Here is a 56168-nt window from a genome sequence, read left to right as displayed (position 1 = left end):
AGTTGATCAGGCCGTATTCCTCGCGGTTGGTGAACAGCGCGACATAGTCGGTGTCGAACGGCGCCTTGCCCATGACCGCGATGCCCGGATAGTTGCCCGACTTCACATTGGCCTGCGCCACGGTTGATGTCGAAACCGTCCCGTCCAACTGCCCTTGGCTCAGCGCGAGGAACACATCCGCCTGCGTCTGGTAGGGGCGGAACTCGCCCTCGCCCCAGGCCTTGACCTGCTCTTCCAGCGCAATCGCCTCATAGGTGCCCGCAACCGCACCCACGACCTTGCCCTTCATCGTGTCATAAGACGTGATCCCCGACTTGTCGTTCGCGGTCACGGCCATCTCGAAGGCAAAGTAGGGAATGCTGAAACCCACGGTCTTCGCCCGCTCCAGCGTATCCGAGGTCGAAGCCACACCCACATCCACACGGCCCGACATCAGCGCCGGAATCCGCTCGGGGAACGGGGTTTCCACGATCTCGGCGGTCACGCCAAGCGCGGCGGCCAGATCGTTGCAGTAATCGACGTCAAAGCCCTGCGGATTGTTGCTTTCGTCGCGAAAGCCCATGGGCGGAAAGTCCAGCACGACCGCGCAACGCAGCGTGCCCGACGAAATGATATCGTCCAGCTTGTCGGCCTGCGCCGCACCCGCGGATACCAGCAAAACAGCAGCAGTAATCAAGGTTTTCATGGTCGAGTCTCCCTGTTGATTCGGCTTTTTCCTTTCCCATCGTGTCATGCGTTTTGCAGTTTGGCAAAACTTTTTTATTATATGAAAAAAGTCGGCGCTGTAGTGCAAGCAGCCAAGCCCGTCGCTCCGACCAGACCGCAATCCGAACGGCGACCCCACGACACTAACGGCACGCTATTTTTCTTATCTGAAAATTTTTATCGACAAGGCTAAGATTCTGCCTATGGTGGGGCGAACAACCAGATTCGACCCCTAGCACAGGCCCTAGCAAAGGAACGTCCCATGGATTCCAGCATCTTCACCGGCACGATCCCCGCGCTGATGACCCCCTGCAAGGCAGACCGCACCCCCGATTTCGACAAGCTTGTCGAAAAGGCCCGCGAACTCGTCTCCCTCGGCATGTCGGCGGTCGTCTACTGCGGCTCGATGGGCGACTGGCCGCTTCTCACCAACGAATGGCGGATGGAGGGCGTCGAACGCCTTGTGAAAGCTGGCATCAAAGTCATCGTCGGCACAGGTGCGGTCAACACCGCCACCGCTGCCGCCCTTGCCGCCCATGCTGAAAAGGTCGGCGCGCATGGCCTCATGGTCATCCCCCGCCTTTTGTCGCGCGGCACCGTCCCCGCCGCCCAGAAAGCCCATTTCAAGGCGATCCTCGCCGCCGCACCGAACCTGCCCGCCGTCATCTACAACAGCCCATATTACGGCTATTCGACCAAGGCCGATCTTTTCTTCCAGATCCGCGCCGAACACGCCAACCTTGTCGGCTTCAAGGAATTCGGCGGTTTCGCCGACCTCTCCTACGCGGGTGAGGCAATCACCTCGGGCTCCGACGACATCAAGCTGATGATCGGCGTCGATACCGCCGTCTACCACGGCTACATCAATTGCAACGCCGATGGCGCGATCACCGGCATCGGCAACGTGCTGCCACGCGAAGTGCTGCACCTGACAAAACTGTGCAAAGCCGCCGTCGCAGGCGACGCCACCGCCCGCCGCCTTGCCTATGAACTCGACAGCGCCATGCAGATCCTGTCCGAAGTCGATGCCGGCCCCGACCTTGTGTTGTTCTTCAAACACATGCTCGTCGTCCGTGGCGACGCCGCCTACAAACTGCACTTCAACGATACCGATGCGCTCTCGTCCAGCCAGCAGGGCTTCATCGAAAAGCAACTCGCGCTGTTCTCGGCATGGTATGCCGACTGGTCGTCAAAACTGGACGCAAAGCACAGCGCCTGACCATGACAACCGTCGTCGTCATCGGCGCGGGGGTGGTGGGTCTGTCCGCCGCCCTCGCCCTGCAAGCCCGCGGCCTTACCGTCACCGTGATCGACCGCAGCGGCCCCGCCGCGGGCGCATCGGCGGGCAATGCCGGTGCCTTCGCCTTTACCGATATCCTGCCCCTCGCCTCTCCGGGCATCCTTCGCAAGGCCCCGCGCTGGCTGCTCGACCCGCTCGGCCCGCTCAGCGTGCCGCCCGCCTATGCGCTGCAGATCGCGCCGTGGATGTTCCGCTTCTGGCGCGCCTGTTCCCCCCGCGCCGTCGCCGCCTCGACCACCGCGCAAACCGCGCTGATGGACCTGTCGAAAGCCGAACTCGAACCCTTCCTCGCCGCCACCGGCACCGCCCACATGCTCGCCAAACGCGGCAACCTTCAGGTCTACGAAGGCCCCGACGAATTCCGCGCCTCGCTTCCGGGCTGGCAGGCCCGCACCGATCACGGCATCGAATTCCAGCACATGACCCCCGGCGAAATGGCAGATGTGCAGCCCGGCCTCGCGCCCCGCTTCACCCACGGCACCTTCACCCCCGGCTGGTATTCCATCGCCGACCCCAAGCTCTACACCGAAGCCCTCGCCACCCGCTTCCGCGCCAACGGCGGCACCCTTCGTATCGCCGACGCGGCAGCGATCACCCCCACCGACACCGGCGCGACTCTTGCCTTCACCGACGGCACGACCCTCGACGCCTGCCGCATCGTCGTCGCCGCTGGCGCCTTTTCGCACCGCCTCGCCCGCACGCTGGGCGAAAAGATCCCCCTCGAAACCGAACGCGGCTACAACACCACCCTGCCCGCCGACGCTTTCGACATCCGCACGCAAATCACCTTTGGCGGCCACGGCTTCGTCGTCTCGCGCCTGTCCACCGGCATCCGTGTCGGCGGTGCCGTCGAACTCGGCGGCCTGTCGCTCCCGCCCAATTACAAACGCGCCGACTCGATGCTACGGAAAGCCCAAACCTTCCTCCCCGGCCTGAACCCGCAGGGCGGCACGCAATGGATGGGCTTCCGCCCCTCGCTCCCCGACAGCCTGCCCGCCATCGGCCGCGCAAAGGCAACCCCGAACGTCATCTACGCCTTCGGCCACGGCCACCTCGGCCTGACCCAAAGCGCAGGCACCGCCCGCCTCATAGCCGATCTGGTGACAGGGGCCACCCCCGCGCTGGACCTCTCGCCCTTCAGCCCGCAACGCTTCCAAGGTTTCGCATAATGGCCCTCCACACCTTCTCCTGCATCGATGGTCACACCTGCGGCAACCCCGTCCGCCTTGTGTCAGGCGGGGGCCCACGGCTTCAGGGCGCCAATATGCTCGAACGCCGCGCCCATTTTCTGCGTGAATTCGACTGGGTCCGCACCGGCCTCATGTTCGAACCGCGCGGCCATGACATGATGTCAGGCTCGATCCTCTACCCCCGACCCGCCCCGATTGCGATGTCGCCGTCCTTTTCATCGAAACATCGGGCTGCCTGCCGATGTGCGGCCACGGCACCATCGGCACCATCACCATGGGTATCGAAAACGGCCTCATCACCCCGCGCGAACCGGGCAAACTCTCCATCGACGCGCCCGCAGGCAAGGTCGACATCGCCTACCGTCAGGAAGGCCGCTTCGTCGAGGAAGTGCGCCTGACCAACGTGCCCTCCTACCTCCATGCCGAAGGCCTGACGGCCACCATCGAAGGCATGGGCGAAGTGGTGGTCGACGTGGCCTACGGCGGCAACTTCTACGCCATCGTCGAACCGCAAGCCTGCTTTGACGATATGGCCAGCTACACGGCGGGCGAACTCATCGCCCTCAGCCAGAAACTCCGCGCCGCGCTCAACGCCAAATACGACTTCATCCACCCCGAACATGCCGCAATCAACGGCCTCAGCCACATCCAGTGGACGGGCAAGCCCACCGTCGCAGGCGCCCATGCCCGCAACGCGGTGTTCTATGGCGACAAGGCGATCGACCGCAGCCCCTGCGGCACCGGCACCTCGGCCCGCATGGCCCAACTCGCCGCCAAGGGCAAACTGGCCGTGGGCGACGAATTCCACCACGAAAGCATCATCGGCTCGATCTTCAAGGGCCGCGTCGAAGCGGCAGCATCAGTCGCAGACCGCCCCGCCATCATCCCCTCCATCGCCGGATGGGCACGAATGACCGGCTACAACACCATCTTCATCGACGACCGCGACCCCTTCGCCCACGGCTTCGTCGTCCGCTGAACGGCAGGGGCCTAAAGCCCCGCCGCCACCTTCAACCCCTCGAACACCGCCTCCTCGGCGGTGCGCGGGGCCAGACAATCCCCTGCCATCACCACCTCGACCCCCAGCCCGCGCAATTCGGCTTGCAAGCCGTCCACGGGCCGATGCCCCATGCACAGCACCAGCGTATCCACGCCTTCCACCGGCATCGCCGCACCGCTGGCCGAATGCTGCAAATACACCGCCCCGCCATCCACCCCGTAAAGCCGCGCATAGGGCGTGACCGTCACCCCCAGCCTGTGCAATTCCGCCGCGATATTGTCGCGCACGTACAGCGGCAGGCTTTCCCCCACATGTGTCCCCGTCACCGCAAGCGTCACCTGACACCCCTCGCGCACCAGCTGCTCGGCAATCCCCGGCCCGATCCAGTCACCCGCCAATCGGCCACCACCACCCGCGCACCCGGCCGAACCTCACGCCGCAGCACCTGCCACGCGGTCGCCACCTGAACCGACCCGTCATCCGGCATCTCGGGCACAAAGGGCACCGCCCCCGTGGCGATCACCACCGCATCCGGCGCCTCGGCCTCGACCAAGGCACGGTCCACCCGAACCCCCTTGACCACGCGCACCTGCTGCAACTGCATCTCATGCGACAGGTTGGTGATGATCCCGCCAAATTCCGCCCGCCGTGGCAGCAGTTGCGCCAGCCGCGCCTGCCCGCCCAACTGCGCCTCGGCCTCGTATAGCGTCACCACATGCCCCCGCTTGGCCGCCGTGATCGCGGCCTTCATCCCCGCAGGCCCGCCACCCACCACCATCACCCGCTTCTGCCGGTCCGCCCGTCCAATCGACCCGAACCGCAACTCCCGCCCCGTTTCCGGATGCTGGATGCAGGAAATCGGCAACCCCCGATGGAAATGCCCGATGCAAGCCTGATTGCAGGCGATACAGGCGCGGATATCCTCCAACCGCCCCTCCTCGGCCTTCACCGGCATCTCGGGGTCACAGATCAACGCCCGCGTCATCCCGCACATGTCGGCTTGGCCCCGCGCCAATATCGCCTCGGCCTCCTGCGGCTGGTTGATCCGTCCTGCCACAAACACCGGCACCGAAAGCGCCGCCTTGATCCGCCCCGCCTCGCCCGCCAGATACCCATGCGCCACAGCCATAGGTGGCACGATATGCATGGCGCCCCCCAGCGTGGCACTCGTCCCCGCCGTCACGTTCACATAATCCACCAGCGGCTCCAGCGCGGTGCAGGCCCCGATCACCTCGTCCGCCTGCAAGCCTGCCTCTTCCCGCTCGTCCGAACTGATCCGCAGCCCGATGATGAAATCATCCCCCGCCGCAGCCCGCATCGCCTCCAGACAGTCGCGCAGGAACTTCAGCCGCTTCTCGAACGATCCGCCATAGTCATCGTCGCGCCGGTTGACGCGGGGGTTCAGGAACTGCGACGGCAGATAGCCATGGCTCGCCACGAACTCCACACCGTCCAGCCCCGCCGCCTTCATCCGCCGCGCAGCCCCGCCGTATCCTGCCACGATCTCCTCGATCATCGCCACGTCCAAGGCCCGCGGCATTACCCGAAACCGCTCGTTTGGGCTGACACTCGGTGCATAGGCCACCGCCAGCAACCCGTCCCCGCTCTCCATGATCTCGCGCCCCGGATGGAACAACTGGCTCACCACCACCGCCCCCTCGTCATGACAAGCCCGCGCCAGCGCCGCATACCCCGCGATACACCCGTCATCCACCGCCATCAGCATATGCGACGTATAGCGCGCCGTCTCATGCACCCCCGCCACCTGCGTGACGATCAACCCCACCCCGCCCCGCGCCCGCGCGCGGTGATAGGCAACCAACGCCTCGTTCACCGTCCCGTCCACCGGCAGCGTGGTATCATGCCCCGTCGACAAGATGCGATTGCGTATCACCCGCCCGCGCAGGACCAAAGGCTGGAAAAGATGGGTCAAAGTCATGAAATCCCCCTGTCGGAACCCCGACCCTGCCACGCCGCCCCCGCACAGTTAACCCCAAATCCACCGCTGGAAATCACCCCGCCCCCATGCGAAACCAACCGCAGGCAGCAGGGGCACGAAATGAACTGGACGAACCGCCACGACCACCTGACAGCCCCCCTTCCGGCCGGAGGCTTCCGCTTCATCGCACTCGATGTCGAAACCGCCAACAGTGACGCATCAAGCATCTGCCAGATCGGCATCGCCTGCGTCCGGCATGACGGCAGCATCGAAACCTTCGCCACCTACGTGAACCCCCGTTGCCACTTCTCGGGTTTCAACACCCAACTGCACGGCATCGGCCCCCATCACGTCGCCACCGCCCCCGATTTCGCCACCGCCTTCACCCGCCTGTCGCCGCTCCTGTCAACCCATCCCCTCATCCAGCACAGCAGCTTCGACAAACGCGCCATGGAACAGGCCTGCACCGCCGCCACCCTGCCCGCACCGCCGTGGAGTTGGTCCAACTCCGTCACCATCGCCCGCCGCGCATGGCCCGAATTCATCGGCAATGGCGGCCACGGCCTGTCACACCTCAAGCGCCAACTGAACCTGCACTTCGACCACCACGACGCGGGCGAGGATGCCCGCGCCGCAGCCCTCGTCGTCCTTCACGCCGAAGCCCGCTTGGGCCTGCCTTATCCGGCGATCCTTGCGTAGGGTGCGCGTTCATCGCGCACCGCCCGCGCAACCGGCACGTGTTGCAAAGACCCCCGCCCCGCCGTCAACCGCCCCGCCCTGTTCATCCCCCACCCCTGCCCGCCATCCTTTCCATCGCGCGCGCCCAAGCGCCGCGAAAGCCGACGCGCCCGCCCCACATTCCGACCTTGCTTTTTATCCCCCGCTTCGGTCCTTCTGTCGCAAAGCACAGGAACCGCCATGGCCCGCACCGACGAACGCTTCCGCGAGGCGTTCAACTCGCTCCTCGACTTTGCCGCCACCCTGCAAGCGGGCGACAGCCTGCCCTCGGAACTCGCGCTTTCCAGACGCCTCGGCGTCAGCCGCACCGTGATCCGCGCCATCCTCGACCGCCTGCAAAAGGCCGAAATCCTGTCATGGCAAGGCCGCGACAAACGCCTTTTGCGCCTGCCCACCCCCCGCGACCGTCTGGCGATCCAGTCCGACCAGCTCACCGAACAGGAACTCGAACGCCAATTCCTCGACTGGGTGCTCCGCTTCGATGTCCCCCCCGGCACCGCGCTCAACGTGGCCGAACTCGCCCGCCGCTTCCACGTCACCCCCCACATGCTGCAAGCCTTCCTCGCCTCGCTCAGCCGCTTCGGCCTAGTCCGTCGCCGCGACCGTGGCGGATGGGAGCTTCTGGGTTTCACCCGCGATTTCGCCGTCGAGCTTTCCGAATTCCGCCTGATGCTCGAACTCAACGCCGTCTCGCACCTGATAGCCCTGCCGCCCGACCACCCGATCTGGCCCCGCCTCGATGCGCTGGAACAGGCCCACCGCGACCTCGCCGCACAGATCGACGCCCGCTTCCACGACTTTTCACTGCTGGACGAAGACTTCCACGCCACCATCGGCAGCACCGTCAAAAACCGCTTCGCCGCCGAATTCCAGAAGATCATCGCCCTGATCTTCCACTACCACTACCAATGGGACAAAACCGGTGAACGCGACCGCAACTTCGCCGCGATCCACGAACACCTGTCCCTTATCGCGGCACTAAAAGCCCGAAATGAGCCTGCCGCACTAAAGGCCGCAGGCGACCACCTGCGCACGTCAAAGCAAACCCTTCTCTCATCCCTGCGCGACCACGCCGTCCCCTAGCATCGCCGCAGGCAGCGCAACGATCCCCCCCGCAAGCCCCACCACATGCCGCGCCGTCTCATGCCCCCAAGCCAACCGCTCCGCCTCGGGCAAGCCAAGCGCCAAAGCCGCCAGATACCCCCGTTGAAACTGTCGCCCGCCGCCGTGGTATCGACCACCGTTGTCGCAGGCGCGAACCCCTCCGCCTGCACCGATCCATCCATCGCCACAGGCCCCAGCGCCCCGCGCTTCAACGCCCCGATCCGCCCGTCCTTCCGCAACCGCGCCAGAACCGCCGCCTCATCGCCCCCGAACAGCGCGATCTCGTCATCGACCGAGGGCAGCGCCACATCCGCCAAGCCCCAAGCCGCCCCGATCACGGCGCGCGCCACATCCGCACTTTCCCACAGCCGCGGCCGATAGTTGGAATCAAAGGCAAAGATCATCCCCTTGCCTCGCAACTCCGCCACACGCGCCAACAGTTGCCCCCGCGCTTCGGCCGTCAAAATCGCCAAGGTAATCGCCGACAGATAAAGCACGTCACATGTCTCTAACGCCGCATAATCCGCCTCGTCCTGAAACAGCAACCGCGCCGCCGACCGCTCGCGCCAATAGGCGAAACTCCTCTCGCCCGTCGCGTCCGTATCGACTGTATAGACCCCGATGTTGCGCCCCGCGTCCCGTGCCACCGCCTCCACGCCAACCCCCTCGGCCCGCGCCAGCCGCAAGAACCCCTCCGACAACCCCTCGCACCCGACCCGCGTCAGATAGGATACGCGCCCCCGCGCGCCCAATCGCCGCCGCGCATAGACCGCCGTGTTGAACGTGTCCCCCGCAAACCCCACGGCGAACCCGTCCCCCTGCGCGCGAATTTCCGCCATAGCCTCGCCCACGCACAGAATATGCATCCCGGCCTCCCTCTTGACACACGGTCCCTTATCATAAAAAACCAAACACCAGAGGGCCCGATCATGTCAACCAACCCCATCCTGCAATTCGGCACCAGCCGCTTCCTGCAAGCCCATGCCGATCTGTTCCTGTCCGAAGCCATGGCCGCAGGCCAGCCCGCAGGCCCCGTTACCGTCATCCAGTCATCGGGCAACGCCACCCGCAACGCCCGCCTTCACGCCCTGACCCAAGGTTTCCCCGTCCGTATCCAGGGCCTCGAAAACGGCGCGCCCGTCCAACGCGAAACCCGCGTCACCTCGATCACCCGCGCCTACGACACCGCGACCGACTGGCCAGAAATCTGCGCCGCCGCCACCCATGCCAGCATCATCCTGTCGAACACCAGCGAAGCCGGATGGACCCCCCAACCCGCCGACACGCTTGGTCACTTCGACCAATCCATGTCCTACCCCGCCAAACTGACCCACCTCCTCTGGTCGCGCTTCCAGACCACCCGCGCGCCAGTCCAGCTCATGCCGACCGAGCTTGTCCCCCGCAACGGCGACACGCTGCGCGCCCGCACCCTCTCCCTTGCACAAAACCTCTCCCCCGCCTTCCACGACTGGCTGGCGGGCCAAACCTTCGCCAACTCCCTCGTCGACCGCATCGTATCCGAACCGCTCGACCCCGCCGGGGCCATCGCCGAACCCTACGCCCTCTGGGCGATCGAGGATGCCCCCGGCCTCGTCCCCCCTGCACCCACCCCGCCATAGAAATCGTCGCCGACCTCGCCCCGATCGAGCGCCGCAAACTCCACATCCTCAACCTCGGCCACACCTACCTTGTCGCAAACTGGCTCAAAACCGACCGCGCCCCCCCTTTCGTCCGCAGCCTCATGGCAACCCCCGAAATCCGCGCCGACCTTGCATCCCTCTACGAATCCGAAGTCCTGCCCACCTTCGCCGCCGCGGGCGACACATCGGCCCCCGCCTATGTCACAGCCACGCTCGACCGCTTCGCCAACCCCTTCCTAGACCACCGCCTGACCGACATCGCGCAAAACCACGCAACCAAACTTGGCCACCGCATCGGCGCTTTCCTCGACTGGTCCGCCACGCTCGGCCTCGCCGGAACCCAACCCCGCCTCGCCGCCGCCCTCGGGCAAAACCTTCGGTCTTTATGACAATTGCCAATAAAAACAATTGTAAGCCCCGGCGCTTCGGTTCTTAATCCATAAAGTGCTACTCTTGGGAGGGGGGAATCACGATGCCAGCGACAACGCCCGCCACCATGCTTTGCGGAACCTGCGTCACGCCGGGCCGCTTTGAATTGCTGCCCCGTCCCCTGCCCACCACCGCACCCGCAGGCTGGGTGCTGATCGACCTCGCCGCCGCAGGTATCTGCGGCACAGATTATCACATCTTTCAGGGCAACCAGCCCTACCTCGAATACCCCCGCGTCATCGGTCACGAACTTTCCGGCCATGTCGCAGAAACCACGGGCGTTTGGGCGCAGGGCCAGCTTGTGGTCATCAACCCCTACATCGCCTGTGGCACCTGCCACGCCTGCACACGCGGCAAGCCGAACTGCTGCATGGCCATAGGCGTCCTTGGCGTGCATCGCGACGGCGGCATGTGCGCCCGTATCGCGGTTCCCGCCACCAACCTTTATGACGCGACCGGCCTCAGCCCGCAGCACGCGGCGCTTGTCGAATTCCTCGCCATCGGCGCCCACGCGGTCCGCCGTTCCGACATGACCGCGAACGACAGCGTCCTCGTCACCGGCGCAGGCCCCATCGGCCTTGGCGCGGCGCTCTTCGCCCGCCTCACCGGCGCAAGCGTCACCATCCTCGACACCAGCACCGAACGGCTGGCAGCCGCAGCAACCTTCGGCTTCACCTCGCTCAAAACCCCCGCCGATCCCCTCTCCCCCACGGCTACGACGTGGTGATGGACGCGACAGGCAACCCAGCCGCCATGCAGGCCGGTTTCGCCCATGTCGCACACGGCGGCTCTTACGTCCTCGTCTCGGTCGTCAAGGGCGACCTCACCTTCAGCGATCCCGAATTCCATAAACGCGAAATGCGCCTGATCGGCAGCCGAAATGCGCTGGCCCAAGACTTCCAGCACGTCCTGCACGCCCTTCGGACAGGTGCGATAGACGCAAACGCGCTCATCTCCACCGTTATTCCCCTTGCCGACCTGCCCACCCGTCTGCCAGAACTCGCCGCCGACCGCGCCGCGCTGATCAAGGCCATCGTCGCACTTTCGCCAGCAGGGGCCGCACCATGACCGACCTCATCCGCCTCACCGCAATCGACAAACGCTTCCCCGGCGTCCACGCGCTCAAAGCTGTCGGCTTCGACCTGCAACCGGGCGAAGTCCATGCCCTGATGGGCGAAAACGGCGCGGGCAAATCCACCCTGATGAAGGTGCTGTCCGGCGTCTACCAGCCCGACAGCGGCACCATCACCGTGGGCGGCACCGATGTGACGCTGGCCAACCCCCGCGCGGCACAATCGCTCGGCATCGGCATGATCCATCAGGAACTCGCCCTGATGAACGACCTCACCGTGGCGCAAAACATCTTCATCGGCCGCGAACCCCGCCGCAGCTTCGGCCGCCTGGACGAACCCGCCCTGAACCGCGCCGCTGCCGAAATCTTCGCCTCGATGAACATAACCATCGACCCGCGCGCCGAGGTAAGCACCCTCTCGGTCGCACAAAGCCAGATGGTCGAAATCGCCAAAGCCCTGTCGCACCGCTCGCGCATCCTGATCATGGACGAACCCACCGCCGCCCTGAACGACCGCGAGGTGTCGGAGCTTTTCGCCATCATCACCCGCCTGCGCGGCGAAGGCGTGGGCATCGTCTACATCAGCCACAAGATGGATGAAATCAAACGCATCGCCGACCGCGTCACCGTCATGCGCGATGGCGCTTTCGTCGGCACCGTCGATGCAAGCGCAACTCCCATCGCCACCATCATCTCGATGATGGTCGGCCGCGACCTCGACAGCACCCCCGCCGCGATCCCCGACCTGACCGCCGCCCCCGTGGCACTCGAAGTGAAAAACCTCTCCCGCGGTCGCGCCGTCCGCGATGTCAGCTTCAGCCTAAAAGCCGGCGAAATCCTCGGCTTTGCGGGCCTCATGGGCGCGGGCCGCACCGAAGTCGCCCGCCTGATCTTCGGCGCCGACCGCCGCGACGGCGGCGAAATCATCGTGCATGGCAAAACCGCCTCCATCGCCTCGCCGCAAGATGCCGTGGCCGCAGGCATCGGCTACCTGTCCGAAGACCGCAAACACCTGGGCCTCGCGCTCGGCCTCGATGTCCGCGCCAACATCGCGCTGCCGAACCTGCGCCGCTTCAAGAACGGCTTCGGCGTGGTCAACGACACGGCCCTTGGCAAAACCGCCCGCGACTACATCGACCAACTCGCCATCCGCACCCCTTCGGAACGGCAAGAGGTGCGGCTCCTCTCCGGCGGCAACCAGCAAAAGGTCGTGCTGGCCAAATGGCTGCTCCGCGACTGCGACATCCTCATCTTCGACGAACCCACCCGCGGCATCGACATCGGCGCGAAATCCGAAATCTACCGCCTGCTCACCAGCCTCGCCGAACAGGGCAAGGCGATCATCGTCATCTCCTCCGAACTGCCCGAGGTGTTGCGCCTCTCGCACCGCATCGCCGTCATGTCCGAAGGCCGCCTGACCGGCATCCTTCCGGGCGGTACCGCCACCAGTCAGGAAGAGATCATGCACTTGGCGACCCTTCGCCAATCAAAGGAGGACGCGGCATGACCGCTGCCAGCACCACGCCCGCCGCAAAACCCGCCTCGAATTCGTCCGGCATGCAGCAAAAACTGCTCGCCTTCGGCAGCCTTGTCGTCCTTTTGCTGTTCTTCTCGCTGGCGTCCGACAAATTCCTGCAAACCGCCAATGTCATCGGCATCCTGCAAGCCACCTCGGTGAACGGCGTGCTTGCCGTCGCTGCCACCCTCGTCATCATCACCGGCGGCATCGACCTGTCGGTCGGCACGCTGATGACCTTTTGCGCCGTCATCGCGGGTGTGGTGCTCACCTATTGGGGCCTGCCGCTCCCCCTCGGCATCCTCGCCGCCATCGCCATGGGCGCGCTTTGCGGCTGCATCTCGGGCACCCTCATCGCCAAGATGAAGATCCCCCCCTTCATCGCCACGCTGGGCATGATGCTCATCCTCAAGGGCCTGTCGCTCGTCATCTCCGGCACCAAGCCGATCTACTTCAACGACACCCCCGGTTTTTCCGAAATCTCCACCGGCTCGCTGATCGGCGATGTGCTCCCGTTCATGCCCGTCCCCAACGGCGTGCTGATCCTGTTCGTCCTCGCCATCGCCATCGCCTATGTCCTCAACCGCACCGTCCTTGGCCGCTATACCTTCGCCCTCGGCTCGAACGAAGAAGCCGTGCGCCTGTCGGGCGTAAACACCGATTTCTGGAAAATCGCGATCTACAGCCTGTCGGGCGCTATCTGCGGCATTGCCGGCCTTATCATCGCCTCTCGCCTCAACTCGGCGCAACCCGCCCTCGGCCTCGGCTACGAGCTTGACGCCATCGCCGCCGTCGTCATCGGCGGCACGTCCCTTGCGGGCGGGCGCGGCTCGATCCTCGGCACCCTCATCGGCGCACTGATCATGTCGGTGCTGCTGAACGGCCTGCGTATCCTTTCGGTCGCGCAGGAATGGCAAACCATCGTCACCGGCCTCATCATCATCGCGGCAGTCTACGCCGACATGATGCGCCGCCGCCGCGCTGGCTGATACCAAAAGGGCGACGAACGCCCCGCTAAAACAAACTTGGAGGAGGAAACCCCAATGATCAACAGACGCACACTTCTCGGCTCGATGGGCGCAACCGCCGCCCTCATGGGCTCGGTCACCATCAGCTTCGGGCAGGACACCATCTACATCCCGCTCGTGTCCAAAGGCTTCCAGCACCAGTTCTGGCAGGCCGTGAAATCGGGCGCAGACAAGGCCGCCGCCGAACTCGGCGTCGAAGTCACCTTCGAAGGCCCCGACAATGAAACCATGGTCGACAAGCAGATCGACATGCTGTCCGCAGCCCTCGCCAAGCAGCCCAAGGCCATCGGCTTCGCCGCTCTGGACTCTCAGGCCGCAATCCCGCTCCTGAAACAGGCGCAGGAAGCAGGCATCCCCGTCGTCGCCTTCGACTCCGGCGTCGACAGCGACATCCCCGTGACCACCGTCACCACCGACAACCTCGCCGCCGCAGCCCTCGCTGCCGATAAAATGGCCGAACTGATCGGCGGCGCGGGCAAAGTCGCCCTTGTCGTGCACGACCAGACCTCGCGCACCGGCATCGACCGCCGCGACGGCTTCGTGAACCGCATGGCCGAAGCCCACAAGGATATCGAAATCGTCGACATCCAGTACGGCGGCGGCGACCAGCTGCAATCGACCGAGATCACCAAAGCCATCCTCGCCGCCAACCCCGACATCAAGGGCATCTTCGGCGCGAACGAAGGCTCGGCGATCGGTGTCGTCAACGGCATCAAGGAAAGCGGCGCACAGGGCGTGATCGTCATCGGCTACGACTCGGGCGCAGCCCAGAAGCAGGCGATCATGGACGGCGTCATGGCCGGTGCCATCACCCAGAACCCCGTCGGCATGGGCTACGAAACCGTCAAGGCAGCACTCGCCGCGACCAAAGGCGAAGCCCTGCCCAAGATCATCGACTCGGGCTTTGCTTGGTGGGACAAGTCCAACATGGACAGCCCCGAAATCGCAGCCGTGCTCTACGACTGATCCAACGAACGGGGCGCCCATCGGGCGCCCCGTTTCCCTTCAGGCAAAACCCACCGCCTTGCCCAAGGGCAACTCCCTGATCCGCTGCCCCGTCAACGCGAATATCGCATTGGCCAGCGCGGGCGCCGCAGGCGGCAACCCCGGCTCGCCGATCCCCCGTATCCGCTCCAGCCCCTCCAGTACCCGCACCGCAATCGGCGGACACTGCGGCATCCGCAGCGGCTCGAAATCCCAGAACGTCGATTGCTCGGCCATGCCATCCGCAAAGGTGATCTCGCCCCGTATCGCCGCCGACAGCCCGTAAACCATCGCCCCGGAAACCTGCGCCTCGATATTGCCGGGGTCCAGCGCGATCCCCACATCCGCCGCCGCCCATGCCCCCGTCATCCGCAGCCCTGCCGCCGTTTCCTCGACCTCGATCACCTCGGCCACCGGCACGCCAAAGCTCATGCAAAACGCAATCCCCTTGGCCCGTCCCGCCCGACGCGTCCCCCAATCCGACATCTCGGCCACCGCCTCGATCACCTTGCGGCTAGGGCCATGGTCGATCTGCCCCAGCCGGAACGCCACCGGATCGACCCCCGCCAGATGCGCCAATTCATCCACCGCACTCTCGTGGAAAAACGCGTTCTGCGAAGCACCGACCGACCGCCAAGACCCCACCGGCACCATCGCCGGCGCGCGATACCCCGTCACCCGATGATGCGCGAAACGGTAGGGTTGCTCCCACGCGCCCTGCACAATCGCCCCGTCAGGCCCGGGAACCGAATACCCCAACCGCCCAGCCTGACTTTCCACAACCGAAGAAGAACAGGTCGCAAAATCGAACGCCGCGATCTTCCCCCCGTCCAGCTTTGCCCGCACCCGTGCCAGCGCCGCCGGACGATAGCCGTCATGCGTCATGTCCTCCTCGCGGCTCCAGGTCAAAAGCACCGGCTGCCCCTCGACCGCTTTGGCCAGCGCGATCACCTGCCGGATCACATCCATCTCGGCCCGCCGCCCGAACCCGCCCCCCATCAGCATGGTATTGACCGTCACCGCCTCAGCCGGCAACCCGGTCAGCGCCGCCCCTTCAACCAAGATCTGCGTCGGCAGTTGATGCCCCGCCCAGACGGTCAAAGCGCCGTCCTTCAGCAAAGCCGCCGCCGTCATCGGCTCCATCGTCGCATGGGCAAGATAGGGCACGGAATAAGCCACCTCGAACACATCCCCCACCAGCGCCCGGTCCACATCTCCGTCATCACGGTTCACCGAATCCCGCCGTTCCTCGGTAAAGCTCGCCGCCAGAACCGCCCCCAACTCTGCACTCGTCGCCGGATAGGGCGCATCCCCCCAGTCGAACGCAATCGCCCCCGCCGCCTGCATCGCCTGCCACGTGGTCCGCGCAATCACCGCAGCCCCGCCATCCACGGGAACCACCTTTACCACCCCCGCCATCCCCTCGGCGACGCTCGCATCATATCCCTTCACCGCCCCGCCCAAGCGCGGATTGGTCCGCACCGTCGCATAAAGCATCCCCGGCAAGCGCAAATCGGCCGTATAAACCGCAGCCCCCGTCGATTTCGCCACCGCATCGACCCGAGGCTGCGACTTGCCAAGCAACGTCCACTCCGCCCGATCCTTCAGCACCGGCTCGCTCTCCAGCGTCACCCCCGCCGCCGCCTCGGCCAGGTCCACATAGCCCAACCGCGTCCCGTCCGGCGCAATCACAAACCCGCCCTCGGTCCGCAACTCCCCGACCGGAACTCCCAGCCGCCCAGCCGCCGCCTGCACCAGCGCAGACCGCGCCGCAGCCCCCGCCAGCCGCATCTTGTCGAACGCATCCGGCACCGAAGATGACCCGCCCGTAATCTGCAACCCCAGAAACTTCGCCGGAACCTCCATCGCCCCGCGCACCGCTTCCGCCAGCCAACCCGTATCGGTCGGCGCAAAGGGCACACCCTCGCCCAAGACCGCGCTGTTGTAATAAGCCGCCGACGCAGGCCCATGGATCACCCGCACCTGCTCCAGCGTCAGGTCCATCTCCTCGGCCACCAGTGCTGCCAGCGTCGTATGCACCCCCTGCCCCATCTCGGCCCTCGGTGCGATGATCGTCACCCCCGTGCCGTCGATCATCACGTAAGGGTTCAACCCGCCCGCAACTGGGTTGCCGTAGGGCGTCGCAAACTTCCACCAGCCGAACGCCACACCGCCCAATATCGCCACCGACCCGAACAGGAACCCGCGCCGCGCGATCTTCATCACCGTTCCCATCGTCACACCTCCGACAAGCGTTTGGCGGCATCCTGAACAGCGGCACGGATTCGCGGATATGTCCCGCAACGGCACAGGTTTCCCTCCATCGCCGCGTCGATTTCGTCCCCGGTCGGCGCCGGATTTTCCGCCAACAGCGCCGCCGCCTGCATGATTTGCCCCGACTGGCAATAGCCGCACTGCGCCACCTGCGCGGCAATCCACGCCTCCTGCACCGCGTGCAAGGCGCCCTGCCCCAACCCCTCGACCGTCACGACAGACGCGCCCGCCACCTCGGCCAAGGTCACCTGACAAGACCGCACCGCCGCCCCGTCCAGATGCACCGTGCAAGCGCCACAAGACGCGATCCCGCAGCCGAACTTGGTGCCCGTCAGGTCCAACCCCTCGCGCAGCACCCAAAGCAGCGGCATCTCCGGCGGCAGATCGACCACCCGCGCCTGCCCGTTGACCGTGAACGAAACCGCCATTGCCCGCCTCCCTTGGTTTCTGACACTTTGTCCGTAAAACGTCAGTCTGTCAATTGACATTCCGGACACCAAATGTCAGCGTGCCAATATGACCAACGACCGTCTCGACAGCATCCTCGATGCCGCCTTTCAGGCATTTGCCACCTATGGCTACCGCCGCACCGCGATGGACGACATAGCGCGTGGCGCGGGTCTGTCCCGAACCGCGCTCTATCTGCATTTCAAGAACAAGGAAGACATCTTCCGCAGCCTCGCCGCCCGCTATTTCAACGAGGCGCTCCGCGACATGGCCGCAGCCCTCGCCAAGGACCAGCCCCTCGAACAAGCCCTGCTTGCGGCCTTCATCGCCAAAGACGGAAAATTCATGGAAGTGGTGCTCACCACCCCCCATGGCGAAGAACTGATGGACGCAGGCTTTTCCGTAACCGGCGATCTTGCGGCAGCGGGCGAGGCGAAGATGACAGCCCTTCTTGCCGACCATCTGGCCAGCCGCCCCCTGCCCCAAGGCATCGGAACGCCAAAGCAACTCGCCGAAACCATCGTTACGGCGGTCAAGGGCCTGAAATCCTCGGCAAAAACGCTGGCCGACTATCGCGAAGGCCAAGCCATGCTCGCCCGCCTCTTCGCCCGCGCGCTCAGTCTATGACGCCAAGCGCTTCCAGCACGATGCCCGTCGCAATCGCCACCCGCAGAATGTCATTGTCGACCCGCACATAGCGGCTTCCGTCCAGCGGCTCCGGCAAGCCGAACCGCTCCCAGTCGCGCACCTCGTACCAAGGTGTCCTGATCGGCAACCGCTCTCCCAGCATCCACTTCTTCGCCTGCCCCGGCGGAACGCAAGGCACCGCCTTCTTCGCCAACCCCGGCGGGCACCCGTTTCCGTTTCCTGCGAACACCGGCGCAGACAGACTGGCCGCAATCACCAGCGCAACGGAAAAATATTTCATCTTGATATTCCTTGACTGCCCGACGACTGCCCGACCGGCTTTTACCCCAAGCCCGCCCCGCTCTACAAGTCAGGGTCAGGCAAGCAACGCGCCAATGGCCGCTTCGGTTGCATCGATCTCGGCGTCCAACCCGCCGACAAGCGCCGAACAGTCCCCGCCCGCCCGCGCGCTGTCCTCGATCGCCTTCAGCCTGCCATGCAGCCCGCTTGCCCCGACCGACACCGCTGACCCCGCCGCCCGATGCGCCGCCTGCGCCAAGGCTTCGGGGTCACCTTGCAAGCCGGTCAGCACCGGACCCAGACCGCGCATCTCGGAAAGCATGCGTCGCACGAAACCAAGATAGGCGTCATCCCCCAATGCGTCGCGCACATCGTCGATGACCGATGTATCGAGCAAATCCATCAAAAAGCCCTCAATCCGAAACCACCCGAACACCCGCGCATCCTGCCGCGCCAATCGTCCCCACAATATCGCATCAAAGGCAGAGCCCGATTACCGATATGAAAATTCCTTGCGTCAAGCGTAATAGGCATACATCTGCCCCAAAGCCGTCTCGGCCTCGTCTCGCTCCTTTTTGCGGCGCTCCGTGTCGACGCGAAAATAGGCAAATGCCTGATCCAGTGCATCCGTTGCTGTCTGGTTGGATTTCTTTATCATCTCGGCCCTCCTTGGCTCACCCCTAGCTAAGCCTTCCCGCCACCCGCCACATCTGCCGATGCTGCAATCACGCCATGCAATTGCTGCAACGCAGCATCACAGGCGCATCGCCAAGGCCAGACATTTCCCCAGTTCCACGGCGACGATATCGGGGTCGAACGGCTTTTCGAACCGCATCACACCGACATATCGCTCGGGAATGGCTGACGTCGCAGAGCCCGTGGTGAAAAAGAAGGGCACGCCCCGCGCCGTCAGCATATCGGCCACGGGAAACACCATGTTGCCCCGCAGGTTCATATCCAGAACCGCCCCGTCCAGCTCCGGATTGTCCGCCACCGTAGCCATCGCCTCGCCCACCGAAGGCACCGGCCCCAGAACCTCGGCCCCGAAACGCTCCAGCGTCATCCGCAGGTCTTCCGCCAGCAGATACTCATCCTCGACGATCAGAACCCGCCGCCCCCTCAACCCGTCCATCCGAACCTTCCCCTGCGCCCTGAATACCAAGGTCGGAAACCCTGCCGGTCCCGTCCGGTTCCCTTCCGGAATGCCTGTTTAATTATCATTTTGACAATGGACTTTACCAGATTCCTGCCTAGCTTGAAGTTGCGGACGCAACTCTGCGCCGGCGCGGACGGTAGAAAGATGACGGCAGACGCAGTGCTTGACGACTGGCCCAGAAGTTCCGGCACCATGGCAAATCTGATCCGTCAGTTCGATTGGTCCGCCTCGCCGATCGGTGAAATCCCGCGCTGGCCCGGCCCGTTACGCACGGCCATCGACGTCATGCTATCCTCCGGCTTTCTCGCCTCGGTCGCTTGGGGGCCAGACCTGATCGTCTTTTACAACGACGAAATGGCAGGCATCCTCGACGACCATCACCCCCGCCTCTTCGGCCAGCCGCTCCTCGCATCGCTGCCGCCCGACCGCAGCGCCGTCTACGTCGACCACCTCGCGCGTGTCCGGCGCGGCGAAACCGTGGTCATCGACACGATGCACTACCCGCGCCAGTCAAACGGCCAAAGCTCCGACGCCTGGCTTTCCGCCCGCTACCTGCCGCTGCGCGACGAAAGCGGCGATGTCGCTGGCATGATGATCCTCGCCTCCGACATCACCGCCCGCAAACGGCAGGAAGAACGCCTCGCCGGCCTTTACGGCGAACTCCAGCACCGCACCCGCAACCTGATGGGCGTAGTTCGCTCGATGTTCGAGAAATCGCTGGAAACCGCCCCCGACCTGCCCGCCTTTGCCGAGACCTTCCGCAGCCGCCTCATGGCCCTCGCCCGTGTGCAGGGGCTTCTGGCACAGCTCGACGAAGGCGACCGCATCACCTTCGATGCCTTGCTGCGCGCCGAACTCTCCTCGCTCGAAGCCTCGGCCAGCGACGGCCCCGGTCCCCGCGTCACATTGCGCGGCCCCTCGGGCATCCGCCTGCGCTCGGCCACGGTCCAGACCTTCGCCCTTGCGCTGCACGAACTGGCAAGCAACGCCGCCCGCCACGGCGCCCTTTCACAGGCCGCCGGACGCCTCGCCGTCGACTGGAGACTGGACCACCGCCCCGAAGGCGCGTTTCTCGTGGTGGACTGGCAGGAAACCGGCGTTTCCGTGCCCCCTCCCGCTACGGCGGGATACGGGCGCGAACTGATCGAACGCGCCCTGCCCTACCAACTCGACGCCACGAGCAGACTGACCTTCACCCCCGAAGGCATCACCTGCCGCATCGAATTGCCCTTGCGCGAACCGGTCAGAAGATAAAGTCGCCCGCCGTCAGCAGCCCCGTCGGACCGAACACCCTGATCGCGAAATCCGCCGTATAATTCCCGTCCACATCGCCCTGCACCAGCACGCCGCCATCGACCATCGACACGCGCAATTGTCCGGCTATTCCGGTGAAATCCGTCACGATCTGCGTCCCGAACGCCTGCCGCGACGAAAGCAAAGCGTTGCCGTCCAGCATCGCCAGATCGATCCGATCCTGCCCTTGGACAAAATCCATGATCACATCGGCAGCCGCAGCGGTGGAATCGGTCCGCACGGCAAAGACAAAGGTATCCGCCCCCGCCATGCCGTAAAGCACATCCAGCCCTGCCCCGCCGATGATCCGGTCAGCGCCCGCCCCGCCCACGATCGTGTCACTCCCGGCCAGCCCCGACAACAAATCGTTGCCATCGCCGCCCTGCAGCATATTCCCCAGCGCATTGCCGGTGCCGGTGAACTTGTCCACGCCTTCGTAGACCACCCCTTCGACGTTCGAACCCAGCGTATAGCTTGCCAGAACGGTCCGCACGGTATCGAAACCCGCGTTCGCGCCCTCGGACACCAAATCGCGCGTCGAGTCGACGGAATAGACATCATCCCCCGGCCCGCCCGACATCCGGTCAAAGCCTGTCCCGCCGTGCAAGGTGTCATTGCCCGCCCCGCCCGACAGCGTGTCGTTTCCGGCCAGCCCCTGCATCAGATCGGCGGCGCCGGTCCCGTTCAGCACGTTGTTCGCTGCCGTCCCGACGATCATGTTCCCGGCAGGCCGCGTGGTAAACGCGCTTTGCGTGGCCGAACCCCATGCAGCAACCGCGTTCTGGGCCTGATCCAGCACCGCCCCCTCGCTGACCACGACGTAATAGCTCAACCCCGCCGTCAAAAGCCCCGTGGGGTTGATCGTCACGGTATTGCCCGAAAACGAAACCTGCCCATCCGTCGCGCCCATGGCCAGATAGGTCCCGTCCCAGCCCTGAATCACGAAATAGCCGCTTCCCGCCTGCACCGCCTCGTCAAAGGTCAGCACGATATTCGCGCCGACATCGACAAGGCTCGCTCCGACCGCCGGCGTCATCGCCCGCACCACGGGGGCGACCGTGTCGGTGAACCCGGCCAGCAGGTTGACCACCATGTCGTCGAACCGCGCGAATTCGATGTCTGCCAGCGCGTCGTAGCCGTAAATCCCGCTCAGCGAGTTCACCGAAAACCACCCGCTCTGATCGACGATCGCATAATCCGACGACAGCCCGTAGAACCACGCCGTATCCGTCCCCGCCCCGCCAAGCAGCACATCATTGCCGCGCATCCCCACAAGGATGTTGTCGCCGTCATTGCCGGTGATCGTGTCGTTGCCGTCACCGCCCACCGCGTTCTCGATCGCGGCTCCCGCTGCGATTGTCAGAAACGCCATCCCGCCAAGCGTCGATGTCGTCCCGGCCCGCAGGTCCAGCGACAGGTCCCGCCACATCGGCGCCGCGTCGATCCAGTCTTTGCCGCCATCCGTATCGGCCAGCACCAGCCGCGTCCCGCCATTCGTGCGCGCAAGCGCCGCCAGCACCTCGTCGGTGTAGTGATAGACATCGTTCACCGTCTCGGCCGCGCCATATCCGGTAAACCCGACCGAACTCAGCACCCCGGAATCGCCCGCCGCCACATCGCTTACCCTGACGGTCCAAAGCCCGTTGCTCAGCTCGCCGCGGAACCCCTCCAGACCGAAGGTATAGGTCAGCCCGAAATCCGCCGTCGCCGAAGTGCCCGAACTTCCGTCGAACACCGATATCTCGGTTCCGTCCGGCGAGGTCAGCGTGATCCGCAGGTCGGTCCAGTCCGAATGCGTCAGCGTCAACGTCAGCCCGACATGCTCCAGCTCGACAACGCTGCCCACGTTGAAGTTGTAGCTCGTGGTGGCATTGTCGGTGATCGCACGGTTCACGGCCAGCGTCCCCGTCACCGCCCGCGCCTCGTTGGCCGACACCGCCGATCCGCCCTGCATCAGCGTCCAAACCTCGGCCATCCACACCGCCGCATGGGCGTTGATCATGCCAAAGCCGTAGTCGTTGCTGTAATGCAGCCCGCCGCCGTTCCAGTTGTCAGCGCCATTGGTCCGCCAGCCCGAAGTCTCGAAGGAAGTGTTTCCCGTCACCAGACTGCCGGTTGCCTGTGCCGAATAGGCCAGAATCGCCTGCACGTCCCGCCAGCCCAGCCGGTCATTCGCATCGAGCATCAAGGACACGACCCCCGCCGTGACCGGAGCCGAAGCCGAGGTGCCGCCAAACCCGTTCGTATAGTCGCCACCCGTCGCGGTATTGTATCCCGCCAGCCCCAGCCGGTCGGTCGTGACCGATCCCGCAGGCGCCGAAACCAGAATATGCGCGCCATAGGCAGAATAGCTCGCCACCTGCCCGTCAGCGGTCAACGCGGCAACCGAAACCGTCGCGCGCGATGCGTCAAGCGCAGTTCCGATGCCGTCGGTGTTGTGGTTGCCTGCCGACTTGACGTTGATCGTCCCAAGCCCCCCGCGCCCCGCAGCCAGCGACGCCTCGAATTTCGCCGTATCGGCAAAAAGGAAATAGTCGGGCGTCGACCCATAGCTGTGGTTCGTCACATCGAACCGCGACAGGTTGTCAAGCGTCAGCAGATAACGCGCCCATTGCGTGTTGATGTCATCGGCACCGCCGAAAATTCTAACGCCTGTGATCTTGGCATCCGGCGCGACACCGACGCCGCCCTGTCCGTTGTCATCCGCAGCGATCAGCCCTGCCACAGCCGTGCCATGATTGTCGCCCACCGCAACCGGCTGCCCCGCGTTCAGCGTGCCACCGACCGTGATCTGCCGCGTCGCATCGTAATTCGCCGCCAGATCCCAATGGCCCGATTGCACGCCATCGTCCCAGATCCCGACCGACACACCCGCACCGCGGTAATCCGCCCAGATCCGCTCCATTCCGGCCAGACTGTCGACTTGGGTAAACCCCAACCGCCCGATATCGACCAGATGCCATTGCGTCGACAGCAGCGGATCGGTCGGTCTGTAGCTTCTGATCATAAAGCGCGCCCCGCACGGGATGTAATCGAGTTTCACTCTTAAAAGGCTTGCGCTGCGAATGAGTTAATTTGCGGTATTCTTTTGGGCGCCATTGTGAATTTATATTCAACTAAACGTCATTGCCCATCCTTTCGGCTGCCCATCCCGCGCCTCGTTCCCGTCCGTCAGGATGTGGAAAAACGCGCGAGGTTTCCCCGCGCGCCTCGTTCCATTCCGCTTGCGTCGATCAGGCTTTGGCCGATTCGGCGTCGGCTCCGCTCAGGGCTGAACCGCGTTCCCGCCAGCACCCGTCCCGCCACCGGTCGCCTCACCCGCCGCGTCCGGCGCGGGGTCAGGTCCGGCGCGGGCTCCGGCGTCACCACATCAGCAGGGGCTTCGGCGGGCAGATCGGTCGCCCCCTCGCCCTCGGCCGCCGGCGGCACGACATCGATGTCGTTCTGCTCGATCGTCGTGTTCGGCCCCGGCGCCTCGGCGGCCTCGTCCATCAGCCACCAGAACAACAGCGCGACGGCAAAGATCACCACCAGCGCAATGCCGATCAGCGGCCCCGCGTGCCGTTCCCGCTCGCGGCGCAGGTCGGGCCGGAGGTTCGGATCAGGGTTTGCCATAGTCTCTCTCCTTCGTTTCGTCCTGCATCCCAACCCGCCCCTCCCCGCAGGGTTCCGGCTGGCCAGTTCCGCAGGGGGCAACGATTTTCCTGCGAAAAATCAGCCCGCCCCCCCGCGCCGCGCCTGAATTTTCGCAGAAAATTCGTTGGCGCCGCTCATGGCTGCAAAACCACCTTCACACAACCGCCCAGCTTGTCGCGAAACGCCCGATACAGGTCCGGCCCATCCTCGAGCTTCCCCTTGTGGGTAATCACAAAGGTCGGATCGAACCGCCCTTCCACGATATGGTCCAGCAGCAGCGGCAGATACCGCTGCACCGGCGTCTGACCTGTCTTGATGGTGATCCCGCGGTTCATCGCCGATCCAAAGGGGAACTTGTCGATATAGCCGCCGTAAACCCCGACCACCGAAACCACCCCCCAGTTCCGGCACGCATGGATCGCCTGGCGCAACACCACGGGGCGGTCGGTGCCTATATAGGTCAGCACCTTCACCTGATCGATCATCGCATCCACGCTCGTCATCGCACTCGGCTCCGTCCCGACCGCGTCGATGCACCCGTCGGCCCCGCGCCCGCCGGTCCGCTGCAGGATCACGTCGACCACGTCGCAGTCACGAAAGTTGATGCACTCCGCCCCCGCCTCGGCGGCCATGGTCAGCCGCTCGGGCACGCAGTCGATGGCAAACACCCGCTCGGCCCCCAGCAGGAAAGCCGACCGGATCGCCATCTGCCCCACCGGCCCGCAGCCCCAGACCGCGATCGTGTCGCCTTGGCGAATGTCGCAATGCTCGGCTGCCATGTATCCCGTCGGGAAGATGTCCGACAGGAACAGCGCCTGATCGTCCGTCATGCCGCCCGGCACCTTGATCGGCCCCACATCGGCATAAGGCACCCGCAGATATTCCGCCTGCCCCCCTGCATATCCGCCCAGCATATGGGAATAACCGAACAGCCCGGCGGGCGAATTTTTCCAGTATTTCTTTGCGACCTCGCGGTCGGGGTTGCTGCGCTCGCACCCCGAAAACAGCCCCCGCTTGCAAAAGAAGCATTCGCCGCAAGCGATGGTAAACGGCACCACCACACGGTCGCCCACGCGCAGCTTGGTCACATCCGCGCCGACCTCGACCACCTCGCCCATGGTCTCGTGCCCCAGCACATCGCCATGGTGCATATGCGGCATTACCCCGTCATAGATATGCAGGTCCGACCCGCAGATCGCGCAGGACGTGACCTTGATCACCACATCCCCCGCGTTCTCGATCTTCGGGTCGGGCACTTCTTCGCATGTCACCTTGCCCTTGCCTTGAAAGGTCAATGCCTGCATCAGCGTTTCGCCTCCAGATCGGCCTCGGCCCGCGCAAGGAAACTCCGCGTCAGCGAGGGAAGGTTTTCCTCCAGCCAATCCGCCATCGCCCGCTCCTGCGAAAGGATCGGCGTCAGCACCGTCACGGCCTCCACAAGCCCCAACTCCTCGGCCCCGCGATCAACGCGGTATAAGAGGCGATCTCCATATGCTCGAAGGCATAGCTCGCAAGCGATCCCTTCATCACCTCGTCGCTGGCAAAGGCACCGGCCACGCCCTGCCCCAGCGCCATCAGCTTGCCCAATCCGGCCTTCACCGCCGAAACATCCTCGCCCAGCGTCTCGAACAACCGCTCCAGCTGCTCGCGCTGCGCGGTCGTCTCGCGCAGATGCTGCTCGATCCGCATCCGCAGCGCAGGGTAATTCTCCAGCCGTCCGGCCTGCGCGTTCAACATCGTCTCGGCCTGCGCTTCCATGCCGTGGGCATCGCGCAGCCAGTCCATCCAAATGTCGCGTGCTTCATTCTGCATCGGGCTTCTCCATCCTGGGTTGTGCGGCTTCAACCGAAGCATTCCCCCATGGTTCCCGATCCTCTCCAGCAGGAACCGCCTTCCCGCTTATTCGGTTGGCCTGTCGCAACGACATCAGGACAGACCATGCCCGAACCCGATTCCGCCACCCGCACCGCCGATGCCCTGCGCCACGCGCTCGACCGCGGCCAAGGCGGCGACAAGACCGATTTCATCGACCCCGCCGCAGCCCCCTTGGGCACCGACGACGAAGCGGCAGGCTTTCCCCCACCCGCGAACAGGTCGCCATGGCGGCCGCCGTCGAACTCGGCCCGAACCGTCCGCCACATGCGCCAAAGGCAGGCGGGCGCACAATCCCCGAACGCACCGATCAAGCCAGATACGCCATACCCGCCATCCTCGTCGCGGGTCTGGTACTCATGGTCATCGCGGTGCTGCTCGAAGTGCTCTAGCCAATTTTCCTCGCACAGGATTTTGCCCCGCCCGCGGGCAAGTCCGGCCTCAATAAGTCCCCGGTGGGTCGCTGGCGGGAAAGCTCTGGTCCGACTGTTCATCTACGATATCCCAACGATCGGGTGGAAACTCCATCGACTCAGGCCCCGCCGCACGCACCGGCCCCGCGCTGCGGTTCACCCGCGTCCGCTCTGCCGTTTGCATGGCTTGGGCCCGCTTGGCCCCCTTGACCGCCGAAATGGCCAGCATTCCTGCGCCGGCAACCAGCAAAAGCGGCAAGGCCTTGCCCATCGTCATGCCGCCCTTGCGGCCTGCGTCACCCCGATATGCCATCGAAATTCTCCCTTGATTGTGTGCCTCTCCGGAACGCCCGGCCCCCCCGCCTGTTCCCCCTTCGCAACAACCGCAAAGACCACCATGCACCCTGCCCTCACCACCCCCCTCGCCACCGCCGCCGCCCTCCCGCTCATCGCCATGGCACATGGCGCAAAGCCGCTCGCGGCGATCAACGCCTCGGCCCACTGGCTCGACCAGACCGCAGGCGCGACACCCGGTCCCCATCCCGTCTTTTCCCCCGTTGGCCTTGCCACCAACCTTGCCGCCGCAGCCATGTGGGGCGCTCTCATGGGTGCTGCCCTGTCGCGCACCGGCAAGCCCGCCCTTACCGCCGCAGCCGTCGCGGCCACCGCCGCAGCCGTCGATTACGGCCTGATGCCCCGCCGCCTGACACCCGGATGGGAAATGGCCCTTCCCCGCAGCGCCGTGGCCGCAATCTTTGCGGCAATGGCCCTCGGCATGGCGGCGGGCACGGTCAGGAAATGACCTGCATCCGCCATTCTGCGACCAAGTCGAAGTGGTGCCATTGAACTTCCCCGACCAAGGCCCTACGAGGTTCCTCCCCTAGCCCGAGGTCCCGTCCATGTCCGCTTCGCTCTCCCTCCAAGAGGCCGCCCTCCTCAACGCCCTCGCAGGCCTTCTCGCAGACGAACCGCTGATCGAAATGGACAGCCTGCGCGTCAGGGTCGGATCGCAGGGCTTCGAACTGGGCCGGACCTACATTACCCTCCGGAGCCATGATTTCGTGGCAGAACACCAGTCGCGCCCGGGCTTTTTCCGCCGCCTGTTCGGGGCCAAGCCCAAACGCTACGTCAGCCTGACCGATGCAGGACGCGCACTGGCAAAAGACCCGTCAGCCCCCGCGCGCCGACCGCAAGCCATGCCCCAAGCCGCCCCTTCCGATGCGCCACAGACCGCAGCGCCCCGCGCATCAATACGGCCCAAAGCCGCCGCCGAACCCGCAGCCGCAGCCCAACCCAAAGCCGACTTCGCCCAAACCCGCAAGAAGCGCCTCCCCACGCCCGCCTCGTCCGATTTCACCGAAACCCTCGGCGGTGCCCCCTTGACGCGCCCGTCGCACCCTATGATCCGGTCCGGCTCGAAGGTCTGGCCGAGATGCTCGGCCTCATCGGCTTCGAAATCACCCCCGCCGGTCAACTGCTGGCCGCAAGACGCTGGACCGAAGGCCGCCGCGACAGCGAGGTCGCGCTTGAAATCCTGCTCGTCGCCGTGGCCCACGCCGCCCGCCTCGACACGCAGGGCATGGCCCACCTCGACCGCGCCACAGCCCGCCTGTTCTTTGCCGAGGTCGAAAAGGAATTCGCCCAACTCGCCGTCGCGGGTGAAGTTTCCGCCGACTACCTGTCGCAGACGCTAAATGCCGTCTCGGCCATCCTTGGCACCCAAGACGAGGCCGCAGCCCCGCTCGCCGCGATCATCGCCGATCCGCTTCTCGGCGCAGCCCCGCCCGCCATCTGCCCGGACGATTTCTACTACCCCACCGATAGCGCCGAAGACCAGCAGCCCGGCTGACGCGCAACAAACCGGCGCGCAACAAACCGGCGCACAACGAAAAACCCCCGCCCTGTTTCCAGCGCGGGGTCCAATCCGGTCAGGCGCGGCTCTTATTTGCCGCCACGATTGCCGCCGCCCGAGTGCTGGCCACCCTTGCGTCCGGCTTCCGAGGCGCGCTCGCGGTCGTTCTTGAAGTTGCCGCCCGACTCCTCGCCACCCTTGCGCCCGGCCTCTGCCGCCCGCTGCGGGTCGTTCTTGAAATTGCCGCCCGACACCTCGCCCCCCTTGCGTCCGGCTTCAGCCGCACGCTCGGGATCATTCTTGAAGTTGCCGCCCGACATCTCGCCACCCTTGCGTCCGGCTTCAGCCGCACGCTCGGGGTCGTTCTTGAAGTTGCCCGGCGATTCCGAACCGCCTTTCGAGGCGATTTCGCGCTGCTTCTCGGGGTCCATCGACGCGAACCCACGTTCCGAGCTGCCACCGCCCCGCTTGTTGTCGTCAGCCATTTTCCGTTCCTCCTTCGGAGTATCTCAGGTACGAACCCAATCTTCGGCCGTCCCATTTGTTCCGCCGGACAGGCCCCCGCAGCCTTGCCGAACTCTCTGAAATTGCCTTGCTTTAAGTGCCTTTCCGCCGATGCCTCGGCGGTCGGCCACTCGTGCTTGCCAGCCCCGGCATCCCGGCCTGTCGCTTCCGGGTGGCGCTCTTCATCGCCGCCACGCTCGTCTGGTCACCGGATCGATCCCGAAGGGAAAGGCCGGCACAACCCCGCCGGTCAGCACCAGCCACCGCTATCCCGGCTAAAGTCACCGCAAATGCCGATCCTCGCGCCAGGCCACGCCAATCGCACCGTGAACACGCACCGCATCATGCCCCCCGAAACGGACCGGCCAGCGACCAGCAATTTCATCGGACAAAACCGCAAGGATCATGTGATCGACTCCGGTATGAATAGGGGGCGGCCCAAAGGCCGCCCCCCCCGTTGCAAGACAGACGTCAGTTAGAGGTCGACCCGTCGGTCGAAGTGGAACCGTCGGTCGAGGTCGACCCTTCCGTCGACGTATCGCCGCCCGTCGTATCGGTCGACGTACCCATATCGGTGCCCATGTCAGTGGACGTGCCCGTCGATGTGCCCGTCGACGTGTCGGTCGATGTGCCCATCGAACCGGTCGGCTGGTTCATGTTGCCCAGCGTCGACGGGTCGTCGGCGTTGTACTCGGGCAACGCTTCAAGCTGCGCCTGCGTCCACGGCAGATAGACACGGATGTCCTCGTTCGCACCGCGGAACACTTGCAACGCATCCATAGGCACCGCGACCGTATGCGCGCCGATCCCGAGGAAACCGCCGATATCAAGCACGACATGGCTTACCTGCCCGTCGACGCTGACGCTGGCACCTTGGTCTCCGGCGGCCGTGCCGTCGGTCGTGGTGCTGCCCGTCGGCTCGTCGGTCATGCCGGTGGTGTCACCGGTCGCATCCGTACCGGTCGCGTTCTGGCTCATGTCGGTCGAAGCCGCAGCGCCCGACGTCGAAGTCGCCATCACCAGTTCGGTGATATCGCCGACCGACTCGCCATTGGCGTCATACACGGTCGCCCCTTGCAGGTCTTCCGATGTCAGTGCCATCCGGTCATACTCGGTATAGCCTTCCGGCGGCGTGATGGCAGCCGTCGATCCCATATCCGGCGAATCCGCAGCCGTGCCGGTCGTCGTGGTATCGGTGGCGCTCGCATCGCCTTCCACCGTATCGTTCGACTCACCCGTTCCCGGAGCAGTCACGCCCGTTCCGGTATCGGTCGAAGTGTCCGCACCCGTCGTGGCGTCGCCACCCGTGGTTGCGTTCCCAGTGCTCGTCTGGGCATGGATCGGCACAGCAGCAATCATGCTGATGAGGGCTGTCGTCAGAAGCAAGTCTTTCATCTGGACGTTCCTTTCGTTTCCGCTTTGGCGGTTTGTCCGCAAGGCCGGTCCGGCCTGCTGCAGGTCCAACACGGAACTCCCGGAATGGTTCTGTCAGGGGTTTCCCCCGTGCGGGTTCTTGCCGAGGTTCCTCGCACCGGTTTTAGATCGGCGCCGTATTGTCGGTCCCCGCGAATGGAAAAAGGGGCCGCAGATCCCGCTGCGGCCCCTTCCTCGAACTTGTGAATCAAATTTAACGCTTCTTCGCAAATCGTCTGCACCGACTGTGCATCCGCTGTGCATGCCGCATGTTATTCGGCGGCCATCACGGCGTTCTGGTTGACCCCACCTTCGGCAAGCTGGTTCAAAAGCTCGTCCGTCTTCTTTTCCTCTTCCAGCGTCTGGCGCAAAACCTGCGCCGCATCCGGCATCCCCATCACCTCGGCCCAGGCCGCAAGGGTGCCATAGCGCGCCATCTCGTAGTGCTCCACGGCCTGTGCCGCAGCCACCAGACCGGCGTCAAGCGCGGGTGTTCCCTTGAACGTGTCCATGATTTCCTCACCCTCCTCGATGATGCCATCGATTGCGGGGCAGGTCTTGCCACTGGGGCGCTTTCCAATCATTTCAAAGACTTGATCCAGACGTTCCTTGTGAACTTCGGTCTCGTCCTTGTGCGTCTGGAACGCCTGCTTCAGCTCGGGCGACTGCGCCGCGCGTGCCATCTTGGGCAAAGCCCGCAGGATCCTGCGCTCGGCGTAATAGATGTCTTTCAGCTGTTCCAGAAACAATGTGTCGAGTTCTTTGGTCTTCATGTCGTCCTCCACGGGGTAAGGTTCCACCTTTACAACCACCGCACGCATCGGATGTTCCGTCACAGCCCTTCGATCAGGGCGGCAAGATCGGGATCGCGCACCAACTCGGCGGCTTCCCCCGCCGGAACCCACACCCGCTCGGTCGCCCCTTCGGCCTTCCACCGCGCCCGTAACCGCTGCACCCGCAACGGATAGACCGCAGCCTCAATCCGCACGCGGCCAACCGCCAACTCCTTCCAATAAAAGAATTTTCCGATAGGCTGCGGCGCAACCTCGCCAACCGCACCCGCCTCTTCGGCAGCCTCCAGCGCAGCCGCTTCCGCATCTGTCCGGTTGCGCTTTGGCCATCCCATGGGAATGGCGAAACCGCCCCCCGCCGCGTCCGATACCAGCAAAACCTCGGCGCCCGCTTCCCCTTCGCGCCAAGGCAACGCCGCAACCTGAAGTAGAAGAGCGCCCCGCCGCGGACGGCTGATATGATCGGATAACTTCGGCGTCAGATCTTCGGCGTCCCGCCATTCACCGCAATCGTGGCACAGGTAACGTAAGACGAAAGTGGCTCTGCCAACATCACATAAGCGGTAACAAGATCAACGGGTTGCGCGGGCCGCCCCATCGCCGTGTCGCGACCGAACTGACCCCACTTCTCCCGTTCCAGAGTCGAGGTGATCAACGGCGTCGACACCGGACCGGGCGCCACGCAATTCACCCGGATGCCCCTTTTCGCCACCATCTGGGCCTGACCGACGGTAAAATTCTGGATCGCTCCCTTCGTCGCGGCATAGGCAATCGCCACCGCCCGCCCGATCCCGCTGTCACCTCCGGTGATCAGCGCAACCATTCCGTCAAGCCGCGCGCAACCGCGATAACTCTCTTCGCCGTGGTCCGGCTTATCGGGCATTTCCACAGTCAATCCTGGGTCGGGGCTGCCATCGGCACGATTGGGTTTGGGTGCATTGGGATCGTCTTGCATCGGGGCGGTTCTCCTGCATTTCCTTCAATAAAACCGCCCCAAATGCCCCGAGTTCCCCCTTAGCCTTCGATGCGCGGCCAGTAGCGCAATTCGGCGCATGCCGTAACGAAGACGTCGACGTCGCTCACGGTTTCCAACAGGATCATACCCGCATCCCGACCTTCCACCCCGACGGCCGCGAACAGTGCCGAAGCTGGCCCAGTCATCCCGATAAGCTTTCCATGCGCCATTGCATCCGCCGCAAAACTCCGTGCAGCATGCAGCGCCGTCAGCGTCGAAACCCCATCGACCGACGCCAGAACAGCCACCGCATCGAACAGCGCCGACGGCGCAGCCTCGGCCGCATAATGGGCCTTCAGCTTGGCCCCCCCCGCAGTCGTCACCCCTGCGATCCGTGCGGCGATAAGGGCCGCTACAGCTCCAGCCGCCTTTACGCCCGACAGCAAAGCGTCAAGCACATCGTCATCGATCCCATCGGTGACGACGATCCCCATCTTGCGCCCCTTGAAACTTTGCTTTTGCATTTTCAGGATCGACAGCGCATCCGACGGTGGCAGATCGATGGGATCGATCATCGGAATGGCAGGGTCGGGCAAGTCCATTCCCAAACCAGAGGCCACGTTTTGGGCAAGGTTAGGGTCGATAATGGGCAGGTGCGTCAGCACCCGCTCCGTAATCCGCTCCACCTCGATCTTGCTCAATTCGAAGATCAGCGCATCGGCGATGTGCCGTTGTTCGATTGGCGTCTGGCTCAGGTAGAACTGCCGCGCCTGGCTATAGTGGTCGGCAAAGCTCTCGGGCCGCAGCTTGCGCTTCACACCCGAAATCTCTTCGGGATACGACCGGAACCCTTCTTCGACATCGGCACGGGGGCCACCGGGCGACCAGCTGTTCGGCTCGTAATTGGCCCGCCCCTTCGGACCGCGATTTTGCATATGTCCGTCCTGCATGAAGTTATGCACAGGACAACGTGGCGCATTGATCGGGATCTGGGTAAAATTCGGGCTGCCAAGCCGCTTCAACTGCGTGTCGAGATAGCTGAAATTTCGACCCTGCAACAAAGGGTCATTGGTGAAATCCAGCCCCGGAACGATATTCTGCGTGCAAAAGGCGACCTGCTCGGTTTCATTGAAGAAATTGTCGGGCATCCGGTTCAGGACCAAGCGCCCGACCATCCTCAAGGGTACCTCTTCCTCGGGGATGATCTTGGTCGGGTCAAGGATATCAAAAGCGAACGCGTCCGCGAAGTCGTCATCGAACACCTGCAAGCCGAGCTCCCATTCAGGGTAGTCTCCCATCTCGATCGCATCCCACAAATCCCGACGATGGAAATCGGGATCCGCCCCGTTGATCCGCAGCGCCTCATCCCAAAGCACGCTCTGCAAGCCGAGCTTGGGACGCCAATGGAATTTCACGTAACGCGAAACCCCCTCGGCGTTCACCATGCGAAAACTGTGGACGCCGAAGCCCTCGATGAACCGAAACCCGCGCGGGATCGCGCGGTCCGACATCGTCCACATGATCATATGCATCGACTCGGGCATCAGGCTGATGAAGTCCCAGAAATTGTCATGCGCGGTCTGGGCTTGCGGAAAGTCACGATCCGGGGCTGGTTTGCCAGCATGGACTATGTCGGGAAACTTGATCGCATCCTGAATGAAGAAAACCGGGATGTTGTTGCCGACCAGATCCCAGTTGCCTTGTTTGGTATAGAATTTCGTTGCGAAACCCCGCACGTCCCGCACCATATCGGGCGAACCCTTGTTGCCCAGAACGGTCGAAAAGCGCGTGAACGTCTCGGTCTTCTCGCCCGCACGTTGGAACAGATCGGCGGTCGTAAGGTCGGACAGCGACTCGTAGTTCTCGAAATAACCGTGCGCCCCGTAGCCTCGGGCGTGGACCACGCGCTCGGGAATACGCTCGTGATCGAAATGGAAAATTTTCTCGCGGAAATGGAAATCCTCCATCAACAGCGGTCCGCGAGCGCCAGCCCGCAAGCTGTTCTGGTTGTCGCTTGTTGGCACGCCATGCATAGAGGTCATTCGCGGGCCGGAACTGTCGGGCGTCTGGTGCACCTCTCCACCCTGCCCTACCCGCGCGTTGCGCTCGACAACGTGTTGACCCGAAGTCGTGTCGGCGGTCGGTTGGTTCCGATGCGGTGTGTCTGTCATGGTGGGGCTCCCTATCATATTCCCCGCCAACACGCGCCCCTAGCGGGGGTTCCCGCCTAGGCAGCTCTTGACGGAGTCTGAACGGCAACCCGTCGAAACCGGTAGTTCCGCATTAGCGTTAAAAGCGCGTCCAACCCCGACATTCCGGGGTTTGCCCCGAAGCAAACTGTGCTGCTTTCGCCATGGGTCAGGGCATGTCGAGCAGGCCAATGACCTCGTTCCCACAATCCCCCTCGCACAAGGGCATCGCGCAAGCCGTATCTCTCGGTCTTCCATAATCCATGAATTCGAGGCTCGCCTCGATCTGCACGGCGCGGTGCTCAAGCGCCGACATCTGCCAGAGCACCGCCACTTGCAATGCAGCGATCAGAACCATGGGAATATGGCGCAAGGCTTCCACCCTAACGACGCGGCGGGACTGACCCCGCCGTGGCCACGCTAAGTCTGACGTAGTTGATCGCCCGATCCCGCTCTGCCGCCGCAAGCGCCTCACGTGAATCTTGAAGGCTGACTTCGGTGTCAAGAATTGACAGGAAGTCGGTTTCGCCCAACTCATAGCTCGATCGCGCAAGCTCGATTGTTTCTTGTGACAGGCTCACCAGATTTTGCTGCGCTCCGATGTTCCGGCTGTCACGCTGATAGGCGGAAAGAGCGTTCCGTGTCTCTTCGACCGCTTCCAGCACAGTTCGCTGCCAAACCAGCCAGCTTTGGCGCGCCCGGCTTTCTGCTGCGGAAAGGTTCGCCTTGTTGGCACCGCCCGTAAAGATCGGAAGGTTGAGCCGCGGACCGAAAGACCACCCCTCACCACCACCCGGCCGCGCCGTAACCGCGCCCAGAAGCGAGATCGAAGGCAGCATATCGCGCTGAGCCACGCCAATCAGAGCCATCTTCTCGGCGAAATCCTGTTCGGCTGCCTGCACGTCGGGCCGACGGCGCATCGCCTCGGCAGGAACACCCTTGGAGGCGGTGAACCGCGCCTTCGGCTGCGGGCCACCCCGTTGCAACAGGGGCTGCAAATCAGAAGCCGGGCGCAGCGTAAGGGTCGCCAAACGGTTTACGGCACGGTCGAAAGCCACTTCCAATGCCGGTTGCCGCGCTTCGGACGCAGCAACCAATTGGCGCGCCCGCAAGACATCAAGCCGCGTCGCCGCACCCATCTCGAACTGCGAGGAAATCAGATCAAGCGATTGTTGCCGGCTTTGCAGGCTGCGACGCGTAAGTGCCCGCACTTCCTGCGCATAACGCAGATCGATGTAGGTTGTCGCGATCTCGCTGGCCAATGCCAGCCGCGCACCATCGGCCCCGAAAAACGCACGATCACGCCGCGCTGTTGCAGCCTGCCGGTTCAGCCGTGTCTGGCCAAAAATATCGATAAGCCACGTGCCTTGGAGCGACGCCCCCTGTGCGGTGTTGATCGGCAGGCTATCTGCGCGTTCCCGCGTGGATTCCGCGCCAAGGGTTAGCCCGACACCACTTGTCACCTGCGTAAAGGCCGCGGCCTCGTTTATGCGCTCGACCGCTTCGCGCACCGTCAGGTTCTGACGTAATCCTGTCTGGACCAGCGAATTCAGCGTCGGGTCGTTGAAGGCAACCCACCAAGCATTGCTCTCGATGGCCGAGACAGGAGCAGGAGCAGCCGATGCCTTGATCACGCGCTCGGCAGAGGGTGCAGGCGCACAGGCGGTGATCAAAGCCAGCGCCGGAACGACCAGCATGCGTGTCGACGCAGGAAAGGGGAAAGCCATGTCAAACTCCGTCAAACGCGGTCACCGACCGCCCGCATGCCGAGTGCATGCCATTGCGGTGCAGAACCACGCGTCTGTGCGTTTCGTTCCCTGGCCCTCGAATAAAACCGCTGCAACCCGGTGGGAACCGCCAAAAGCCACCCGCGTTTCTTTCCAAACACAGCGGGACGAAGCCTTGCAACGTATCGGATATCTTGCACATGATCTGACCGACCCCGCCGTTGCGCGCCGGGTCACGATGTTTCGGACCGGCGGCGCCGACGTCAAAATAGCCGGGTTTTCACGGGGCGAACTGCCCGACAGCTTCACTGATGCGTTGGTTCTCGGCCATAGCGCCGATGCCCGTCTTGCGAGCCGTGCGCTGACCGTGTTGCGTGTCCTGGCAACCGGCTTGCCCGTTGTGGCCCAGCATATGAAGGGCGCATCAGCGATCGTCGCCCGCAATCTCGAAATGTTGGTCATAGGTCAGGCGCTGCAACGCCGCCTGACGCCCAGACCCGATCTGGTCTACGAATGTCTCGACATCCACCGGCTGCTCACCTCGCAAAGTAGTGCGGGGCGTGCCTTGCGCAGGTTGGAGCGGCATGTGGGAAAGTCGGTCGATCTTGTTTTGACCAGTTCGCCCGCATTCATTGCGAACCATCTTAAGAACGGGCCTTTTGCCAACCGGATCATACTGGTCGAGAACAAGATTTTGACCCCTGCGCCGCATCCGCTCCGGTTGATGCCACCACCTTTTCGCATCGGGTGGTATGGCGCCTTGCGCTGCGAGCGTTCTTTCAAGATCCTGGCCGATCTGTCAGACCGTCTTGGCGGCAAGGTGAAGGTCAGCCTTCGGGGCCGCCCTTCGCCGGCAGTGTTTCCCGATATGGCGACCAGTCTCGCACCCCACCCGCACATGTCCTTTGGCGGTCCATACACCGCCGCCGACCTACCATCGCTGTATGGCGATGTTCATTTCGCTTGGTGCATCGATTTCTACGAACAGGGCGCGAATTCCGAATGGCTCTTGCCCAACCGGCTATACGAAAGCGCTGCATTCGGTGCAGTGCCTATCGCATTGCGCTCGGTCGAAACGGGGCGATACCTTCAGCGACATGGCCTAGGCGTAACGCTCGAAGATGCCAACCCTGAGGCGCTTGCCTCGCTGTTCTCCGAGATGACCTCTGCGAAGTACGCCGCGCTGCACCGTGCCGTGATCGACACCGACCCGGCTCTTTGGCGCGCAAGCCCCGAGGATTGCCGCGCACTCGTCACCGCCATCACGCAACCCACAGCACGAGCCGCAGCATGATGGATCGATTGCTTATCGTCATTCCGACACTGAATGAGGAAGCCCATATCGCGGCCGTCCTGCAAAGCCTTGTTGCCGAGGCCCCCGCCGATGCAAAAGTCGTCGTGTCCGACGGTGGAAGCATCGACAACACGCGCTGCATCGTGGCCGGTTTTCCCCGCGTGACCCTGTTGAACAACCCGCAAAAACTGCAAGGTGCGGGCATCAACCGCGCCGTCGAAACCCTGGGTCAAGATTGCACGGTGCTCTTGCGCGCAGATGCCCATGCAACCTATCCGGCCGGCTTCATCCAAGCCCTGCTCGACGAGCTTCACGCGACCGAAGCCGACAGCGTTACGGTGCCGATGCGAACGCTCGGACCAACTCCCTTTACCGAAGCGGTGGCCGCAGCGCAAAACAGTGTCCTTGGCACCGGAGGATCGGCCCATCGCACCGGAAAAGGCGGGCGGTTCGTCGACCATGGACATCACGCGCTGATGCGCCTGTCGGCCTTCCGCTCCGTAGGTGGTTACGATCCGGCGCAAAGCCATAACGAGGATGCAGAGCTTGACTACCGGCTTCGCGCAGCAGGCCACACCATCTGGCTAACCGACAAGACCTGCATCGGATATGTGCCCAGAAGTACCTTTTCAGCACTGTTCCACCAGTACTTCAAGCACGGCAAAGGCCGCGCGACCACGGCACAAAAGCACAACATGAGGCTCAAACTTCGCCAGATCGCGCCGCTTCTGGTACTGTCTTCGCTGGTGCTAGCCGCGATCGGTCTTGGCCTGTCTTTGATTGACCCGATGTGGATGATGCTCACCATCCCGACTGCTGCATGGGCCGTTGTTTGCCTCATCCTCGGCGCCGCGCTAGCGATTAAGGCGCGCCGTCTGCCAATGTTGCTGTCTGGGCCGGCGGCTATGGTCATGCACATTGGCTGGGGACTCGGCTTCTTGACCGCTGCCCGTCAATAGCTTCCACGGCCCTTCGCTACTACTACGACCGTACGCATCAATATCCACAGGTCGTTCATAAGATTGCGACCTCGCACATAGGCGCGGTCCAGTGCGACACGCTCGGCATAGCTCGTGTCGCTCCGGCCGCTGATCTGCCACAGGCCGGTAACGCCGGGACGAACAGCCAGATACGCCGCTAATGCCTCGCCGTAATGGCGGGCCTCGTCCATCACGATAGGCCGCGGTCCGACAAGACTCATCTCGCCACGCAGCACGTTGATAAGCTGCGGTAATTCGTCAATGCTGGTCTTGCGCAAACGGGCACCTATGCCGGTAACCCTCGGATCGACCCGCAATTTCCGGGTGGCCGCCCACTCCGCCGCAGCCGCCGGATTGTCGCTCAGATGCCGCGCGAGGACGGCATCGCTGTCGAGCACCATCGTGCGGAATTTGAGGCAGTGGAAAATGCGCCCGTGCCGCCCGATCCGTTTGTGGGCATAAAGCACCGGACCCGGATCGCGCCGCCAGATCATCGCCGCAACGATAAGCATAAGCGGCATCAGCAAAGCCAAACCTGTCAAGGCAGCGACACGATCGAAAATCACCTTTGGCAGCTCGGCCGCATCGGAAATCTCGATAGGACGGCGCGGGCGAAAGTGTTCGTGCCTTCCTCTCTCGCCAACGCCGAATTCGGTTGGCAGCGCAGCAGCGGCGCTGCGAAAAACTCTACCGGTAAAATCATCGTCGGGCCGGAATCCTCCAGCCTGACCCAAGTTTCCATCATCCATTCACATTCTCCAGCGTAAGCATCGGCCCGCTCCCCGACCGGTCCGTCCGCCGTCTCATGCCTGCCAGCTGCCTGAGGTTCCCTCCTTACATCCTAAAGGACGGGGTCGGGAACCGATTAGCCGACACAAGGCTTGTTTCAGGCCTAACGGACAGCACGAAAATGAAACTTCACGCCGGATTATTCACCGATCCCGCTCGCAACTGGCTATATGTCAGCGCCGCAATCGCGGTGTCGCTGTTCGTATTCGCCTACTCGACCCGCATCGGATCAGCGTCGATCCTGATTTTCTATTCTGTCTGGCTGCCGGTGCTGATCTTTCCGACAGGGCGCCTCGTGCAAAGCCCGCAACATTTGCTTCCCTTCCTTTTGGTTCCGGCCTTGGCAGCTTTGTCGACACTCTGGTCCGACAGGCCGGATGCAACGCTGCGCGCCGCAATCCAATGGGGCAGCACCGTGCTTCTGGGCCTCGCGGCCGCCCGTGTCACTTCAGTGCCGTCTCTCGCGCGGGGGCTGCTAGCGGGCGGGTTATTCGTGTTGATCTACTCCACGCTGAACGGCGAATATGCCTATGATGTGGTCGATGGCACTTACGCCTTTGCCGGGGCGTTCAGCTCGAAAAACCAGCTTGGCCTTTTTGCCTCGATCACCCTGATCGCCGCAGCCTATCCCCTGACCAACCCCCGCCTCGCCGGTTGGCTTTGGGTCGTCGCTGCCATCGCGATCGGTGCTTTCGCGGCCTTCACGCTAATCCGTACAGAGTCGGCGACTTCGCTCATCACAGTAATCCTTGCCTTTGCCGTCATTCTTCTTGCGCTCGGCGTCCTCCGTCTGCCGCGCCTGTTGCGTGTCATGGCCGTGGCACTGGGAGGCGTTCTGTTTGTTCTGGGTCTTGTCGCCGCGTTGAACCTCGGTGCGCTCGACGTGCTGTTTTCTGTCTTCGGCAAGGATTCCACGCTGACGGGACGAACGTATCTCTGGTCCAGAGGGCTAGAGTTTGCACAGACCCATCAAGCCTTTGGTCTCGGCTACTATTCGTTCTGGATTCCCGGTCGCGCCGAGGCGGAAGAGCTCTGGACCGAGTTCCACATCGAGGCCCAGACCGGCTTTCACTTCCACAATACGCTAATCGAAAGCTATGTCGGCCTCGGTCTGGTCGGCGTCTCGCTTATGGCGATCTGGTGCCTCATGCTCCTGGGTCTGCCGCTGGTCGCGATGCTGCAAGCGCAAAGTCGGGCAACAGCAATCGTAGCGGGTCTGTCGGTTCTGTTTTTGATCCGGTCGCTTGTCGAAATCGATTTTTTCACCCCGTACACGGCGGGCTCGTTTCTGGTTCCATGGGTTCTCTTGCACATGATCGACAGCCTTCGTCGCACTCATTCTGCACCGCAGCATGGAACCCGAACCCTGCCTCAAAGCTTTCCCACAGCGCGGGCCGCCACTTACGGACGGCCCATCAGCCAGCGCGGCTGACAACCCTTGCAGAACGACAGGAGTTTCTGATGGCCAAAGGCAAAGTCACGAAGGCGATCTTTCCGGTTGCGGGCCTTGGCACCCGATTCTTGCCCGCCACGAAGGCAATTCCGAAAGAAACCCTCACGCTGGTTGACCGCCCCCTTATCCAATATGCGGTAGACGAAGCACTGGCTTCGGGCATCGAACAGTTGATCTTCGTGACATCGCGGGGAAAATCCAACCTCGAGGATTATTTCGACCGCTCGCCCGAATTGGAGCGTACCCTTGCCAAAGCCGGCAAGAAGGATCTGCTTCGCATCGTTCACGACTGCACTCTGGATAGCGGCGCGGTCACCTATGTGCGGCAGAACCAGGCGCTCGGCCTTGGCCACGCGATTGCATGCGCTGCCCATCTGATCAACGACGAACCTTTCGCCGTCATCCTGCCCGATGATGTGATTTCGGCGTCGACGCCGTGCCTGCGCCAGATGATCGATGTTTACGACCGTACCGGCGGTTCGGTCATCGCCGCGATGGAGGTTCCGCCCGCAGCGGCCAGCGCCTATGGCATCCTTGATGTCGCGGGCGTGGCCGGTCGGGTCGCGCAGGTGCGAGGCATTGTGGAAAAGCCGCAACCGCAGGATGCGCCGTCCAATCTGGCCGTGATCGGGCGCTACATTCTGGACTCGTCGATCTTCAAGCATCTGGATGGCCTTAAAGCCAGCGCAGGCGGTGAAATCCAGTTGACCGATGCCATTGCATCCATGATCCGCGAAGGCAGCCCAGTGCAGGCCTACCGCTTTCTGGGTGACCGCTTCGATTGCGGATCGAAGGCGGGATTCCTTCAGGCAACCGTATCCTTTGCATTGGCCCGCAGCGAATTGCGCGACGAGTTCGGCGCCTATTTGAACAGCATGGTCGCCCTCCAGAACGCTGCCCAGTAGGTCCGGAATGAACGGTCCTTATTCACGCCAGCCGCAGCTTGGAATGGATCCCGATGCGGGCACGGTCATCGACAGCGAAAAGTTGGGCCAGTCAGCGCGGCGCCAAGCCGGAGTCGTGGTCAAGGGCGCGCTGACAGGCGCTGCCGTCGCCTTGCTACTGATAGTCGTTTCGGTTCCACGCTACTCGGCAACCGAAACGATCCTGCTCGACGAAGAACGCAACGAACTGCTCAATCAGGTCTCGGCCTTACCCAATGCTGTCCGGTCCGACGCCACCGTACAGTCCGAACTCGAAATATTGCGCAGTCAGGTTCTTGCGGTCGAGGTGGTCAAGCGGCTCAACCTTGACCAAGACGCCGATTTCATGGACCCGCCCGTCGATCTCGTCTCGCGCATCATGGGCAATGTCACCTCGATCTCAGGTTTCTTTTCAAGCAGTAAAGCACCGATCGGGCCGCCGGTCGATCCCGCCATCGCGGCCCGCGAGGCCGCCGCAGGCATCTTGCGCGAACATCTTTATGTCGAGCGCGTGGGCCGCAGTTTCGTGCTTTTGCTTGCGTATTCCGATCACAACCCACAGCGCGCTGCAGCAGTCGCCCGCGCCTACGGCGATAGCTACGTGCAGTTCCAGCTTACCTCGCAATCGAAACTTGCCGTCAACGCAGGCCAGTGGGTAAGCGAACGGTTGAAAGTTCTGGCCGAACGCAGCCAAGAAGCGACGAGTGCGGTGCAGGAATTCCGCTCTCGGCACAATCTTGTAGAGTATCAGGGCAACTTGCTGACCGATCAGCAGCAGTCAGATCTGACAACGGCCCTGGTCACCGCCTCGGCCGACGTGGCGCAACTCCGCGCCCGCGTGCAAAGTTTCGAAGCCATGATGAACGTGGAAAAGCCCGACGTCCTTGCCGTGTCGGCGTTGGAAACGCTGACGCCCTCGGACGAAACGATGGCAGCGCTACGTACCGATTACATCAATGCCCGCCGCAACTGGACCGGGATCGTCGCCGAACGCGGCGAAGACCATCCGCAGGCGCTGCAACTAAAGAAACAGATGGATATTCTTGAACAGACCATCGGAGAAGAGCTCAACCGCGCTGTTCTCGCGACCAAAGCGCAGTTTGAAATCGCCCGCTCGCGCGAGGCTTCGCTTCGTGACGATCTGTCCAGCTTTGCCGACCGGGTCACCGGCGACGACAAGGTGATGGGCCAGCTCGCCCAGCTCGAAGCGGTCGCCGATACCTACGCCACCGTTTACCGCGATTTTCTCGAACGATACGAAATCACAGCGCAGCAGGAAAACTTTCCCATCGCATCAGTCCGCATAATTTCGCCAGCCGACCTTCCGGACAGGCCGTCAAGCCCGCGCAAGAAGGCCCTGCTGGGTATGGGCCTGATATTGGGCGCGCTGATTGGCATCGTTATCGGTGCCCTGCGCGAGATGGGTCCTGTGCGCCTTCGCACGCCCAAGGACACGACAGACCGCTCGGGCCTGCCTTGCGCTGGTCTTACGCCTTCACCGCGGCGCAAGCTCGATACCGAACAACGCCGCGTGCTAACTCGGACACTCAACCGCGCCCGCCAGGACCTTGACCGCATGGTTGCGCAGCAAGCTGGCGTCGGCCGCATCGTCGCACTTGTGCCAGTCGACGCAGTGGCCGACGCTTTCCCGATCACAAGCTTCGCCGAGACGCTTTCGGCCAACGGCGAACGCGTGCTGGTGGTCGATGCGGGCGGCCTGACACCAGGGCAGGTCCAGCGGCTCAACGCGCTGGAACGGGTCGAAACTTGGAAACTATCTGACATTCCAGCGCGTGACGACGCCACAGACCGTCTGCGCGAGCGGTTTCAGACCGTCCTGCTTTGCCTGCCCTCACTCACGCGCACAACTTTCCCCGACGCCTTGGCCCGCGCCGCCGATGCGTCGATCCTGATCCTGCCGTGGGGGTCGATAACGCCGGATTTTCTAGCGGACGCCATACAGCTTCATGGCGAAAACCTCCGCCCCATCGCCTCGACCGTTCTGGTCGGTGCCGATCTGAAACGCGCCCGGCTCTACATGCGCCGCGGCGATTTCGAGGAACGATTGCTCCATGCCGTTTAGATCAAACATTCTGTGCATTTTATTGCTTACGGCAGCCTATCCTGTCGCAGCGCAGACCTCTGGCCAGGCAACTAACGCACCCAGGACTGCTGGGGCACAGGCCGAGACCAAAGGATACAAGCTCGGCCCGCGCGAGAAGCTTTTCGTCCGCATCGGCAGTTGGGATAACACGACGCAAACCTATGTTTCGTGGCCCGATGCGAGCGGAGAATACACCATCGGTGCTGACGGCGCCGTGTCGATCCCCATGGCCGGTTCAATCATGGCCTCCGGACTTACCGCCGAAGAGCTCGGCCAAGCTATCGTCAGTGGAATACAAGACGGCCTCGGCATCACATCGAACCTGGACGCAGCGGTCGAGGTGGCCGAATATCGCCCAGTCTACGTGATAGGCGAGGTGCAGTTGCCTGGTGCGATCCCCTTTGCCCCCGGTATGAACGCAATCGAAGCCGTCGGTCTTGCCGGTGGTTTCCGCAGGCCCGAGACCACCTTCTTGCAGAACGAACGCTCTGCGCTTTCGTCGCTCGGCAATTACGAGGTGCTTCGCGTCCAACTCTATGCCCGTCTTGCGCAAAAGGCGCGGCTTGAAGCGGAACTCGCGTCCCGCCCGGACTTGATCCCCGATAACGAACTTGCCGAAGCGCCCGGAGCAAACGACCTGCTCCGCAGGGAAAGCGAGGTAAAGGCCGCCCGCGATGCAGAGATCAAATCGCAGATGGTGCAATTGACCAGTCTCGAAAAACTGCTGACGCAGGAAATCGACCGCCTCGGCAAACAGGTCGAATTGCGGTCAAAGCAGATCGAACTTGCCAAGGAAGAACTGGAAAATACGACGCAGCTTGTCGAAAAGGGCCTGACCGTCGCGAGCCGCCGAAGCGACCTGCAAACCCGTGTCGCCGACGAGGAGGTTCGACTGCTCGAGCTGGAAACCGCCCGCCTGACCGCCGAACAGCGCGCGGTCGAGGTAAAGCAGCAACGCAGCGACATCTTGAACGCCCGAAAGCGTGACATCTTAGATAGTCTCAGCCTTGCCGAAGCGGAAATCGGAGAGATCCGCATCAAGCAGCGCACCGAGGCTGCACTTTATGCCGAGGCGCTGCAAAGTGGTGATGGTTTCGTGTCGACCCGTGGTTTTGGCGCGCCGATACTCGAACTGGCGCGCCGTCAGGATGGCAAGCTGGTTTCGGTTCCCGTAGAGCGCGACACCTCGCTGCAACCGGGGGACGTGCTTGAAATTCGCCTGCCCCTGCCGGACGAAATGTCGTCGCCTGCCCTCGCTGCCAAGATTACCGAGCAGCGGGCGGAAGCGATACCGTTTCCAGCGTCGCGGTAAGCGGCACACCGTCAAAATCCCAGACGCCGGCCCAACCCGCCTGCGCCGGTTGCACCGCCCATAGGTCGACGAATGACCGCAGCGGACCCATGCTCCAGACGCTGCCTTCCACATCGCTCGGGCCAAAGTTGCCAACGATCTTGCCGTCGATGCGAAAGATCGCTCTCTCGGGCTGCACTTCGATCTCGTAATCATGAAATCCCGCGGCGGCATCGAAGCCGAGGTCAATCTTCTTGGGTCCACCTAACAGCGACACATGACGGCCCGACGCATCTTCGAAGTGTATGTTCAACTCTACGTCGGTCGTGCCGCCACCGACGAATTCGATATCGTATTCGCGCCATGGTTGCTTTTCGTGATCAGCGCGGTAAAGAAACATGCCGAACACCGCCCCTTCGACCATTTTCGGGGCACGGGCGCGCCAGGACCATACGCCTGTATCCGCGACCCCTTTTGACTGGACTTCGCCCCCGAGATACGGTCGCGTCTCGACGCCGACCGCTGACGCGGGGTTTCTGTCCAGCACAAGGTCGATCCCTTCCGCACCGGGCCGCACATTCGCCGACGACCATTGAACGATGCTGCTTTGTCCGGCGGGCCAGTCCGACACCATCCAGTCCTTGCCAAGGTCAAGTGCCTGAACCGGATGCGCCAGAAGAACCAGTGAGAGAGCGATGTGTTTCATGTGGTAATCCTTCAGGCTGTGGCTTCATGCAAAGCGCGGAAATGGTCGTTCTTCTCGACCAGCCCGTCATAACGGTCGGCAGCGACGACGCGCCCGCCTTCCAACAGATAGACCATGTCGCAATGCCGCACGGTCGACAGACGGTGCGCGATGACGACGATGGTTTTGGAATGTCCCAAGGCACCGATTGCAGACATGATCGCCCGCTCGGTCAGGTTGTCGAGCGCACTCGTCGCCTCGTCGAACACCAGAATGTCGGGGTTTGAATAAAGCGCCCGTGCGATGCCGATCCGTTGGCGCTGCCCACCAGACAGACGCGCTCCACGTTCGCCAACCTCGGTCCTGTACCCTTGCGGCAAGGTCTGCACGAAATCGTGCAGCTCGGCCACCCGCGATGCAGCCTTGACGGCCTCCATGTCGATTTCGCCCGCAGGAACGCCAAAGGCAATATTCGCCGCGACCGAGTCGTCGATCAGGAAAATTTCTTGCGGCACATAGCCGACCGACCGCTGCCAGCCGCGCACGTTGCTTTCGTCAATCACAACACCGTCGACCCGCAGCTTTCCACCCTGTGGCGAAAGCAGCCCGAGGATCATATCGACAGTCGTGGTCTTGCCCGCACCGGTCGATCCGACGATCCCAACCGTCGTATTTGCGGCGATCGTCATCGACAGTTCGTTCAGAGCCGCCCTGCCCGCATTGGGAAAGGCGAAGGTGACGCGGTCCAGCTCCAACGCGTGCTTCAACGGAATTGCAGCGGCTGCCTGATCCGGCAATCTGCTGCCCGTGGCCTGCGTCAGTTCGGCATGCAATTGGTCGAGGGCCGCCGCACCGAAACGGATCTCCGAGATCGACGCGAACAATTGCTGGATCGTCGGAAACATCCGCGCCGCAGCAAAGGCATAGACACCCAGAATGGGCACGACATCTCCGATCACACCGTCGTTACGGGCAAGAAGCCAAAGAACGAACAGAACCATGCCGCCAAAGGCGATCACCTCGAGCAACTGTCGCGGCAATTCCGAAATCAGCGCCAGACCCGCTTGCTGCCTTGCGTTGGCATGCGAAGGAATGCGGAACCGTTCCAGATAGCTTCGCTCGAGCGACCGTATTTTGACGTTCTTGATCCCAGCCATCGCTTCGTGAATGATCTGGAACTGCGCTTTGTTCGCTTCGACACGGCCCTGCCCCATCTGGGTCAGCCGCATCCGGGTTGCCAGAAAGATCAGCCCGTAGGTACCGCCGAAGATCACGACCCCGCCGATCGCTGCCAATGGCTCCATCACGAACAGGAACAGCACCAGAAGCGCCAGCATAACCCCGTTCGCAAGCAAGCGCATCGCCGCCGTGATCGGTCCGTTAACGACAAGGTTCACTTCAGAAAGGATTGTCTTGCCAAGGTCGGAAGAATGCCTGCCCAGAAACCAGATGTAAGGCTGACTGAGGTAGACCTCCATCAGGCGCGTTGCCAGACTGACCATCCGCATCTTGGTAAAACGCGTCAGGGCGTAAAAGGTCAGGGCCCTGAAGATGGTGGTTACAAGGACGAACAGGAAAACCGTAAAGCCTAGCACCATCATGAAGCCAGTCACCGTTCTTGCTCCGGAAACGTCCTGAAACCAAGAAAGCCAGTCGCTTTGATGGATCGTGTCTGGGTTCGATACCACCGCAAGGAACGGCAGGACCGACGCAACGCCAAGAACGTCGAACAGTCCCATGGCCATCACCAATAGCACAAGGACGGAGAAACGCCGTCGCTCGCGCAAATCGAAAAGCTCGAATATCTTCCGGTATGCGTCCCGCACCTGAATGTCCTTGTCCTGCTTTGATGCCCGAGACAGTGGAACGCACCCCGTCCGGCAGGGTTCCTTGGCTGCGGAACCGTCGCGTTGCGCATGGGTTGCAGCTTCACAAAAGCGGGGCTGAAAATGATCGAAATTGACCTTTGCATCTGCACCTTCCGTCGCGACTCGCTGGCCGATGCCATTCGCTCGGCGGCGGCGCAGGCATTGCCCGCCGGTCACAGCCAAAACATCATCGTGGCCGACAACGACGAAGCCCCCACGGCGCAGGCACGGGTCAAGGCGCTCGGGCTGGCTGTCACTTATATACACGCTCCGGCACGCAACATCTCCATCGCCCGGAATGCTTGCCTCGATGCCGCAAAGGGCGAATGGATCGCCTTTCTGGACGATGACGAGACCGCCCCGAGCGACTGGCTGGCGCAACTTTTGTCCTGCGCCGCCGAAACCGGCGCCGACGCCGTCTTTGGCCCGTCCCGCGCCGTTTATCCGGCAGGTACGCCAGACTGGATCACCGCCAACGATTTTCACTCCAACCGCCCGCAACGCCGCGCTGGCACTGTCGAAACCGGCCACAGCTGCAACGTCGTTTTCCGCAGGCCACCCCAAGGCATCCGCTTCGATCCGGCATTGGGCCGGTCCGGCGGAGAAGACACCGACTTTTTCTACCGGTTACACCGCGCGGGTAGCCGCTTCGCGATCTGCGAACAAGCGCAGGTCACCGAACCGGTTTCACCATCTCGCCTTTCGTTTCGCTGGCTTGCAGAGCGCCGGATGGCAGAAGGCCAGCACTACGCCCAAAGCGTCGGCAGGTCGCGTTCGGTGCTGGTCGCCGCATCGCTCGCAAAGGCAGCTTTCAGCGCAGCACGCGCATTTCCGTATGCGACGAACCGCCCCAAACTCGCTTTCTGGACCCTGCGCGCCCTTTTCCATCTCGGCGTCGTCCGCGGCGCGATAAAACCTTCGCAGCGCGAGATTTATGGAAGTTAGGCCCGAAGCAACCGTCGCCAAAGGCCTTCGGACAATTGGCGCAGCACAAGAACAGCAGCCCTTGGCCGCGCCGTCAGTGCCGCCCGCGCCCGCCCGATACGCCGCGCCCTGAGTGCTTGCAGCACCGTTTCCGTCGTTCGCAGGTCGATCAGGCCGCGTCGGCGTTTGTCGAGCAGTTCGCGCAGCTCGGGCGTCAGGGCCGGATGCACCAACATGTCCGTTTCCGACCGTATAAGTGCGTTTAGATGATCGATCGTAGACACCGACGAAACCGACCCTTTACGCCGTGTGTACAAATAGTCGGGATCGGGGCTGAACCAGACATTCGCCCCCGCAAGCAGACAGCACAGCACGAGATGGAAGTCCTCTCCATTGCGCAGGTCGGTATCATAGGCAATGCCCTCGCGCTCAATGAACGCGCGCCGCACAAGCGGTTTAAGATAGCCAAGGTTATGCCCGCCCACGACGCGCAAGTTACCCGCGACAAACCGTTCAGCCGACAGGCGCACCGGAGCGTCAGGATCGGTAATAAATGGCTCGTCCGAGAGCGGCTGACCCGTCTCGTCCACCTCGGCGAGGTTGCCCAGTACGATGTCGACGGCACGTCCTTCGTCTCCCACCTTTTCGGCAAGGGCGATCATACGTTGCAGACGTCGGGGCACCATGCGGTCATCGGCGTCGAGCACGGCAATCCACGTCCCCCGCGCATGGGCCAAGGCTGCGTTCCGCGCCCCGGAGGGTCCGGCATTTTCGGGCAGGCGCAGCGCCGTAACCCGCCCGTCTCTGTCAGCCATTGCACGTGCCACGCCAAAAGTATCATCCGTCGACGCGTCATCGACAACGATCACCTCGACCGTAACGCCTTCCTGCCCCAACGCGTTTTCGATACTGCGGACCAGAAACACCTCGGCCTGCCATGCCGCGATCACGATCGATACGTCCGGACCGTCCGTTTTCTTCACTTTCGTTGCCATGCCTGTCTCCGCTTGTCGCAGCCCCAACGCACAGCACGCGCGGCGGGTTGCATTCGTGTCAGGGATTGGCCCGACACTCTGTCGCGGTGTAGGCTAAGGCTTGACACATTACTGCGGACGCCGCCCTTGACCCTGCTTACCCTGATTTTCGCCGCCGCCCTTGCCCTCAGCCTAGGCATCGTCTCGGCGGTGCTTCTGCGGATCGGCGGCCTTTTCCTGATGGTGTTCGCGATGACGGTACTTTTCGGCTTTCGCTGGTTCAGTGGCTATAGCCATCCTACCGTAACTGAATCGCTCCTTATCCTGACCTTGCTTCAGGCTGGCTACCTCATCGGCACACTGACACCCTTGGCCGACCGCATCCGCAGGGGCGAACCTGCGCCCCGGCTCACCGTCAAACCGCGTGACGATGCCGAGTGATCGGGAACCCACCCAGCCTTTCGCTACGTTAGGCTCGTAAAGCGGGGAGTAAGGCGTGGAACAGGTGGATTGCACGATCATTGGTGCGGGCGTCGTGGGACTGGCAATTGCCCGCAGAATGGCATTGCAGGGCCGGGAAGTACTGATCCTCGATCGCGCTTCGACCTTCGGCACCGAAACCAGTGCCCGCAACTCAGAGGTAATCCACGCAGGCCTTTATTACGACCCGAACAGCCACAAGGCGCGGCTATGTATCCGCGGGCGCGATCTGCTTTACGCCTATCTACGCGAGCGTGATCTGCCGCATCGGCAATGTGGAAAACTGATCGTCGCCACCACTCGCGACCAGATTCCGATGTTGGAAACCATCGCCGCCCGCGCGCTCGGCTGCGGCGCGGGTGCGCTGACGCTGATAGACAGGACCGAAGCCCTCACCCTCGAGCCTGCACTCGAGTGTCATGCCGCCCTCCTTTCCCCGATGACCGGCATTCTCGACAGCCATGCCTATATGCAGTCGCTGCTAGCCGACGCCGAGAGCCATGGCGCAATGTTGGCTTGCTATACGATGGTTACGGGCGGCTTGATCACAGGCAGCGGCTTTGTACTGGAAACTTTAGGCCCTGGTGGTGAAACGCTCACACTCCACACGCGCACGCTGATCAATGCAGCGGGGCATGGCGCAGCGCCCTTCGCCGCGCGTCTGCAAGGTTACGATCCTGCGCTCGTGCCTCAGACATGGATGGCACGGGGCCAATATTTCACCTGCACCGGACGGAACCGCTTTTCGCGGCTGATCTACCCTGTCCCCGAACCGGGCGGACTCGGGATACATCTGACGCTCGACCTTCAGGGGTCGATGCGCTTCGGCCCCGATGTCGCATGGATCGAAACATTGGATTACACGCCCGATCCGTCCCGACTCACCCATTTCGCCGATGAGATTTCCCGCTATTGGCCAGCTTTGCCAATTGAAAGCCTGTCTCCCTCATTTTGTGGAATTCGACCCAAACTCTCGCCAGCAGGCGCGCCCGCGGCCGATTTCCGCATCGACACGCCATCGATACATGGCGTGCCCGGTCTCGTCCAACTTTACGGAATCGAAAGCCCCGGACTGACGGCCTCGCTCGCGCTCGCTGAAATGGTTTGTCAGTCTTTGCGCGGCGATCCGCCAAGCTAAGCGGAACCATTCGGCGGCTTTCTGCATTTAAGACCCATTCCGACAGGCCAAAAGGGGGCGCCTCGTGCAGGATCGCCGTTGTCTTCTCGTATCTACATGCAACGCTGACAGAAGGCCGTGGAACGGCGTTCCCTTCGAGTTTTTCGAAGTTCTTCGCCAGATCGAGACCGCCACTGTGCTTACCCCCAAGGTCGCGGCAGCGTCGCTAATTCCGAGCCCCGCACATCAACTTTGCTTCGCGAACTTCGCCTTCGTACCAAACGCAGCATCCGCGAGCATGTCGTCGGCGGCTACGAGCCGTTGCTCAAGAAGACCAGACTGACCGAGACCTACGACATGCTGTTCTATGTCTGCCAGTTTCTGGAAGAAGTGCAGGAGATAGAGCAGATCGAGGGCTGGCGCGACCGTGCCGGAACCGCGATAATCTTCGTTCTGGAAAGCTGGACGTCGACATTTGACGAGTATCCACGCGAAATGCGCGTGCTCTCGAAATTCGACCATGTGTTCGTTCTGAACGGATCATGCGTCGGAAAACTCCAAGCGCGCATCGGCGCTCCGGTGAGCCAGCTCAACACCGCGACCGATTGCCTGCGTGCTGCCCCGTCCCACCCGCGCCCGGCCCGTTCGATCGACCTGCTTTGCATTGGCCGCTCCGATCCGGTCCAGCACAGTCAACTCCAGAAGGCCGCGACGGCGATGGGCCTGTTTTACCATCACGAAATCTGGAAAAAGAGTTGGACCGACGATTGGGCGGGCGTGCGGCGCCAGAACGCCGAGATGATCAAGCGCAGCAAGTACTTCCTCGTCTGGGCGCCCATGGCATGGCGCCAGAAATGGAAGGATGGCACCAGCCAAGACAACGCCCTTTCCACCCGCTATTTCGAAGGGGCCGCAGGCGGGGCCGTCATTCTTGGATCGCGCCCCGATTGCCCCGAATTCGATGCCGCCTTCGATTGGCCCGATGCCGTCATCCCCCTTACCGATGACCCCCGCGCCCTGCTTTCGGCGCTGGACCGCGATCCGTTGCGCGTGTTCCGCGCCCGACACGCCAATGTCACACAAAGCCTGCGGCGTCATGATTGGGCGCATCGCTGGTTGCAGATTCTTACGACGCTCGGCCTCGCCCCGACACCAGCACACATCCAGCGTCTGACCACACTCTCCGACCTGTCACGCGGCATCGACTTCATACCCGCCCGTCACGGATTGAAACTTGAAAGAGGATTGAGATGAAAGCAGTCATCCTTGCCGGTGGCTACGGCACACGCCTGTCCGAAGAGACCGGTACCATCCCCAAACCACTGGTCGAGATCGGCAACCGTCCGATCCTGTGGCACATCATGAAGATCTACGAAGCCAGCGGAATCACCGAATTCGTGGTCTGCTGCGGATATAAAGGCCATATGATCAAGCGCTACTTTACCGAATATGCGCTGACCAATGCTGACCTGACGGTCGACCTGTCGCAGAACTCCATCACCCTGAACCGACGCGTCTCAGAACCGTGGCAAGTCACTCTTGTCGACACCGGGCAAGACACGATGACCGGAGGCCGCCTGAAACGGGTCGGTCAATATCTCGGGGACGAGACGTTTTGCATGACCTATGGCGACGGCGTCGCCAACATCGACATCCGCGCGGCCATAACCTTTCATAACGAACAGGGCACCGAAGCCACCGTAACTGCCGTCCAGCAACCGGGCCGTTTCGGCGCGCTCAATCTGGCACCGTCGGGAAACCGCGTTTCGAGTTTCCGCGAAAAGAGCATCCTCGATGGTCCGGTCATCAACGGCGGCTTTTTTGTGCTGGAACCCACCGTGCTAAACCGCATCAGCGGTGACGACATCATGTTCGAGGAAGAACCCCTGCGCGGGCTGGTGCAGGACGACCAGTTGTCCGTCTACCGGCACGATGGCTTCTGGCAGAATATGGACACCCTGCGCGACAAGCATGTGCTGCAAGACCTGTGGCAAACGGGCACCGCCCCGTGGAGGCTTTGGGCATGACCAGAACATTGGGGCGCATCCTCGTCACCGGAGCCGATGGTTACATCGGGGCCGTCCTTTGCCCGATACTCATGGAGCAAGGCTATACCGTCATCGGGCTCGACACCGGTTTCTACCGGCGCGGCTGGCTCTATTCCGACGGAAAGCCTCGCCCGATGATCCTGACACGCGATCACCGCAACATCACCGTCAACGACCTGTGCGGGTTCGATGCCGTGGTGCATCTGGCCGAATTGTCGAACGACCCGCTCGGGGAAAACGATCCCGACCTTACGCTTGCGGTCAATCATCGTGGCTCGGTCGCACTGGCCGAAAAGGCGAAGACCGCAGGCGTTCCGCGCTTCGTCTATGCCTCGTCTTGCTCGATCTACGGGGCGGGCGACGATACATGGCGCACCGAAGAGTCCGCCACGGCACCGCAGACTGCCTATGCCCGCTGCAAGATACTTGTCGAACAGGATGTGAAAGCCCTGACCGACGACAGCTTCACCCCGGTTTTCCTGCGCAATGCCACCGCCTATGGGGCCAGCCCGCGCCAGCGCTTCGACATCGTCCTGAACAACCTGTGTGGCCTTGCCCACTGCACCGGCGAGATCCGCATGACCTCGGACGGCATGCCATGGCGGCCAATCGTCCATGTGCGCGACATCTCGGCCGCGATCGTCAGTGCCCTCCGCGCCGATCCAGCGGCCATCGCAGGCGAGGCATTCAACGTGGGGCGCGACGATGGCAATTACCGCATCCGCGAAATTGCCGAGATCGTCGGGCGAGCCTTTCCGAAAGCAAAGATCACCTTCGGTAGCGACGGTGGCGACACGCGATCCTACCGCGTTTCCTTCGCCAAGATCCGCCGCCATATGCCCGACTTCGAATGCACATGGGATGCACAGCGTGGCGCGCAGGAACTCGCCGCGCTGTTTTCGCGCATCAACCTGACCGGCACCGAATTCCTGTCCGACCCGTTTACGCGGCTCAAGGAACTTCGCTACCTGCAAGACACCGGACAGGTCGATCAAAGCCTTTTCTGGACCGAGGCCGCACCTGCCGCGTGATGTGTCTCTAACCTTGCCAGAACGGCCATTCGCGGTCTTTGGCCGAGATCACGGAGACCGGCAATGGCCAGTCAATGGCGAATGCCGGATCATCCCAACGCACCCCCCCTTCTGCGCCCGGAACATAAGGATGCGATACCTGATACGTCACCTCGGCCCCATCCGTCAGCGTCTGGAACCCGTGGGCAAAGCCTTCGGGCACGTAAAGGATGTGCCGGTTGGTATCGGACAATTCGAATCCCTGCCACTTCCCCAAACTCGGACTGTCGGGTCGCAGGTCGATGATGACATCGAAAATCGCTCCATGCACGGCCCGGACCAGCTTTACCTCTGCATTGGGGGCGTTCTGGAAATGCATGCCGCGCAGCGTCCCCCGCGTCAGGTTGGTCGAATGGTTCGTCTGCGGGAACACATCGCGCAAACCATGCGCGCGGAAGGTCTCGGCACAGAACACGCGGGAAAAACTTCCCCGCTCGTCCTGATGCAAGACCGGATGGATAATCAGGGCATCGGTCAGGGAAGTTGTCTCGAAACGCATCTTTTCAGGCCTCGCAAGCGTTGCATCACACGTTGAGACCCTGACCGGCCAATCGAATTTCAAAGCCATAAGGAATTGAACCATGATCCTGATCGACAACGCCTTGCAACGACTCGCAGCGGACAGAAAGGTTCCCATTCGCATTGCAATGATTGGCGCGGGTTTCATGGCCAAGGGTGTCTTGCACCAACTGCTTACGGTCCATTCCGAGAGCATCCGCATCGTCGGCATCTCGAACCGCACCCCGCAACATGCCGTCGATCTGCTGCGCGCGGAAAATGCGCCCTTCCGACTGTGTGACAGCCCGCTTTCACTGCGCCGCGTTCTTGCCTCGGGCGACATCGCCATTACCGACGATCCGGTTCTCCTCGCCTCTGCCGACGGGATCGACCTAGTACTCGACGTGACCGGGGCTATCGAAGACTCGCTGCCCCCCGTCCTTTCCGCCATCGAACACGGCAAACATGTCGTGCTGATGAATGCCGAACTTGACGGTACCGTCGGCCCGATCCTGAAGCGCATGGCCGATGCGGCGGGCGTCGTCTTCACCAACGTCGACGGTGACCAGCCGGGGGTCGAGATGAACTTGTGGCGCTTCGTGCGCGGCATCGGCCTGCGCCCCGTCTTGTGCGGCAATATCAAAGGATTGCACGACCCCTACCGCACCCCTGCGACGCAGGCAGAATTTGCACGCCGCTGGGGCCAAAAGCCCGAAATGGTTACCAGCTTCGCCGATGGCACCAAGATCTCGTTCGAACAGGCCATCGTCGCGAATGCGACCGGCATGACCATCGCCCGTCGCGGCATGCTGGGCTACACCGTCGAGGCAGGTACCCCGATCACCGAAGCGGCCAAGCTTTTCGATCCGGAATTATTGCTGCAGGGCCCCGGCATCGTCGATTACATCACCGGCGCCTCACCCGGCCCCGGCGTCTTTGTGCTGGGCACCACCGACGATCCGGTCCAGCGCCATTATCTCGACCTCTACAAATTGGGGTCAGGCCCGCTTTACTGCTTCTACACGCCCTACCACCTGTGCCATTTCGAGGTCCCCAACACGATCGCCCGCGCCATCCTGTTCAACGACGCCGCCTGTGCGCCCATAGCAGGCCCGCTGGTGGAAGTGGTCGCCACTGCCAAGCGCGATCTGGCCGCAGGCGACACGATCGGCGGACTGGGCGGCTTCGATGTTTACGGGCTGACTGAAACCGCCGCCATGACAACCCACCAGAACCTGCTTCCGATCGGAGTAGCGGTGGGCTGCAGGCTGAAGCGTGCAATCCCGCAGGACCAGATCCTGACCTATGCCGATGTCGAACGCCCGCCCGGCCGCCTTGTCGACATGCTGCGTGACCGTCAGGCGCAAGTCTTCCCGACGGTCCCGGCGCCGGTCCGATCGCTGCAACCCGTGAGCTGATGCATCATCGGCCCGAAATTGACGGGCTGCGTGCGGTTGCGGTCGTCCCGGTGGTTTTGTTCCACGCAGGTGCGCCGGGGTTTTCGGGCGGATTTATCGGTGTGGATGTTTTCTTCGTCGTATCGGGCTACCTGATCACGCTGATTCGTGTGTCTGAC

General features: G+C 63.0%; 54 protein-coding genes and 4 pseudogenes (2 of these 58 only partly in view). 29 read left to right on the top strand and 29 right to left on the bottom strand.

The features are described from left to right. A protein-coding gene (locus tag HYN69_RS18915; RefSeq protein ID WP_108437469.1) for an ABC transporter substrate-binding protein crosses the window boundary here: on the bottom strand, positions 1–685 show its 5' portion. Its footprint begins 113 nt before the window's first position; only the first 685 of its 798 coding nucleotides appear in the window; it begins with the start codon at positions 683–685; its stop codon lies off the left edge, out of view. A 282-nt stretch (positions 686–967) separates the two neighbouring features. Here HYN69_RS18915 and HYN69_RS18910 point away from each other — a divergent pair, with 282 nt between their 5' ends. From HYN69_RS18910 to HYN69_RS18900, 3 genes and pseudogenes are all read left to right on the top strand, one after another. Further along, positions 968–1924 (top strand): dihydrodipicolinate synthase family protein, encoded by a 957-nt coding sequence (locus HYN69_RS18910; RefSeq protein WP_108437468.1) that lies wholly within the window; start codon positions 968–970, stop codon positions 1922–1924. Positions 1925–1926: 2 nt separating this feature from the next. Continuing rightward, positions 1927–3174, top strand: coding sequence for an NAD(P)/FAD-dependent oxidoreductase (locus HYN69_RS18905; protein ID WP_108437467.1), 1248 nt, complete (start codon positions 1927–1929; stop codon positions 3172–3174). Further along, positions 3174–4174, top strand: a pseudogene (locus HYN69_RS18900) (4-hydroxyproline epimerase). The gene HYN69_RS18905 and the pseudogene HYN69_RS18900 overlap by 1 nt, the downstream one beginning before the upstream one ends. A gap of 11 nt (positions 4175–4185) precedes the next feature. On the opposite strand, the pseudogene HYN69_RS18895 reads toward HYN69_RS18900, so the two are convergent. After that, a pseudogene (locus tag HYN69_RS18895) lies at positions 4186–6134 on the bottom strand (oxidoreductase). A 120-nt stretch (positions 6135–6254) separates the two neighbouring features. On the opposite strand from HYN69_RS18895, the gene HYN69_RS18890 reads away from it, so the two are divergent. Further along, complete coding sequence (locus HYN69_RS18890) at positions 6255–6833, top strand: 3'-5' exonuclease (RefSeq protein WP_108437466.1); 579 nt, start codon at positions 6255–6257, stop codon at positions 6831–6833. A gap of 219 nt (positions 6834–7052) precedes the next feature. Continuing rightward, positions 7053–7955 (top strand): GntR family transcriptional regulator, encoded by a 903-nt coding sequence (locus HYN69_RS18885; RefSeq protein ID WP_108437465.1) that lies wholly within the window; start codon positions 7053–7055, stop codon positions 7953–7955. On the opposite strand, the gene HYN69_RS18880 is transcribed toward HYN69_RS18885, so the two are convergent. Further along, a complete protein-coding gene (locus tag HYN69_RS18880; protein ID WP_230426583.1) occupies positions 7952–8842 on the bottom strand; it encodes a sugar kinase in 891 nt (296 codons plus the stop codon). The two genes, HYN69_RS18885 and HYN69_RS18880, sit on opposite strands and share 4 nt — an antisense overlap. A 63-nt stretch (positions 8843–8905) precedes the next feature. On the opposite strand from HYN69_RS18880, the pseudogene HYN69_RS21990 reads away from it, so the two are divergent. The 5 genes and pseudogenes from HYN69_RS21990 (at position 8906) to HYN69_RS18855 (ending at position 14627) form a co-directional block, all read left to right on the top strand. Then, positions 8906–10005 (top strand): annotated as a pseudogene (locus tag HYN69_RS21990) (mannitol dehydrogenase family protein). Between the two features lie 107 nt (positions 10006–10112). After that, positions 10113–11113, top strand: a pseudogene (locus HYN69_RS21985) (zinc-binding alcohol dehydrogenase family protein). Continuing rightward, positions 11110–12624 carry a sugar ABC transporter ATP-binding protein gene (locus HYN69_RS18865; RefSeq protein ID WP_108437464.1) on the top strand — a complete coding sequence of 505 codons (1515 nt, stop codon included), beginning with the start codon at positions 11110–11112 and terminating at the stop codon, positions 12622–12624. Before HYN69_RS21985 ends, HYN69_RS18865 begins: the two are co-directional and overlap by 4 nt. After that, a complete protein-coding gene (locus HYN69_RS18860) occupies positions 12621–13622 on the top strand; it encodes an ABC transporter permease (RefSeq protein WP_108437463.1) in 1002 nt (333 codons plus the stop codon). Before HYN69_RS18865 ends, HYN69_RS18860 begins: the two co-directional genes overlap by 4 nt. A 54-nt stretch (positions 13623–13676) precedes the next feature. Then, entirely contained in the window at positions 13677–14627 is a 951-nt protein-coding gene (locus tag HYN69_RS18855) for an ABC transporter substrate-binding protein (RefSeq protein ID WP_108437462.1), read from the top strand. Between the two features lie 39 nt (positions 14628–14666). On the opposite strand, the gene HYN69_RS18850 is transcribed toward HYN69_RS18855, so the two are convergent. Beyond that, positions 14667–16880 carry a xanthine dehydrogenase family protein molybdopterin-binding subunit gene (locus tag HYN69_RS18850; RefSeq protein ID WP_108437461.1) on the bottom strand — a complete coding sequence of 738 codons (2214 nt, stop codon included), beginning with the start codon at positions 16878–16880 and terminating at the stop codon, positions 14667–14669. A 2-nt stretch (positions 16881–16882) separates the two neighbouring features. Further along, positions 16883–17347, bottom strand: coding sequence for a (2Fe-2S)-binding protein (locus HYN69_RS18845; protein ID WP_108437460.1), 465 nt, complete (start codon positions 17345–17347; stop codon positions 16883–16885). Between the two features lie 88 nt (positions 17348–17435). Here HYN69_RS18845 and HYN69_RS18840 point away from each other — a divergent pair, with 88 nt between their 5' ends. Beyond that, a complete protein-coding gene (locus tag HYN69_RS18840; protein ID WP_108437459.1) occupies positions 17436–17993 on the top strand; it encodes a TetR/AcrR family transcriptional regulator in 558 nt (185 codons plus the stop codon). On the opposite strand, the gene HYN69_RS18835 is transcribed toward HYN69_RS18840, so the two are convergent. The 4 genes from HYN69_RS18835 to HYN69_RS18825 all read right to left on the bottom strand — a co-directional run bounded on the left by HYN69_RS18835 (position 17983) and on the right by HYN69_RS18825 (position 19425). After that, positions 17983–18294, bottom strand: coding sequence for an RcnB family protein (locus HYN69_RS18835; RefSeq protein ID WP_108437458.1), 312 nt, complete (start codon positions 18292–18294; stop codon positions 17983–17985). The two genes, HYN69_RS18840 and HYN69_RS18835, sit on opposite strands and share 11 nt — an antisense overlap. A gap of 75 nt (positions 18295–18369) precedes the next feature. Then, positions 18370–18696: an Hpt domain-containing protein gene (locus HYN69_RS18830; protein WP_159082571.1), complete on the bottom strand. Its 327-nt coding sequence runs from the start codon at positions 18694–18696 to the stop codon at positions 18370–18372. Positions 18697–18810: 114 nt separating this feature from the next. Further along, on the bottom strand, positions 18811–18951 hold the full coding sequence (locus HYN69_RS20745) for a hypothetical protein (protein ID WP_159082570.1): 141 nt from the start codon (positions 18949–18951) through the stop codon (positions 18811–18813). A 96-nt stretch (positions 18952–19047) separates the two neighbouring features. Then, a complete protein-coding gene (locus HYN69_RS18825) occupies positions 19048–19425 on the bottom strand; it encodes a response regulator (protein WP_108437456.1) in 378 nt (125 codons plus the stop codon). 168 nt (positions 19426–19593) lie between these two features. Between HYN69_RS18825 and HYN69_RS18820 the strand changes: the two genes are divergently transcribed. Continuing rightward, positions 19594–20703: a sensor histidine kinase gene (locus HYN69_RS18820; protein WP_159082569.1), complete on the top strand. Its 1110-nt coding sequence runs from the start codon at positions 19594–19596 to the stop codon at positions 20701–20703. On the opposite strand, the gene HYN69_RS21260 is transcribed toward HYN69_RS18820, so the two are convergent. The 5 genes from HYN69_RS21260 to HYN69_RS18800 all read right to left on the bottom strand — a co-directional run bounded on the left by HYN69_RS21260 (position 20693) and on the right by HYN69_RS18800 (position 26190). Next, on the bottom strand, positions 20693–23749 hold the full coding sequence (locus HYN69_RS21260; protein WP_159082568.1) for a S8 family serine peptidase: 3057 nt from the start codon (positions 23747–23749) through the stop codon (positions 20693–20695). The genes HYN69_RS18820 and HYN69_RS21260 overlap by 11 nt on opposite strands. Positions 23750–23913: 164 nt before the next feature. Beyond that, entirely contained in the window at positions 23914–24357 is a 444-nt protein-coding gene (locus HYN69_RS18810) for a hypothetical protein (protein ID WP_108437453.1), read from the bottom strand. 155 nt (positions 24358–24512) lie between these two features. Continuing rightward, the gene (locus tag HYN69_RS18805) at positions 24513–25682 is read right to left on the bottom strand and encodes a zinc-dependent alcohol dehydrogenase (RefSeq protein ID WP_108437452.1); all 1170 of its coding nucleotides are present in this window, start codon (positions 25680–25682) and stop codon (positions 24513–24515) included. Then, positions 25682–25816, bottom strand: coding sequence for a ferritin family protein (locus tag HYN69_RS21980; RefSeq protein ID WP_407925265.1), 135 nt, complete (start codon positions 25814–25816; stop codon positions 25682–25684). The genes HYN69_RS18805 and HYN69_RS21980 overlap by 1 nt, the downstream gene beginning before the upstream one ends. After that, positions 25804–26190 carry a ferritin-like domain-containing protein gene (locus HYN69_RS18800; RefSeq protein ID WP_407925264.1) on the bottom strand — a complete coding sequence of 129 codons (387 nt, stop codon included), beginning with the start codon at positions 26188–26190 and terminating at the stop codon, positions 25804–25806. Before HYN69_RS18800 ends, HYN69_RS21980 begins: the two co-directional genes overlap by 13 nt. A gap of 287 nt (positions 26191–26477) precedes the next feature. On the opposite strand from HYN69_RS18800, the gene HYN69_RS20740 reads away from it, so the two are divergent. Further along, complete coding sequence (locus tag HYN69_RS20740; protein ID WP_159082567.1) at positions 26478–26642, top strand: hypothetical protein; 165 nt, start codon at positions 26478–26480, stop codon at positions 26640–26642. Between the two features lie 49 nt (positions 26643–26691). Here the strand turns inward: HYN69_RS20740 and HYN69_RS18795 are convergent, their stop codons facing one another. Continuing rightward, on the bottom strand, positions 26692–26976 hold the full coding sequence (locus HYN69_RS18795) for a hypothetical protein (RefSeq protein WP_230426580.1): 285 nt from the start codon (positions 26974–26976) through the stop codon (positions 26692–26694). Positions 26977–27060: 84 nt separating this feature from the next. Between HYN69_RS18795 and HYN69_RS20735 the strand changes: the two genes are divergently transcribed. Next, a complete protein-coding gene (locus tag HYN69_RS20735) occupies positions 27061–27465 on the top strand; it encodes a hypothetical protein (RefSeq protein ID WP_159082566.1) in 405 nt (134 codons plus the stop codon). Positions 27466–27786: 321 nt separating this feature from the next. On the opposite strand, the gene HYN69_RS20730 is transcribed toward HYN69_RS20735, so the two are convergent. Beyond that, the gene (locus HYN69_RS20730; protein WP_159082565.1) at positions 27787–28137 is read right to left on the bottom strand and encodes a hypothetical protein; all 351 of its coding nucleotides are present in this window, start codon (positions 28135–28137) and stop codon (positions 27787–27789) included. On the opposite strand from HYN69_RS20730, the gene HYN69_RS18780 reads away from it, so the two are divergent. Next, a complete protein-coding gene (locus HYN69_RS18780; protein ID WP_108437449.1) occupies positions 28096–28512 on the top strand; it encodes a hypothetical protein in 417 nt (138 codons plus the stop codon). The two genes, HYN69_RS20730 and HYN69_RS18780, sit on opposite strands and share 42 nt — an antisense overlap. A gap of 92 nt (positions 28513–28604) precedes the next feature. On the opposite strand, the gene HYN69_RS18775 is transcribed toward HYN69_RS18780, so the two are convergent. The 8 genes from HYN69_RS18775 to HYN69_RS18740 all read right to left on the bottom strand — a co-directional run bounded on the left by HYN69_RS18775 (position 28605) and on the right by HYN69_RS18740 (position 36094). Further along, positions 28605–29000 (bottom strand): con-10 family general stress protein, encoded by a 396-nt coding sequence (locus HYN69_RS18775; protein WP_108437448.1) that lies wholly within the window; start codon positions 28998–29000, stop codon positions 28605–28607. 490 nt (positions 29001–29490) lie between these two features. Continuing rightward, positions 29491–30414, bottom strand: coding sequence for a hypothetical protein (locus HYN69_RS18770; protein ID WP_108437447.1), 924 nt, complete (start codon positions 30412–30414; stop codon positions 29491–29493). Between the two features lie 290 nt (positions 30415–30704). Beyond that, positions 30705–31205 (bottom strand): YciE/YciF ferroxidase family protein, encoded by a 501-nt coding sequence (locus HYN69_RS18765; protein ID WP_108437528.1) that lies wholly within the window; start codon positions 31203–31205, stop codon positions 30705–30707. Between the two features lie 59 nt (positions 31206–31264). Next, positions 31265–31636: an NUDIX hydrolase gene (locus HYN69_RS18760; RefSeq protein ID WP_159082564.1), complete on the bottom strand. Its 372-nt coding sequence runs from the start codon at positions 31634–31636 to the stop codon at positions 31265–31267. 65 nt (positions 31637–31701) lie between these two features. After that, complete coding sequence (locus HYN69_RS18755) at positions 31702–32178, bottom strand: SDR family oxidoreductase (protein ID WP_108437445.1); 477 nt, start codon at positions 32176–32178, stop codon at positions 31702–31704. A 59-nt stretch (positions 32179–32237) separates the two neighbouring features. Continuing rightward, positions 32238–34349, bottom strand: coding sequence for a catalase (locus HYN69_RS18750; RefSeq protein ID WP_108437444.1), 2112 nt, complete (start codon positions 34347–34349; stop codon positions 32238–32240). A gap of 187 nt (positions 34350–34536) precedes the next feature. Continuing rightward, the gene (locus HYN69_RS18745) at positions 34537–34725 is read right to left on the bottom strand and encodes a hypothetical protein (RefSeq protein WP_108437443.1); all 189 of its coding nucleotides are present in this window, start codon (positions 34723–34725) and stop codon (positions 34537–34539) included. Positions 34726–34750: 25 nt separating this feature from the next. After that, positions 34751–36094 (bottom strand): efflux transporter outer membrane subunit, encoded by a 1344-nt coding sequence (locus HYN69_RS18740; RefSeq protein ID WP_108437442.1) that lies wholly within the window; start codon positions 36092–36094, stop codon positions 34751–34753. On the opposite strand from HYN69_RS18740, the gene HYN69_RS18735 reads away from it, so the two are divergent. Next, entirely contained in the window at positions 36093–37388 is a 1296-nt protein-coding gene (locus tag HYN69_RS18735; RefSeq protein WP_159082562.1) for a glycosyltransferase family protein, read from the top strand. The genes HYN69_RS18740 and HYN69_RS18735 overlap by 2 nt on opposite strands. Then, a complete protein-coding gene (locus tag HYN69_RS18730; RefSeq protein ID WP_108437440.1) occupies positions 37385–38347 on the top strand; it encodes a glycosyltransferase family 2 protein in 963 nt (320 codons plus the stop codon). The genes HYN69_RS18735 and HYN69_RS18730 overlap by 4 nt, the downstream gene beginning before the upstream one ends. Here HYN69_RS18730 and HYN69_RS18725 read toward each other — a convergent pair. Further along, positions 38341–39117: a sugar transferase gene (locus HYN69_RS18725; RefSeq protein ID WP_108437439.1), complete on the bottom strand. Its 777-nt coding sequence runs from the start codon at positions 39115–39117 to the stop codon at positions 38341–38343. The genes HYN69_RS18730 and HYN69_RS18725 overlap by 7 nt on opposite strands. 161 nt (positions 39118–39278) lie before the next feature. Here HYN69_RS18725 and HYN69_RS18720 point away from each other — a divergent pair, with 161 nt between their 5' ends. The 4 genes from HYN69_RS18720 to HYN69_RS18705 are packed head-to-tail and all read left to right on the top strand — an operon-like array spanning position 39279 to position 44949. Further along, the gene (locus HYN69_RS18720) at positions 39279–40589 is read left to right on the top strand and encodes an O-antigen ligase family protein (protein ID WP_159082561.1); all 1311 of its coding nucleotides are present in this window, start codon (positions 39279–39281) and stop codon (positions 40587–40589) included. Positions 40590–40618: 29 nt separating this feature from the next. Further along, positions 40619–41515, top strand: a complete 897-nt coding sequence (gene galU, locus HYN69_RS18715; RefSeq protein ID WP_108437437.1) for a UTP--glucose-1-phosphate uridylyltransferase GalU — start codon at positions 40619–40621, stop codon at positions 41513–41515. Positions 41516–41558: 43 nt separating this feature from the next. Beyond that, positions 41559–43616 carry a GumC family protein gene (locus HYN69_RS18710; RefSeq protein ID WP_159082560.1) on the top strand — a complete coding sequence of 686 codons (2058 nt, stop codon included), beginning with the start codon at positions 41559–41561 and terminating at the stop codon, positions 43614–43616. Further along, a complete protein-coding gene (locus HYN69_RS18705; RefSeq protein ID WP_108437435.1) occupies positions 43606–44949 on the top strand; it encodes a polysaccharide biosynthesis/export family protein in 1344 nt (447 codons plus the stop codon). The genes HYN69_RS18710 and HYN69_RS18705 overlap by 11 nt, the downstream gene beginning before the upstream one ends. Here the strand turns inward: HYN69_RS18705 and HYN69_RS18700 are convergent. Together HYN69_RS18700 and HYN69_RS18695 are read right to left on the bottom strand one after the other, a co-directional pair. Further along, positions 44903–45634, bottom strand: a complete 732-nt coding sequence (locus HYN69_RS18700) for a family 16 glycosylhydrolase (protein ID WP_108437434.1) — start codon at positions 45632–45634, stop codon at positions 44903–44905. The two genes, HYN69_RS18705 and HYN69_RS18700, sit on opposite strands and share 47 nt — an antisense overlap. A gap of 11 nt (positions 45635–45645) precedes the next feature. Continuing rightward, positions 45646–47439 (bottom strand): ABC transporter ATP-binding protein, encoded by a 1794-nt coding sequence (locus HYN69_RS18695; RefSeq protein WP_230426579.1) that lies wholly within the window; start codon positions 47437–47439, stop codon positions 45646–45648. 123 nt (positions 47440–47562) lie between these two features. Here HYN69_RS18695 and HYN69_RS18690 point away from each other — a divergent pair, with 123 nt between their 5' ends. After that, positions 47563–48426: a glycosyltransferase family 2 protein gene (locus HYN69_RS18690; RefSeq protein WP_159082559.1), complete on the top strand. Its 864-nt coding sequence runs from the start codon at positions 47563–47565 to the stop codon at positions 48424–48426. On the opposite strand, the gene HYN69_RS18685 is transcribed toward HYN69_RS18690, so the two are convergent. Further along, on the bottom strand, positions 48423–49400 hold the full coding sequence (locus HYN69_RS18685; RefSeq protein WP_108437432.1) for a glycosyltransferase family 2 protein: 978 nt from the start codon (positions 49398–49400) through the stop codon (positions 48423–48425). The two genes, HYN69_RS18690 and HYN69_RS18685, sit on opposite strands and share 4 nt — an antisense overlap. Positions 49401–49526: 126 nt before the next feature. Between HYN69_RS18685 and HYN69_RS18680 the strand changes: the two genes are divergently transcribed. The 5 genes from HYN69_RS18680 to HYN69_RS18660 all read left to right on the top strand — a co-directional run bounded on the left by HYN69_RS18680 (position 49527) and on the right by HYN69_RS18660 (position 54055). Continuing rightward, a complete protein-coding gene (locus HYN69_RS18680) occupies positions 49527–49820 on the top strand; it encodes a hypothetical protein (RefSeq protein ID WP_108437431.1) in 294 nt (97 codons plus the stop codon). 55 nt (positions 49821–49875) lie between these two features. Then, complete coding sequence (locus HYN69_RS18675) at positions 49876–50997, top strand: NAD(P)/FAD-dependent oxidoreductase (protein ID WP_108437430.1); 1122 nt, start codon at positions 49876–49878, stop codon at positions 50995–50997. Between the two features lie 231 nt (positions 50998–51228). After that, the gene (locus HYN69_RS18670; protein ID WP_108437429.1) at positions 51229–52230 is read left to right on the top strand and encodes a glycosyltransferase family protein; all 1002 of its coding nucleotides are present in this window, start codon (positions 51229–51231) and stop codon (positions 52228–52230) included. Then, positions 52227–53003, top strand: a complete 777-nt coding sequence (rfbF, locus tag HYN69_RS18665; RefSeq protein WP_108437428.1) for a glucose-1-phosphate cytidylyltransferase — start codon at positions 52227–52229, stop codon at positions 53001–53003. Before HYN69_RS18670 ends, rfbF begins: the two co-directional genes overlap by 4 nt. Then, positions 53000–54055, top strand: coding sequence for an NAD-dependent epimerase/dehydratase family protein (locus HYN69_RS18660; RefSeq protein WP_108437526.1), 1056 nt, complete (start codon positions 53000–53002; stop codon positions 54053–54055). The genes rfbF and HYN69_RS18660 overlap by 4 nt, the downstream gene beginning before the upstream one ends. A 7-nt stretch (positions 54056–54062) precedes the next feature. Here the strand turns inward: HYN69_RS18660 and rfbC are convergent, their stop codons facing one another. Continuing rightward, positions 54063–54593 (bottom strand): dTDP-4-dehydrorhamnose 3,5-epimerase, encoded by a 531-nt coding sequence (rfbC, locus tag HYN69_RS18655; protein ID WP_108437525.1) that lies wholly within the window; start codon positions 54591–54593, stop codon positions 54063–54065. An 82-nt stretch (positions 54594–54675) separates the two neighbouring features. On the opposite strand from rfbC, the gene HYN69_RS18650 reads away from it, so the two are divergent. Together HYN69_RS18650 and HYN69_RS18645 are read left to right on the top strand one after the other, a co-directional pair. Beyond that, positions 54676–56010, top strand: coding sequence for an NAD(P)H-dependent oxidoreductase (locus tag HYN69_RS18650; RefSeq protein WP_108437427.1), 1335 nt, complete (start codon positions 54676–54678; stop codon positions 56008–56010). Further along, positions 56010–56168 carry the start of an acyltransferase family protein gene (locus tag HYN69_RS18645; protein ID WP_108437426.1) on the top strand. 1290 nt of this gene lie beyond the right edge of the window, so only the first 159 of its 1449 coding nucleotides appear in the window; its start codon is at positions 56010–56012; the stop codon falls past the right edge of the window. The genes HYN69_RS18650 and HYN69_RS18645 overlap by 1 nt, the downstream gene beginning before the upstream one ends.

The sequence above is a fragment of the Gemmobacter aquarius genome (genome assembly GCF_003060865.1).
Lineage (GTDB): Bacteria > Pseudomonadota > Alphaproteobacteria > Rhodobacterales > Rhodobacteraceae > Paragemmobacter > Paragemmobacter aquarius.
The sequence above is the reverse complement of the archived record's forward strand: the minus strand, read 5'-3'. Positions and strand labels throughout refer to the sequence as shown.

Coding starts and splice junctions, on each gene's coding strand:
- HYN69_RS18795 (WP_230426580.1), bottom strand. CDS start 26,976: ATGGCATATCGGGGTGACGCAGGCCGCAAGGGCGGCATGACGATGGGC.
- HYN69_RS18855 (WP_108437462.1), top strand. CDS start 13,677: ATGATCAACAGACGCACACTTCTCGGCTCGATGGGCGCAACCGCCGCC.
- HYN69_RS18910 (WP_108437468.1), top strand. CDS start 968: ATGGATTCCAGCATCTTCACCGGCACGATCCCCGCGCTGATGACCCCC.
- HYN69_RS20735 (WP_159082566.1), top strand. CDS start 27,061: ATGCACCCTGCCCTCACCACCCCCCTCGCCACCGCCGCCGCCCTCCCG.
- HYN69_RS18890 (WP_108437466.1), top strand. CDS start 6,255: ATGAACTGGACGAACCGCCACGACCACCTGACAGCCCCCCTTCCGGCC.
- HYN69_RS18830 (WP_159082571.1), bottom strand. CDS start 18,696: ATGGATTTGCTCGATACATCGGTCATCGACGATGTGCGCGACGCATTG.
- HYN69_RS18705 (WP_108437435.1), top strand. CDS start 43,606: ATGCCGTTTAGATCAAACATTCTGTGCATTTTATTGCTTACGGCAGCC.
- HYN69_RS18840 (WP_108437459.1), top strand. CDS start 17,436: ATGACCAACGACCGTCTCGACAGCATCCTCGATGCCGCCTTTCAGGCA.
- HYN69_RS18825 (WP_108437456.1), bottom strand. CDS start 19,425: ATGGACGGGTTGAGGGGGCGGCGGGTTCTGATCGTCGAGGATGAGTAT.
- HYN69_RS18745 (WP_108437443.1), bottom strand. CDS start 34,725: ATGGTTCTGATCGCTGCATTGCAAGTGGCGGTGCTCTGGCAGATGTCG.
- HYN69_RS18755 (WP_108437445.1), bottom strand. CDS start 32,178: ATGCAAGACGATCCCAATGCACCCAAACCCAATCGTGCCGATGGCAGC.
- HYN69_RS18880 (WP_230426583.1), bottom strand. CDS start 8,842: ATGCATATTCTGTGCGTGGGCGAGGCTATGGCGGAAATTCGCGCGCAG.
- HYN69_RS18905 (WP_108437467.1), top strand. CDS start 1,927: ATGACAACCGTCGTCGTCATCGGCGCGGGGGTGGTGGGTCTGTCCGCC.
- HYN69_RS18800 (WP_407925264.1), bottom strand. CDS start 26,190: ATGCAGAATGAAGCACGCGACATTTGGATGGACTGGCTGCGCGATGCC.
- rfbF (WP_108437428.1), top strand. CDS start 52,227: ATGAAAGCAGTCATCCTTGCCGGTGGCTACGGCACACGCCTGTCCGAA.
- HYN69_RS18700 (WP_108437434.1), bottom strand. CDS start 45,634: ATGAAACACATCGCTCTCTCACTGGTTCTTCTGGCGCATCCGGTTCAG.
- HYN69_RS18740 (WP_108437442.1), bottom strand. CDS start 36,094: ATGGCTTTCCCCTTTCCTGCGTCGACACGCATGCTGGTCGTTCCGGCG.
- HYN69_RS18885 (WP_108437465.1), top strand. CDS start 7,053: ATGGCCCGCACCGACGAACGCTTCCGCGAGGCGTTCAACTCGCTCCTC.
- HYN69_RS21260 (WP_159082568.1), bottom strand. CDS start 23,749: ATGATCAGAAGCTACAGACCGACCGATCCGCTGCTGTCGACGCAATGG.
- HYN69_RS18805 (WP_108437452.1), bottom strand. CDS start 25,682: ATGCAGGCATTGACCTTTCAAGGCAAGGGCAAGGTGACATGCGAAGAA.
- rfbC (WP_108437525.1), bottom strand. CDS start 54,593: ATGCGTTTCGAGACAACTTCCCTGACCGATGCCCTGATTATCCATCCG.
- HYN69_RS18710 (WP_159082560.1), top strand. CDS start 41,559: ATGGATCCCGATGCGGGCACGGTCATCGACAGCGAAAAGTTGGGCCAG.
- HYN69_RS18725 (WP_108437439.1), bottom strand. CDS start 39,117: ATGGATGATGGAAACTTGGGTCAGGCTGGAGGATTCCGGCCCGACGAT.
- HYN69_RS18685 (WP_108437432.1), bottom strand. CDS start 49,400: ATGGCAACGAAAGTGAAGAAAACGGACGGTCCGGACGTATCGATCGTG.
- HYN69_RS18775 (WP_108437448.1), bottom strand. CDS start 29,000: ATGGCTGACGACAACAAGCGGGGCGGTGGCAGCTCGGAACGTGGGTTC.
- HYN69_RS20745 (WP_159082570.1), bottom strand. CDS start 18,951: ATGATAAAGAAATCCAACCAGACAGCAACGGATGCACTGGATCAGGCA.
- HYN69_RS18835 (WP_108437458.1), bottom strand. CDS start 18,294: ATGAAATATTTTTCCGTTGCGCTGGTGATTGCGGCCAGTCTGTCTGCG.
- HYN69_RS18735 (WP_159082562.1), top strand. CDS start 36,093: ATGTCAAACTCCGTCAAACGCGGTCACCGACCGCCCGCATGCCGAGTG.
- HYN69_RS18865 (WP_108437464.1), top strand. CDS start 11,110: ATGACCGACCTCATCCGCCTCACCGCAATCGACAAACGCTTCCCCGGC.
- HYN69_RS20740 (WP_159082567.1), top strand. CDS start 26,478: ATGGCGGCCGCCGTCGAACTCGGCCCGAACCGTCCGCCACATGCGCCA.
- HYN69_RS18860 (WP_108437463.1), top strand. CDS start 12,621: ATGACCGCTGCCAGCACCACGCCCGCCGCAAAACCCGCCTCGAATTCG.
- HYN69_RS18820 (WP_159082569.1), top strand. CDS start 19,594: ATGACGGCAGACGCAGTGCTTGACGACTGGCCCAGAAGTTCCGGCACC.
- HYN69_RS18810 (WP_108437453.1), bottom strand. CDS start 24,357: ATGGCAAACCCTGATCCGAACCTCCGGCCCGACCTGCGCCGCGAGCGG.
- HYN69_RS18780 (WP_108437449.1), top strand. CDS start 28,096: ATGCTCGGCCTCATCGGCTTCGAAATCACCCCCGCCGGTCAACTGCTG.
- HYN69_RS18660 (WP_108437526.1), top strand. CDS start 53,000: ATGACCAGAACATTGGGGCGCATCCTCGTCACCGGAGCCGATGGTTAC.
- HYN69_RS18720 (WP_159082561.1), top strand. CDS start 39,279: ATGAAACTTCACGCCGGATTATTCACCGATCCCGCTCGCAACTGGCTA.
- HYN69_RS18850 (WP_108437461.1), bottom strand. CDS start 16,880: ATGGGAACGGTGATGAAGATCGCGCGGCGCGGGTTCCTGTTCGGGTCG.
- HYN69_RS18765 (WP_108437528.1), bottom strand. CDS start 31,205: ATGAAGACCAAAGAACTCGACACATTGTTTCTGGAACAGCTGAAAGAC.
- galU (WP_108437437.1), top strand. CDS start 40,619: ATGGCCAAAGGCAAAGTCACGAAGGCGATCTTTCCGGTTGCGGGCCTT.
- HYN69_RS18770 (WP_108437447.1), bottom strand. CDS start 30,414: ATGAAAGACTTGCTTCTGACGACAGCCCTCATCAGCATGATTGCTGCT.
- HYN69_RS18750 (WP_108437444.1), bottom strand. CDS start 34,349: ATGACAGACACACCGCATCGGAACCAACCGACCGCCGACACGACTTCG.
- HYN69_RS18845 (WP_108437460.1), bottom strand. CDS start 17,347: ATGGCGGTTTCGTTCACGGTCAACGGGCAGGCGCGGGTGGTCGATCTG.
- HYN69_RS18690 (WP_159082559.1), top strand. CDS start 47,563: ATGATCGAAATTGACCTTTGCATCTGCACCTTCCGTCGCGACTCGCTG.
- HYN69_RS18730 (WP_108437440.1), top strand. CDS start 37,385: ATGATGGATCGATTGCTTATCGTCATTCCGACACTGAATGAGGAAGCC.
- HYN69_RS18650 (WP_108437427.1), top strand. CDS start 54,676: ATGATCCTGATCGACAACGCCTTGCAACGACTCGCAGCGGACAGAAAG.